19 protein-coding genes (2 of these 19 running past the window's edge) are annotated in these 57,671 nt (G+C 62.2%); 9 read left to right on the forward strand and 10 right to left on the reverse strand.

Annotated elements, in window-relative coordinates:
• A protein-coding gene (gene ccoN / locus IF199_RS09510; protein WP_007960356.1) for a cytochrome-c oxidase, cbb3-type subunit I crosses the window boundary here: on the reverse strand, positions 1–487 show its 5' end (the start). Its footprint begins 938 nt before the window's first position; only the first 487 of its 1,425 coding nucleotides appear in the window; it begins with the start codon at positions 485–487; its stop codon lies beyond the left edge, outside the window.
• Between the two features lie 95 nt (positions 488–582).
• Here ccoN and IF199_RS09515 point away from each other — a divergent pair, with 95 nt between their 5' ends.
• Both IF199_RS09515 and IF199_RS09520 read left to right on the forward strand, forming a co-directional pair.
• Entirely contained in the window at positions 583–1,263 is a 681-nt protein-coding gene (locus IF199_RS09515; RefSeq protein WP_192560191.1) for an alpha/beta family hydrolase, read from the forward strand.
• Between the two features lie 1,089 nt (positions 1,264–2,352).
• Entirely contained in the window at positions 2,353–2,712 is a 360-nt protein-coding gene (locus IF199_RS09520; protein WP_192560192.1) for a DUF6124 family protein, read from the forward strand.
• 560 nt (positions 2,713–3,272) lie between these two features.
• On the opposite strand, the gene IF199_RS09525 is transcribed toward IF199_RS09520, so the two are convergent.
• The 3 genes from IF199_RS09525 to inhA form a co-directional block, all read right to left on the reverse strand.
• The gene (locus IF199_RS09525) at positions 3,273–4,838 is read right to left on the reverse strand and encodes a methyl-accepting chemotaxis protein (protein WP_096822476.1); all 1,566 of its coding nucleotides are present in this window, start codon (positions 4,836–4,838) and stop codon (positions 3,273–3,275) included.
• 102 nt (positions 4,839–4,940) lie between these two features.
• Positions 4,941–5,732 carry a CPBP family intramembrane glutamic endopeptidase gene (locus tag IF199_RS09530; RefSeq protein WP_192560193.1) on the reverse strand — a complete coding sequence of 264 codons (792 nt, stop codon included), beginning with the start codon at positions 5,730–5,732 and terminating at the stop codon, positions 4,941–4,943.
• Positions 5,733–5,865: 133 nt separating this feature from the next.
• Complete coding sequence (gene inhA, locus IF199_RS09535) at positions 5,866–6,552, reverse strand: isonitrile hydratase (protein ID WP_192560194.1); 687 nt, start codon at positions 6,550–6,552, stop codon at positions 5,866–5,868.
• A gap of 88 nt (positions 6,553–6,640) precedes the next feature.
• Between inhA and IF199_RS09540 the strand changes: the two genes are divergently transcribed.
• The gene (locus IF199_RS09540; RefSeq protein ID WP_192560195.1) at positions 6,641–7,624 is read left to right on the forward strand and encodes a GlxA family transcriptional regulator; all 984 of its coding nucleotides are present in this window, start codon (positions 6,641–6,643) and stop codon (positions 7,622–7,624) included.
• Here IF199_RS09540 and IF199_RS09545 read toward each other — a convergent pair.
• The 4 genes from IF199_RS09545 to IF199_RS09560 all read right to left on the reverse strand — a co-directional run bounded on the left by IF199_RS09545 (position 7,593) and on the right by IF199_RS09560 (position 14,307).
• Positions 7,593–8,492: an alpha/beta fold hydrolase gene (locus tag IF199_RS09545; protein WP_192560196.1), complete on the reverse strand. Its 900-nt coding sequence runs from the start codon at positions 8,490–8,492 to the stop codon at positions 7,593–7,595. The two genes, IF199_RS09540 and IF199_RS09545, sit on opposite strands and share 32 nt — an antisense overlap.
• A gap of 10 nt (positions 8,493–8,502) precedes the next feature.
• Complete coding sequence (locus IF199_RS09550; protein WP_192560197.1) at positions 8,503–8,892, reverse strand: hypothetical protein; 390 nt, start codon at positions 8,890–8,892, stop codon at positions 8,503–8,505.
• Between the two features lie 443 nt (positions 8,893–9,335).
• A complete protein-coding gene (locus IF199_RS09555; RefSeq protein WP_192560198.1) occupies positions 9,336–12,314 on the reverse strand; it encodes an amino acid adenylation domain-containing protein in 2,979 nt (992 codons plus the stop codon).
• 166 nt (positions 12,315–12,480) lie between these two features.
• Positions 12,481–14,307, reverse strand: coding sequence for a glycoside hydrolase family 15 protein (locus IF199_RS09560; protein WP_192560199.1), 1,827 nt, complete (start codon positions 14,305–14,307; stop codon positions 12,481–12,483).
• Between the two features lie 207 nt (positions 14,308–14,514).
• Here IF199_RS09560 and IF199_RS09565 point away from each other — a divergent pair, with 207 nt between their 5' ends.
• The 6 genes from IF199_RS09565 to IF199_RS09590 all read left to right on the forward strand — a co-directional run bounded on the left by IF199_RS09565 (position 14,515) and on the right by IF199_RS09590 (position 53,232).
• The gene (locus IF199_RS09565) at positions 14,515–15,687 is read left to right on the forward strand and encodes an MFS transporter (RefSeq protein WP_102621948.1); all 1,173 of its coding nucleotides are present in this window, start codon (positions 14,515–14,517) and stop codon (positions 15,685–15,687) included.
• A 104-nt stretch (positions 15,688–15,791) separates the two neighbouring features.
• On the forward strand, positions 15,792–16,529 hold the full coding sequence (locus tag IF199_RS09570; protein WP_096822467.1) for a thioesterase II family protein: 738 nt from the start codon (positions 15,792–15,794) through the stop codon (positions 16,527–16,529).
• Between the two features lie 194 nt (positions 16,530–16,723).
• Entirely contained in the window at positions 16,724–33,688 is a 16,965-nt protein-coding gene (locus IF199_RS09575; protein WP_192560200.1) for a non-ribosomal peptide synthase/polyketide synthase, read from the forward strand.
• Entirely contained in the window at positions 33,688–47,193 is a 13,506-nt protein-coding gene (locus tag IF199_RS09580; RefSeq protein WP_192560201.1) for a non-ribosomal peptide synthase/polyketide synthase, read from the forward strand. Before IF199_RS09575 ends, IF199_RS09580 begins: the two co-directional genes overlap by 1 nt.
• The gene (locus tag IF199_RS09585) at positions 47,190–50,405 is read left to right on the forward strand and encodes a non-ribosomal peptide synthetase (RefSeq protein WP_192560202.1); all 3,216 of its coding nucleotides are present in this window, start codon (positions 47,190–47,192) and stop codon (positions 50,403–50,405) included. The genes IF199_RS09580 and IF199_RS09585 overlap by 4 nt, the downstream gene beginning before the upstream one ends.
• Before the next feature lie 346 nt (positions 50,406–50,751).
• Complete coding sequence (locus IF199_RS09590; RefSeq protein WP_192560203.1) at positions 50,752–53,232, forward strand: TonB-dependent siderophore receptor; 2,481 nt, start codon at positions 50,752–50,754, stop codon at positions 53,230–53,232.
• A 165-nt stretch (positions 53,233–53,397) separates the two neighbouring features.
• Here IF199_RS09590 and IF199_RS09595 read toward each other — a convergent pair whose 3' ends face one another.
• Both IF199_RS09595 and IF199_RS09600 read right to left on the reverse strand, forming a co-directional pair.
• A complete protein-coding gene (locus IF199_RS09595; protein WP_192560204.1) occupies positions 53,398–57,549 on the reverse strand; it encodes an amino acid adenylation domain-containing protein in 4,152 nt (1,383 codons plus the stop codon).
• Positions 57,550–57,584: 35 nt separating this feature from the next.
• On the reverse strand, positions 57,585–57,671 hold the 3' portion of the coding sequence (locus IF199_RS09600; protein WP_192560205.1) for a cyclic peptide export ABC transporter. It continues 1,572 nt past the right edge of the window; only the last 87 of its 1,659 coding nucleotides appear in the window; the start codon falls outside the window, past its right edge — the gene reads right to left on this strand; its stop codon occupies positions 57,585–57,587.

A 57,671-nucleotide genomic window follows, 5' to 3' on the forward strand; every position in this document is an offset into this window, starting at 1 on the left:
ACCAGTTGCCCACATAAATGTGCTTGGTCTTGCGCTGCATGATCGTGCCGAAGAACACGATGGCGTAGGCGACCCAGACGATGGTGATCAGGATGTCGATCGGCCATTCCAGCTCGGCGTATTCCTTGGAACTGGTGTAACCCAGCGGCAGGCTGATGGCCGCCAGCAGGATCACCAGTTGCCAGCCCCAGAAGCAGAAGGCGGCAATTTTCGGCGCAAACAGTTGGGTCTGGCAGGTGCGCTGCACCGAGTAGAACGAACTGGCGAACAAGGCACAGCCGCCGAACGCGAAGATCACCGCGTTGGTGTGCAGCGGGCGCAGGCGTCCGAAGCTGGTCCACGGCAGGTTGAAGTTGAGTTCGGGCCAGACCAATTGAGCCGCGAGAAAAACCCCGAGCCCCATGCCGACGATGCCCCACACCACCGTCATAATGGCGAATTGGCGGACCACCTTGTAGTTGTAGGCGGTACTGATAGAAGTGTTCATGGTTCCCCATCCACGGTTCAGCCGAAGTGAGCGCGCGCAGAAAACGCCGCGAATCCTTCGCCTGGAGTTATAGGCAGACTAAAAGCGAGGCAAGCATGGACAAACAGCACAAGGCCAGTATTGACGGGGATCAATGGGCGCAGTGCCTGCGGGATCGTGGGTGGCTTTGGGATGCCGCTGTTGGGGAGGCTTCGGCGACGCTGATCCTGGCGCATGGGGCGGGGGCGCCGATGGATAGCGCCTGGATGAACGATATGGCTGGGCGCCTTGCTGGGCTGGGGGTGAACGTGTTGCGGTTTGAGTTTCCTTATATGGCGCAGCGGCGGGTTGATGGGGTCAAGCGGCCGCCGAATCCTGCGGGGAAATTGCAGGAGTGCTGGCGTGAGGTTTTCGCTGAAGTGCGACGTCATGTCGCTGGGGTTTTGGCGGTTGGCGGGAAGTCGATGGGGGGGCGGATGGCGAGTCTGCTTGCCGATGAGCTTGGCGCGGATGCGTTGGTTTGCCTGGGTTATCCGTTTTATGCAGTGGGTAAGCCTGAGAAACCACGGGTTGAGCATCTGGCTGGGTTAAAGACTCGGACGTTGATTGTGCAAGGCGAGCGCGATGCTCTTGGCAATCGGGACGCTGTCGGGGCTTACGATCTATCGCCGAGTATTGAGGTGTTTTGGTTGGCTTCTGGGGATCATGACTTGAAGCCGCTGAAGGTTTCCGGATTTACGCATGAGCAGCATTTGGCTACCGCCGCGCAGAAAGTTGCTGCGTTTCTCAAGCGCTGATCGAGATTTTGAACCGCATGAAGATCGGCTCCCTTTCCCCCTCGCCCCCTTGGGGGAGAGGGCTGGGGTGAGGGGGTAGATCTTGAACGTTGCACACTTTTCGATCTATGTGCATATCCATTGCTGCGGTTAATTCCACCTAGGGTTTCGCCCTTACGGCGACTCACTTTTTTTACAAACGCCTAAAAAAAGTAAGCAAAAAAACGCTTGCTCCTACGTTCGGCCCGCTCGCTAAGGCTCGGGGTTCCTTCGCTCCGGGATTCATCCGGGGGGCATCGCCTACGGTTTGCTTCGCTGCACCTCCTCTCGATGTGTTTGGCTTCGCCAAACGGTCGCTGCGCTCCCACCCCCGGATAAATCCCTCCACTCAGCCTTCCGACGTCGCCCGTGGATCAAGATCAAAAGCGGTACTCGAGCTAACGCTCATCGTTTTGAGTGGTTAAGGGCCGATTGAAGTGCTGTTCAAAACCTGAGTTCAACTCGGTATCCCACGTCGGCGTACCTCGCCCAAACACCTCGGTCAGTCCCTCTCCCTTAGGTGAGAGGCAGATTGAGGTGCTTTCAAAAACCTGAGTTCACCTCGGTATCCCACGTCGGCGTACCTCGTCCAAACACCTCGGTCAGTCCCCTCTCCCTCGGGGAGAGGGCTAGGGTGAGGGGGAAGGTTTCACTGACAAGCCACCAAAACTGAAAGCTCCCACAACCCGGCATTTCCAGCGAATAAACAAGATCGCGTGACCACGTTTAAAGTACACGAACCGTTACGCCACAAGGGCTACAACACCTTGCGTCATTGCCTACGCGTACGCCAGAATCCGCCGGCTTACGCGGCTATGGGGCGGGCTATATCGTTTCCCTGTCACTGAAAAACAGTGATGGGGTTTGGTAGCCCGTCTCAAATTGTCGTTGTAGCGACACCCTAAATGCCGTCTCTTTTTTGGGTATGGCTTTGTATGGTGGGCATGCGTGGGGCTCCTCTGTGAGCGCCGGGTTTCCCGATTTGACCGGTCTACCAACCCGCGCATGGCCGCCACCCGCCGTTTGGTAGCGAGGGTGATGGCTCCTATTTTTCAAATTGGAGTTCTATCTATGTTCAAAGCCACACCAAACCCACCAGAAACTGATCCAACCCCTCACGATCCCGAGCTCGAATCCCAAAAGACAAAAGAAGCCGCCGACCGCGCACTCGACTTTTACCTCGGCCCCGAAATCCCGAAATACTTCCCACCCAAGTCCCGCCCCATCTACATGGTCGATCCCACGCTCGATGACGAAACACTGCTCGTCGAAGCCAGTGAATCACTGTCGTCAGCCAACGCCATGGCCGGCAATATCGCCAACTCGGTGAAAGGCCCGGAGCGCAAACCGCTGCTGGCGCTGCAACAGCTGATCATGTTGAACGAACTGCTGGTGAATCGGTTGCTGGACAGGCTCCGTTTACCGCAGTAACACCAGCTCTGACAGCTAGGTAACTAAAAGCCCGGATGCTTACACGTTCCGGGCTTTCAACATTACGAGATTGATCCTCCCCGATAATCGGGAGGCAGCCTGCCAGTGATCAAAAATTTATCGAATGCTTTTTGCCCATCACGCGCCGCTCGCCGCACATCAAGGAATGTCAGTTCACCCCGGACTTCCTTTCTCACAGGTTTGTCCGTCGTGCCCATCGGATTCTGCGTAGGTGATGCATTCATGCTGGCTAACCCGTGTGAATAAGTTTGAACGACAAAGTAGAGCCGGGCTTCATCGCGTGCCAGTCAGTTGGGTCTGATTCAGTTGTAGGCATTGTCCGCGTTTTTCGAATGAGATTTTCGCTAGCAAGCCGGGCCTCTTCGCGGGCAAGCCCGCTCCCACAATGATGGTGGTGTTGCGAGATTTTGTGGCCAATGCGAAACCCTGTGGGAGTGGGCTTGCCCACGAAGAGGGCGGTGCTGGCTACGTCCATTTCAGACAGGCAATAAAAACCCCGGAAGCTTTCGCTGCCCGGGGTTTCTTTATTGCCACAGCAATCAGCGGTTAAACCGCTCCACCAACGAATACTGCGTATTAGCCGTCTTCGTCAGCTCTTCACTCAACAGCGCCGAGTTATGCGCCTGTTCCGAGGTCTGATCCGCCAGTTCCGAGATGTTGCTGATGTTGCGGCTGATTTCTTCAGCCACCGCACTTTGCTCTTCGGTCGCGGCGGCGATCTGGGTGGTCATGTCGGTGATGTTGGCCACTGCTTCGCTGATGCCGACCAATGCCTGATCCGCTTCCAGTACCCGCGCTACACCTTCTTCCGCCTGGCGATGGCCGGCTTCCATGGTTTGTACGGCGCTGGATGCAGTCTGTTGCAGCTTGGCGATCAGGGCGTGGATCTGGCCGGTGGATTCGCTGGTGCGTTGCGCCAGTTGGCGAACTTCGTCGGCGACCACGGCAAAACCACGGCCCATCTCGCCGGCACGCGCTGCTTCAATCGCAGCGTTGAGCGCGAGCAGGTTGGTCTGGTCGGCGATGCCTTTGATCACGTCGACCACGCCGCCGATTTCGTCGCTGTCCTTGGCCAGTTGAGTGACGGTCAGGCCGGTTTCACCGACAACGACCGACAAGCGCTGGATGGCTTCGCGGGTTTCGCCGGCGATGTCGCGGCCGCGACCGGTCAGGCGATTGGCTTCCTGGGTGGCGTCTGCGGTGCGTTGTACGTGGCTCGCCACTTCTTGCGTGGTGGCGGCCATCTGGTTGACGGCGGTGGCGACCTGTTCGGTTTCCACGCGCTGGCGTTCCAGGCCGATGGAGCTGTTGTGCGCCAGACTGTCGGACTGTTTGGCCTGATCGGTCAGGTGCTCGGCGGTGTCCTGCAGACGGGTCAGGCAGGTTTTCAGGCGGGCTTCCTGGCTGAGGATCGACATTTCCAGACGCGCCTGGGCGCCACGGCTGTCGGTGTACATCTGCGCGATCAACGGGTCGGAGGTGGTCTGCTCGGCCAGACGCAGCAGGCGCTTGAGCCCGCGTTGTTGCCATTGCAGGCCCAACAGACCCAGCGGCACCGACAGACCGGCGGCGAGGGCGAAGCCCCACTGCGAGTTCAGGGTGGCGCCGATCATGAAGCTCAACTGGCTGACCAGAATGAACGGCAGCCAGTCCTGCACGATCGGCAGCCATTTGTCGCTCGAAGGAATCGCCGACTTGCCCTGGTTGATGCGTTGGTAGAGCGCTTCGGCACGGCGGATCTGTTCGGCGGACGGCTTGACCCGTACCGACTCGTAACCGACCACCTGACTGCCATCGAACACCGGCGTTACATAGGCGTTAACCCAGTAATGATCACCGGTCTTGCAGCGATTCTTGACAATGCCCATCCATGGCAAGCCTTGTTTCAGTGTGCCCCACATGTGCGAAAACACCGCAGCCGGGACGTCGGGGTGACGAACCAGGTTGTGCGGCGCACGGATCAGCTCCTCACGCGAAAACCCGCTGATTTCGACGAAAGCGTCGTTGCAGTAGGTGATCACGCCTTTGGCGTCGGTTGTGGAAATCAACCGTTGCTGAGCCGGGAAAGTCCGTTCGCGTTGTGTAATGGGCTGGTTATTACGCATGGTTTTTCAATCCGCAAGGCTTTGAAAGGTTGTCGGCGGGGTCGGCGATTTGTTGAAGTTTTTTTTCATTTATAAGTACGGCGTCGCAAAACGGGGCTTGCTTCAACCCGCGAGCATCGGATAGGTGAACAGGCCGAAGTGCAGCAGGTTCAGACCAAAGTGCGTCATGATCGCCGCGCCGAGCCCGCCAAAACGGTAGGCCAGACCATAGCCGACACCTGCCAGGCTCGCCAGCAACACCCATTGCCAGCCGGCGCCCACATGCACCAGGCCGAACAGCAGGGACGCGAGCAGCAGCGCGAGGTTTTCGCCGTAGGGCAAGTGTTTGAAATGCCGGCTGAGGCCGCCCTGTATATAGCCGCGAAACAGCGCTTCTTCGACCAGCGTCACCAGCAGCAGGTTGTTCAGCACCCACAGCCACGCCTGATCCGGCCATTTCGGCGCCCAGGTGATCATGCCCAGCAACACCGCGCCGCCCAGCGCCAGGATCACGCTCAACGTCAGTGCCAGTGCGGTGGCGTAAACGGTCAGGCGCAACGACCGCCGCGCGACGATCCACGGGCAGACCAGCAGCAGCCAGAAGCCGATCAGCGGTTTGTCGAGATTCACGAACATCGAGAACGGCACGGCGTTGTCGGTGAAGCGTTGCGCCGGGATCGCTCGGCCGTTGTAGAAGCCCGGCAGCCAGTGCATGGCCAGCGCCACGGCCAGCACGATAAACAGGCCATGGCCGAGAAAACGCCCGACCGGCACGGTTTGCTGGCGCACGGCGTAACCGGCGAAAACCAGCAGTGCAATGGAGATCAGCGCCAGCCAGCCGAGCTGGCCAAAGCTCAGCGCCAATCCGTAACCAAGGCTGAGAAGCCCGAGATAGAGCCATGGCAGAGCTGTCATGGAAAGTCCTTGTGCACGATTTGTGGACAGGCTTTCTACACGGGTGGGGGCGAGGGGACAAGTGAAGGTGTAGGGGAAAACCGGGACGCAGGCCCTGTGGGTTGGTCCTCACAGGGCCTGTGCTGCGCACGAATCAGCGCAGATTGAGCTTCGCCGCCGCGCGCTCAGTGATTTCAGTGCGCAGTTTCAGCGAAGGCGCCGCACGTTTGCGCGCCTCATCGACAACAGCACTCGGCGCCGTCTCCGGGCTGCCCGAATCAAACGGCGGCGCCGGCGCATATTCCAGCTGCAACTGCACCAGTTGCGCCGTGTCGACGCCGACCAGTTCTTGCGCCAGCGTCAACGCAAAATCGATCCCGGCCGTGATGCCGCCCCCGGTAAACAGATTGCCGTCACGCACCACCCGATCCTTCACCGCAATTGCGCCCAGTGCCGGCAGCAGATCGTGATAAGCCCAGTGCGTGGTCGCCCGTTTGCCCTGCAACAGACCCGCCGCCCCAAGTACCAGCGAACCCGTACACACCGATGTCACGTACCGCGCCTGCGCAGCTTGCGTCTTGATGAACGACAGCGTCTGCTCATCTTCCATCAACGGCCCGACGCCTGCGCCGCCGGGAACGCAAATCACATCCAGATCCGGGCAATCCTCGAAGGTGGTGGTCGGTTTCAGCACCAGCCCGGTGCTGGCGGTGACCGGCACCAGATCCTTCCAGACCAGATGCACTTGCACGTCCGGCAACGAGGCCAGCACGTCATACGGGCCGGTCAGGTCGAGTTGCTGCACCTGGGGAAACAACAGAAAACCGATCTGCAACGCCATGATTCATCTCCGTGAAAAGGGGTGGACGGCTTCACTGTAGGCGCGTAGGTTTTGGCGCATACGCCAATCAGCCCACGAATTACGCCAAATGCCGAAAACCATCCACGTCCTCGCGTTCGCCAATGTGCAACTGCTCGATGTCACCGGGCCGTTGCAGGTCTTCGCCTCGGCCAACGACATCGCCCGCCAGCAGGGTCTGCCTGCGCCGTACGCGCCAACGGTGATTGCCAGCGGCGGCGGGGCGGTGAACTCTTCGGCCGGGTTGGCGATGTTGGCTGAACCGCTGCCGGAGCAGCCCAGCGATACGCTGATCATCGCCGGAGGCTGGGGCGTGTATGCGGCCTCTGAAGATGCCGAGTTAGTGAGTTGGGTGCGTGAACATGCGAACGGATGCCGACGCGTGGCTTCGGTGTGTACCGGTGCATTTCTGCTGGCCGCCAGCGGCTGGCTCGACGGTCGCCGGGTCGTCACCCACTGGACCCGTTGCGAACAACTGGCGCAGCAACACCCGCGCTTGCAGGTCGAGCCCAATCCGATCTTCATCAACGACGGCCCGGTCTGGACCTCGGCGGGCGTCACCGCCGGCATCGACCTGGCGCTGGCCATGGTCGAAGACGACCTCGGTCGCGACATGGCCCTGGACGTCGCCCGGCAACTGGTGGTGTTCCTCAAGCGCCCGGGCGGGCAGTCGCAATTCAGCGTGACGCTGTCGCTGCAAAAACAGGGCAACCGCTTCGATGATTTGCACGCGTGGATTGCCGAACACCTGACTTGCGATCTGGGCATCCCGACCCTCGCCGAACAGGCCGGCATGAGCGAACGCAGCTTCGTGCGCCACTATCGCGCCGACACCGGCCAGACCCCGGCCCGCGCCATCGAACTGATCCGCGTCGAAACCGCCCGCCGGTTGTTGAGCGATACGGGATTGCCGATCAAACGGGTCGCGGCCAATTGTGGATTTGGCAGTGAAGAGACGTTACGCCGCAGTTTCCTGCGGGCCATGGGGGTGACGCCGCAGGCTTATCGGGAGCGGTTTTCGGTTAGTGCTGCAACAGATCCAGCAATGCCTTGAGCGTTTCACCCGGCGCTTCCTCGGGAATGTTGTGCCCGACGCCCCCCAGAACTCGCCGCTCATAAGGCCCGGTGAAGTGATGGGCATCTTCATCCTCCGCCGGCGCAGGGCCTACACCATCATCGGCACCGCACAACGAAATCGTCGGAACGCTGATCGCCGGTTGTTTTTCCAGTGCCTGCTCCATCCCTTCCAGCGCCGGATCGCCCGGTGCATACATGAAGCGATGGCGATAAGAATGAATCACCACCTCGACGAAATCCGGGTTGTCGAACGCCGGTGCGCTCAGCGGATAACGCTCGGCGTTCCGCGCCCAGGTCGGCGACCACAACTGCCACAGCAACTCGCACAGCGCCCGACGATTCTGCGTCAGCCCTTCAACGCCACGGGGCGTGTGGAAGTAATACTGATACCAGTAGCGATGCTCGCTCTGCGGATCCAGCGGCTGGACCGAGTTCGGTATGTCTTGCAGGTTGTAGCCATCGCCCGTCACCAACCCACGCACGCGTTCGGGAAACAGCGCCGCAACGATGCACGCCGCCCGACCGCCCCAGTCATAACCGCACAACGTCGCTTGCTCGATACCCAGCGCATCCATCAGATCCAGCAGATCCTGCGCCAGCGCCGCTTGCTGGCCGGAGCGCAGCGTGTCCGGGCTGTTGAAACGGGTCGGTCCGTAACCACGCAGGTACGGAACGATTACCCGGTGGCCCTTGGCAGCTAGGGGCGAGGCTATTTCGTCGTAGGCGCGGGGAGAGTAAGGGAAGCCGTGGAGGAGGATGACCGGCGTGCCGTTTTCCGGGCCGTGATGCTCATAGGCGATGGTCAGACTTTCAGTCTTGCAAAGTTGCATCACGGCTTGGGTCATCCGAGATTCCTCAAGTTTCAGCTTCCGCCACCTGATTGAAATACTTGCTGCGATCCGGCGTAAACGTCACCACCATTTTCGTCCGCGAACAGGTCATGACTCGCTCGGCACCCAGATCAATATCCAGATCCTCCCCACGCAACCCCTGCCACTGCGCAAGGTATTTCAGCGATCCGTATTTTTCATTCTTCTTCAGGCTACGGCTGACGCCACCTTTCCAGCCCAGCACCGGCAATTCATCGGCACTGCAGCGTTGTGCGAGGTCGGGGAAGCGGGCGGCGCGCTGGCGGCCGATTTCCCAGCATTTGATCAGGCCCTTGTCGGCGGCTTCCCACAGTTCGTCGCGCTTCAGGCCGGTGCGCAGTGGGGTGTCGATCTGGCGGTGGATGCGTTGGCTCATTCTGGTTCCTTGAATCGGGTTTTTATTGGACAGCTCCGCTGTGCCCGTTGCGGTGGATGGTAGGGGGGGATGTAACAGCTGGCAACAAGGTATTTCGGGGTGTAAGTGCGAAGGATGGGGGAGGCGTGAAGGGGTGATGATGAGTGTTTATCGATTGTTAAACACACGTGACCGCAGCCAGATTGCTGCTGATAGCCCGCATGGCCAAGGTGCAACAGGATTCAGTGTTTGATGACTGAAGCGGGTATCAGGATGTTGAAGTGTGGGAGCAAACCTGTTGAGTCAGTCTTTTCCTACAAATGTTGAAGAGAAAGAGCATTTTTCTGACTGTATCTGGCGCTATTTCAGTTGGGAAGATCGGTAAATGGATGACGGGAAACGACCAGACATGACGAAGTCGCATCGCGAATCGGTCATGTCCAGTCGCACAATTGCAGTGTTGATCACGCCACGAAAGGCGATTCCTGGATCTTTTTCAGGTAGGAAGCCAGCAGTTTTGCATCGAACTCCGGTTCCTGTATGCCACTGCCTTCAAGAAAGTGCTGGACGTTGGAACAGCCCCAAAGATAGGTGTTCTGGTAAAGCTCCACGGTGGACTGGTTGTCGACGATCTTGTCCCGAAACAGGCTCGACAGTGGGTAAAGCGGTGCCTGCGGGTTGGTTTTCCAGAGATCGAACCAGTCGTTGAACGGCAGACGGTCGAATCTCAGGCTGCAATGGGTTTCCAGCCGGGCGAAAAAATCCTCGAGAGTCAGATTCTTCTCGGGCGAGGGGATGAGATTGAATTTTTTGCCGAGGGCCAACGGATTGCGGGAAATACAGCCGATCGCGTCGCACATGTAATCGACGGTCGTCAGACCTTCGCGCAGGTTGGTCAGTGCAGGTATGGCTTTGAATGCCAGACAGGTCTGGATCAGGCGGCTCCACCATTGATAACCGGCGAACTCGCCAGTGCGGCTGTCGCAAGTGGCGTAACCCAAGCGGAAGGTCATCAGTGGCAGGCCTTTTTCCTGGGCCAGGTCGGCGATTTTTTCCATGACCCACTTGCTGCGCACATAGCCCAGGTCAGACACGACGGCGGGCAGGTTCTGATCGATGTCGTCGTGCTCATGCATCGTGGTTTTACCCGTGTGCAGATGACCCCAGCTGTACACCGAGATGGTTGACAGCAGAATCAGCGGTTTGAGTCGGCTGTGGGCGGCAAAGTCGATGATCTGTTTGAGTCCCTCCACATTGTCTTTCTTCATGTAGGAGTAAGGCTGAATGAAATTGACGGCGCTGGCGGAGTGATAAACGACGTCAATCAGATCGTACAGCCGTGCATACAGCGTTTGCCCAAGCCCGAGTTTCGGCTCGGACAGATCGGCTGGGAAGGTGACAATGCGCACCGCATCATTTGATTCGAGCTGGATCCTGTAGCGTTCAAGTGTGGCTGTCACACGTTGTCGCGCCAGTGCCGGACTGGCGGCTCTGACCGGGCAATGAATCTTCGCGTCGGTAGTCCTCAACAGTGTTTCAAGCAGGTGAGCACCAATGAAGCCCGTTGCCCCAGTGAGCATGATGTGTTTCGGCGCTGTCAGTTGCTGCTCTCTGAAACGGTCGGGGGGAGCGAAAGTCGACGGCAGGGTTATATCGTCTTGCAGCGTGCGCACCGGCTCGCTTTGCGGTACTGGAGCATCGGCGCTCTTCCTTCGGCTCAGCTCTGTGGCCAACGCTTTGACTGAGCAGAACTCATAGAAGTCCCGAATGTACGCAGGGACCTGAAGTTGTTCCGAAATGTCGCGCAGGACAGCCGCGGCCATCAATGAATGGCCTCCGATCTCAAAGAAGTTGTCGCCAGTGGTGAAGTCGGCTTGGCCCAGGTACTTCTGCCAGATGGCGGCGATACGAGCTTCTGTTTCATTGGCGATATCGATTGTCGGCGCATCGCTGGATGCGGCGGCGAAGCGTGCCTGAAGTGCCTGTTTGTCCGTTTTGCCATTGAGGGTGCAGGGGATGTTTTTCAGCAGTAAGTAGCGGGCCGGCAACATGTAGTCCGGCACTTCTTTTTTCATGCCGATTTTCAAGTCACTGATCAGATCGCGTGTCTGTGCATCTGCAGTGGGCACCACGAACGCAATCAGGCGTTTGCCGGCCGGCCCTTCGTTCGCGTCCACCCAGACGACTGCCGTTTTCACACCGGGCTGACGCAAAAGAGCTGCCTCCACATCGCCCAGTTCAATCCGATAGCCGCGAATCTTCAGTTGGTCGTCGTTACGCCCCAGGTACTGAACGCTGCCGTCCGGCAGGAAGCGTGCGAGGTCGCCGGTGCGATAAGCCCGCAGGTTGCAGAACGGCAATGTGATGAAGCGCCGCGCGGTCAGTTCCGGGCTGGACAGGTAACCGCGCGCCAGGGATGGGCCGCTGATGAACAGCTCGCCAGTCTCTCCCGCCGAAACCGGCTTGAGTGTTTCATCCAGAATGAACACTCTCGTGTCAGCGACGGGAAACCCTATCGATGACACGCCGTGATCACCGGCCTGATCGTAAACCCGACACGTTGCATAGATCGTCACTTCCGTGGGACCGTAGTAATCCACCACTTTGTAGTGCAGGTGTTGAGTATCGATGGACGGCAGTTTTTCACCCGCTGTAAACAGATACTGCAAAACCAGATTCGAGGTGTGGGGACGCCGGACCAGTTCACTGACCAGAACCGTCGGAACATAGGCATGAGTGATCAAGTGTTCGCAGTAGAAATCGTACAAATCAGGAGCGCTGCTGCGTATTTCGTCCGGCAGGATGTACAGCTTGGCGCCTGCGCACAGCGCTGCCCAGATCTCCCATTGCGACACGTCAAAGCCAACGCCGACCATTAATGTCGTACGGCAATCGCGGCTCATCGCAAAGCGGTCGTTATGCCATTCGATAAGATTCAGCAACGAATGGTGTTCAATCTCGACCCCTTTGGGCTGGCCCGTCGTGCCAGACGTGAAAATCACGTAAACGACATCCTCGGCCTTGGGTATGAGCGATAGAGGGGCAGCGGATGACGGGGCCTCCATAATTGCCTTGATGGAACACTTGGGTACTGCGCAATCCGTGGCATCGTCGCTGTCAGTCACCAGTACGATGTCAGCCGCGCATTGATCAATGATGCTGCGCTTGCGGTTATCCGGTAGACGCGCATCGATCGGTACATGACAGGCAGTGGACTTGATGACCCCAAGCTGAGCGACGATCAGCTCGATGGAGCGATGCCCGATAATGGGCACCCGTTGGCCCTGTTTGACGGCGTTCTGATTCAGAAAACAGGCGACTTTGTCACTTTCGCAATCGAGTTCAGCGTAAGTGACCTGTCGTTCAGGACTGCGGATGGCAATGTGATGGGGAAACTGTTTAACGTTTTGTTTGAAAAGCTCCAGGACAGTTTGAGGTTGCATGATGACGCTCCGGTCAGCGCCCCGTCCAAACCGCATTTTGTTCTGTGTAGCCAAAAAATTGTGGGGCAGCCCTCATTTTAGAAACCTGTGGGCGATCACGATTCTTCCTCCCTAGAGCATGTTTTCATAGGGGATAGCCGGGTGAGGAATATAAGGAAACCTTCATTCACGGCTGCCAGTAATTCTTCTCCCCACTCAACTTGCGATCGAGAAAACTCGCCGCGCTGATCAACGCCAGATGGGTCAATGCCTGGGGCGTGTTGCCCAGATGCCGTCCACGGTTGTCGAATTCCTCCGCATATAGTCCCAACGGATTGGCATAACGCAGCAGTTGCTCGAATTCCAGGTGGGCCTTTTCCACCTGTCCAGCGCGGGCCAGGCATTCGACGTACCAGAACGAGCAGGCGGCGAAAGCGCCTTCGGTGCCCGATAATCCATCGATCCCCGTATCGTCATTGCGATAGCGGTAAACCATGCCGTCGCGCACCAAGTGTTTTTCGATGGCTTCAAGCGTCGCGAGCCAGCGCGGATCCTTTGCGCTGACGAAGCGCACCAGCGGCATCAGCAGCATCGAGCCATCCAGTGCGGTGCCGCCCTGGTACTGCACGAAATGCCCGTGTTCTTCATTCCAGAAGTTGTCCCAGATGTCGGCATGAATCGCCTGACGGGTCTGGTCCCAACGAGCGAAAGGTGCCGGCAGCGAACGTTTCGAGGCCAGGCGGATCGCCCGGTCCAGCGCCACCCAGCACATCAGTCGCGAGTGCAGAAAGTGATGTTGCTCACCGCGCATTTCCCAGATGCCTACGTCTTTGGTCTGCCAGGTCTCACACACCTGATCGACCACTTCCATCACATGTTTCCAGCCTTCGTGGGAAATCGCGTCGCCGTACTTGTTGACCAGATAAACGGCGTCCATCAGTTCGCCGAAGATATCCAGTTGAATCTGATCGTACGCGCCATTGCCGATGCGCACTGGTTTCGCGCCGCCATGCCCGGACAAATGCGTGAGTTCGGTTTCCGGCAGTTCCTGGCGGCCGTCGATGGCGTAGAGGGTGTTCAACTTCATCGACTGGCCGCTGCAATCGCTGACCCGCCCGCGCAGCCAGCGCATGTAGCCGTTGGCTTCGTCGACAAAGCCCAGGCGCATGAAGGCGTAGACGGTGAAAGAGGCGTCGCGGATCCAGGTGTAGCGATAGTCCCAGTTGCGTTCGCCGCCGGGTGTTTCTGGCAGGCCGAACGTGGCGGCGGCGAGGATTGCGCCGTGTTGGCGCGAGGTCAGCAGCTTCAGGGCCAGGGCCGAGCGGTTGACCATTTCCCGCCAGCGACCTCGATAGTTGGACTGACCGATCCAGTCACGCCAGAACTTCAGCGTGCGCTCGATGCACAGCTTGGCGGCCCCTTCGGCGAAGCGCGGATCGTCGCTGGCGCCGAGCATGAACGCGGCGGTCTGATCTTGTTTGAGGGTGAATTGCGCGACTGCTGCTTCCTGATCGACGCTCAAGGTTTGATCCGAGGCCAGCCGCAGTGTCGGCTGCCCGCTGGCGCTGAACAGCACATCCTTTTTATCGACGACTGCGCGAGTTTCAGCACGGGCGTAGTCATGTCGAACGGCGCAGCGCAGGTGAAACGTTGCCTGCCCGCTGACCACCCGAACCCGGCGGATCAAAACCGGTAACGCCTCATCGTTGTCGCCAATGGGCAGCAGATCGGTGATTTCCACCACGGCGTGATCGCTGAGCCAGCGGGTTTGCAGGACGTTGGTGTCCGGCAGGTAAATCTGCTCGCGCCGGGCATCGGGCAGGTCCGGGGCCAACTGGAAAATCCCCGCGTCGGGCGTATCCAGCAGCGAACAGAAGATCGACGGGCTGTCGAACTCCGGCCAGCAGAAGAAATCCACGCTGCCCTTGTCATTGACCAGCGCCGCACTGCGCATGTCGCCAATGATGCCGTGGGCGTCGATGGGGCTTTGTCGTTCAGGGTGATGCTCGGCCATGGTCGTCTGGCTCCGAGGCGAAGGCTTACCTAGCTGACTGATGGCCGGCGGCGAGAGTTCATCCGCGTACATGAAATGATCGACAGCTTTGCGCGGCAGCGATTGGCCTTGCACGCCACAGGGACTTCACATTCCACCAACAATTCCTCGCTTTCCCGCCCGTCAGGCTTTGTGGCAAGTTGGCCGCCCCTGATGAGGCTGTATCCGATGGCAAACCCTTACCGCGAACTGTTCAACGCCCCCGGCGCCCGGGCCTTTGTGATGGCCGGGATGATCGCGCGCATGCCGATTTCCATGACTGGCATCGGCGTGATCACCATGCTCTCGCAATTGACCGGCGGCTATGCGCTGGCAGGCGGGGTGGCGGCGACCTTTGCCTTGGCCACGGCGTTCTGCGCACCGCAGGTGTCGCGGCTGGTGGACCGTTACGGTCAGGGGCGGATTCTGCCGGTGTCGGCGCTGATCGGTGGCGGGGCGTTGCTGATGTTGCTGCTGTGCACCCGTTTGCAGGCGCCGACCTGGACGCTGTTCATCTGCGCTGCTTTGGCCGGTTGCATGCCGAGCATGTCGGCGATGGTGCGGGCGCGCTGGACGGAAATCTATCGCGGTCAGCCGCAATTGCAGACGGCGTATGCGCTGGAATCGGTGCTCGACGAAGTCTGCTTTATCGTCGGGCCGCCGCTGTCGGTGGGGCTGTGCGTCGGCGTGTTTCCCGAGGCCGGGCCGCTGGCGGCGCTGTTGATGCTGGCGATCGGTGTGACGGCGTTTGTCGCCCAGCGCAGCACCGAGCCGCCGGTGCATCCCCACGAATCAGAGCATCAAGGCTCGATCATTCGTTCGACCGACGTGCAATGGCTGCTGCTGTTGATGGTCGCCATGGGCATGATCGTCGGCGTGGTCGATGTGGTCAGCGTTGCGTTCGCCCAGCAACAAGGGCAACCGGCAGCGGCGAGCATCGTGTTGTCGGTGTACGCCATCGGTTCCTGTCTGGCGGGCATCGCGTTTGGTGCGATGCGCTCGAAACTGCCGTTGCCGCGCCTGTTTCTGTATGGCGGCCTGGCGACGGCGGTGACCACGCTGCCGTTGCTGCTGGCGACCAATATTTTCGGGTTGTCCGTGGCGGTGTTCATCGCCGGGCTGTTCTTCTCGCCAACCCTGATCGTGGCGATGGCGCTGATCGAACGCATCGTGCCGCCGGCCAAACTCACCGAAGGCCTGACCTGGTTGGTGACCGGCCTGAGCATCGGCGTGGCCATCGGCGCCGCCGGTTCCGGTGCATTGGTGGATGCATTCGGTGCTCGCAGCGGCTTCTGGCTGGCGATTGCAGCGGGTGCGGTGGTGTTGTGTTCGGCGGTGCAGAGCTTCCGCCACCTGAAATGAAATGTGCCCGTGGGCGTGAGCCGGGTGGGGAAATTTAACGCCACCGACTAATTTGCCCGGCCGGTGATCCGTACCCTTTGAAGAGACATTTTTCCGAGGGATGCGTGGTGACCAAGTTGACCCTGCTGTGCCTGCCGTATTCCGGCGCCAGTGCCATGGTCTACAGCCGCTGGCGGCCGAAGCTGCCGCAGTGGCTGCAATTGCAACCGGTGGAATTGCCGGGGCGTGGCGCCCGGTTCGGCGAACCGCTGCACACCGACATGCGGGCGCTGGCCATGCAACTGGCCAGGGAACTGCGCCCGACACTCAAGGCCCCTTACGCACTGTTCGGCCATAGCCTGGGTGCCTTGCTGGCCTGCGAAATCGCTCACGCCTTGCGCGCATTGGGTTGCCCGGAACCGGTGGCGCTGTTCGCCTCGGGCACTGCGGCGCCGACGTTGCGCGCCGACTACGACCGCGGCTTTGCCGAGCCGAAGACGGATGCGGAACTGATCGATCAACTGCGCACGCTCAACGGCACCAGCGAGGAAGTGCTGGCCAATCAGGAGCTGATGAGCCTGACGCTGCCGATCCTGCGCGCCGATTTCCTGCTCTGCGGCAAATTCCAGCCGTTGCAGCGGCCGCTGCTCAACTGCCCGGTGCATGTGCTGGGCGGCAAGGCCGACAAAGCGACTACGGAGCAGTTGATCGGCTGGAGCAAGGAAACCCGTGGCAGCTTCTCGGTGGACATGCTGGCCGGCGGGCACTTCTTCATTCATGAACACGAAGCCAAGGTGCTGCGGGTGATCAAGGATCAACTCGATGTGCATCATCGTCGGCACGGCTTGATGGCCGCCGTTTAACCCGAATTCATTGCTGTCCGGAACCCTGTGAGGGGCGAGCAGGCTTGCTCCCGCAGGGTTTTTTATCGCCCGCAAATCCCCGCTTCACCTCCCTTCTGATAGTTCTTCTCAATCGCTAATTTTTCCGCTTTGCATTCGTTTTATAGGGACGACGTGCCTTTGTGCTGCCAGCCTACTGATTCGGATACCAAGAAATGAATGCTGAAGACTCCTTGAAACTTGCTCGCCGGTTTATCGGGTTGCCCCTGGAAAAGCGCCAGATGTTCCTCGCGGCCCTGCACAAGGAGGGCGTGGATTTCGCCCGTTTTCCGATTCCCCAAGGGGTCGAGGCCGATGATCGGCAGGCGCTGTCCTACGCGCAGCAGCGCATGTGGTTTCTCTGGCAGCTGGACCCGCACAGCGGCGCCTACAACTTGCCGGGTGCGGTGCGCCTGACGGGGCGCCTGAGTCTGACTGCGCTCGAGGCGGCGTTTGCCAGCCTGATGGCGCGTCACGAAACCCTGCGCACGGTGTTCCAGCGACAGGCCGACGACAGTCTGCTGCAAGTGCCGGCCGAAGCGCCGCTGGTGATTGAGCACGTGGATTTCAGCGGTCTCGCCGCGCCCGAGCGCGAAGTCGCAGTGGCCGACGCCGCTCAGCAACAATCCTTGCAGCCATTCGATCTGGCCGTCGGCCCGCTGCTGCGGGTCAAGTTGCTCAAGCTCGACGAACAGGAGCACGTGCTGCTGCTGACCCTGCACCACATCGTTTCCGATGGCTGGTCGATGAACGTGCTGATCGACGAGTTCATCCGTTGCTATGACGCCCATGAAGCCGGGCAGTCGCCGCAACTGGTGCCGTTGCCGATCCAGTACAGCGACTACGCACTGTGGCAGCGCCGCTGGCTGGAAGCGGGCGAGCAGGCGCGGCAGCTGGAATACTGGCAGGCGCAACTGGGCAATGAGCACCCGGTGCTGGAGCTGCCAACCGATCACCCGCGCCCGGCAATGCCGAGCTATCGCGGCACGCGCTACGAATTCGCCATCGACGGCGCGCTGGCGGAACAACTGCGCAGCAGCGCCCAGCAGCACAACATCACCTTGTTCATGTTGCTGCTCGGCGCCTTCAACGTGTTGCTGCATCGCTACACCGGGCAATCGGACATTCGCGTCGGCGTGCCGATCGCCAACCGCAACCGGGGTGAAATCGAAGGCCTGATTGGCTTCTTCGTCAACACCCAGGTTCTGCGTACCGAACTGGACGGGCAGACGCGCGTCGGCGATCTGTTGCGCGTCGTCAAAGAGACCGCACTCGGTGCCCAGGCTCATCAGGACTTGCCGTTCGAGCGGCTGGTCGAAGCGCTGAAACTGGAACGCAGCCTCAGCCACACGCCGCTGTTTCAGGTGATGTACAACCATCAGCCGCAAGTCGCCGACATCAGCACGGTGAGCACCGCGTCCGGGCTGGAGCTGGGCGTCATCGAATGGCAGGGTCGCACCACCCAGTTCGATCTGACCCTGGACACTTACGAGAAGGGCGGCAGGCTGCACGCCGCGCTGACCTACGCCAACGATCTGTTCGACCCGCAGACCATCACGCGCATGGCGCAGCACTGGCTGAATCTGCTGCGCGGCATGGTGCAGAACAGCAATCAGCGCATTAGCGATCTGCCGCTGCTGGAAGCGGCCGAATACCAACGCATGGTGTTCGACTGGAACAGCGCGCAGGCCAGCACTGCCGAGGCGTCGAGCATCCATCGCTTGATCGAGCAACAAGTTACCGCCCAGCCGGACGCGCTGGCCGTGACCTTTGGCGAGCAAACCTTCACCTACGTCGAGGTCGATGCGCGGGCCAATGCGCTGGCGCACAAACTGATCGAATGCGGCGTTGGCCCGGAAGTGCGGGTCGGCGTCGCCATGCAGCGTTCCGACAGCTTGCTGGTGGCATTGCTGGCGGTGCTCAAGGCCGGCGGCGCCTACGTGCCGCTGGACCCGGATTACCCGGCCGACCGCGTCGCCTACATGCTTGAAGACAGTCGCGCGCTGGTGCTGCTGACCGAGCAGGCCGTGGCCGAGACGCTTTCCGTCAGCGCCGAAACCCAAGTCCTGTTGCTGGACCGGATCGCCGCCGAACTGGCGGCGTATCCGTCCAGTGCGCCCGTCACGGCGGTGACGCCGGACAACCTCGCTTACGTGATCTACACCTCCGGTTCCACCGGCAAACCAAAAGGCGTGGCCATCGCGCACCGCAACGTGCAGGCCTTGATCGACTGGTCGCGCACGGTCTACAGCCGTGATGACATCCAAGGTGTGCTGGCGTCGACGTCGGTGTGCTTCGACCTGTCGGTGTGGGAGCTGTTTGTCACCCTCGCCAACGGCGGTTCGGTGATCATCGCGCGCAATGCCCTGGAGTTGCCGCAACTGCCGGCACGCGATCAGGTGCGGTTGATCAACACCGTGCCTTCGGCGATCAATGCCTTGCAGCGCGACGGGGCGATCCCGTCGAGCGTGCGCATCATCAACCTCGCGGGCGAGCCGCTGAAGCAAAGCCTGGTGGAAGCGCTGTATCAGCAGGCCAGCGTCGAGCACGTCTATGACCTGTACGGCCCGTCGGAAGATACCACGTATTCGACCTGGACCCGTCGTTCGGCGGGCGGTACGCCGAGCATCGGTCGACCACTGACCGGCACCGCCAGCTACCTGCTGGACGCTGATCTGCAACCGGTGCCGCAGGGCGCGGCGGCCGAGCTGTATCTGGCGGGCGCCGGCATCACTCGTGGCTATCTGGGTCGTGCGGCGATGACCGCCGAGAAGTACGTGCCCAATCCATTCGCCAACAACGGCGAACGTCTGTACCGCACCGGCGACCTGACCCGTTATCAGGCCGATGGCGCGCTGCAATACGTCGGCCGGATCGACCATCAGGTGAAGGTCCGCGGTTTCCGCATCGAACTCGGCGAGATCGAAGCGCGGCTGTTGCAGCAGGACGCGGTGCGCGAGCTGGCAGTGCTGGCTCAGGAAGGCGCCAGCGGCCAACAATTGGTGGCCTACATCGTGCCGACCGACGCGGCCGTGCTGGCGGCGGATGCCGATGCCCAGGCGAGCCTGCGCGAAACCCTGAAAGCGGCGCTGCGCCAACACTTGCCGGACTACATGGTGCCGGCGTACCTGCTGTTCCTCGAACAATTGCCGCTGACGCCCAACGGCAAACTCGATCGCAAAGCGTTGCCGGCCGTCGATGGCAGCCAGCAACAACGCGAACACGTCGCGCCACGCAGCGCACTGGAAAAAGCCCTGGCGGCGATCTGGCAGGACGTGTTGTCGATTGAAAACGTCGGCCTCGAAGACAACTTCTTCGAACTCGGCGGCGACTCCATCGTGTCGATGCAAGTGGTCAGCCGCGCCCGTCAGGCCGGGATCGTGCTGAGCCCCAAAGAACTGTTCCAGCACCAGACCATCCGCAGCCTCGCGCAAGTCGCCCGTCAGGGTCAGCAGACCTTGATCGACCAAGGCCCGGCCGTGGGTGCCGTGGCACTGGCGCCGGTGCAGCAGTGGTTCTTCGAGCAAGACATTCCTCAGCGTCAGCACTGGAACCAGTCGCTGTTGCTGACGGCGCAGCAGCCTGTTGACGCTGGCGCGCTGGATCGCGCGCTGAGCCAGTTGCTCAACCATCACGATGCGCTGCGTCTGCGCTACGAGTCGAGCGCCGAAGGTTGGCAGCAGGCGTATGCCGCGCCAACCGGCGAGTCGGTGTTGTGGCAGCGCAACGCGCAATCGCTGGAAGACCTCAAGGCCTTGTGCGATGAAGCCCAGCGCAGCCTGGACCTGAGCAACGGTCCTTTGCTGCGCGCGATGCTGGTGAATCTGGCGGATGGCAGCCAGCGTTTGCTGCTGGTCGCGCATCACCTGGTGATCGACGGCGTGTCGTGGCGCGTTTTGCTGGAAGACCTGCAAGCTGCCTACACCCACGCCTTGCGCGGCGCGGTTGGCGCCTTGCCAGGCAAGACCAGTTCGTATCAGCAGTGGGTCGCACGCTTGCAAGGGCACCTGCCGACTTTCGCCGAAAGCCTCGATTACTGGCAGGCGCAACTGCGTGATGCACCGCATGCCGAACTGCCTTGCGAGCGTCCTGACGGCGCACTGGAAAACCGTTTCGAAGACAAGGTCGAGCTCAAGCTCAGCGCCGAACAGACCCGCAAGTTGCTGCAACAGGCCCCGGCGGCCTATCGCACCCAGGTCAACGACCTGCTGCTGACCGCGCTGGCCCGCGTGGTCTGCCGCTGGAGCGGCCAGGCCAGCACCCTGATTCAACTGGAAGGTCACGGTCGCGAAGACCTGTTCGATGACGTCGACCTGACCCGCACCCTTGGCTGGTTCACCAGCCTGTTCCCGGTCAATCTGCGCCCGGCGGACAACCTGGGCGCTTCGATCAAAGCCATCAAGGAACAACTGCGTGCCGTGCCGGACAAAGGCCTGAGCTACGGCGCACTGCGTTATCTGGCGGACGCGCAAACGGCGGCGTCACTGAACAGCGACGTCAAACCGCGTATCACCTTCAACTACCTCGGCCAGTTCGACCGTCAGTTCGATGAGGCGGCACTGTTTGTGCCGTCCGGTGAGGGTGGCGGTGCGGCGCAGGATCCTTCGGCGCCGCTGGCCAACTGGCTGACGGTCGAAGGCCAGGTGTACGGCGGCGAGCTGGCGCTGAACTGGGGCTTCAGCCGTGAGATGTTCGACGCGGCGACCGTGCAGCAACTGGCGGATCAATACGCCCTTGAACTCAACGCTTTGATCGACCATTGCTGTGCGCTCGAAGCGCCGCAAGCGACACCGTCGGACTTCCCGCTGGCGCGCGTGACGCAGGCGCAACTCGATGCGCTGCCGGTGCCGGCCGGTGAGCTGGACGATCTCTATCCGCTGTCGCCGATGCAGCAGGGTCTGCTGTTCCATACCCTGTACGAGCAAGCGGCGGGCGAATACATCAACCAGATGCGCGTCGACGTTCAAGGCATCGATCCACAGCGTTTCCGCGATGCGTGGCAAGCCACCGTCGATGCCCAGGACATCCTGCGCAGCGGGTTTGTCTGGCAGGGCGAGCTGGCCGAGCCGGTGCAAATCGTCCACAAGCAGGTGCAATTGCCGTTCACCGCGCTGGACTGGCGCTCCCGTGACGATCAGCCACAAGCCCTCGCGGCGCTGGCCGATGCCGAGCGCCAACAAGGCTTCGACCTGACCTGCGCGCCGCTGCTGCGTCTGGTGCTGGTGCAGACCGACGCCGAGCAGTGGCACCTGATCTACACCCATCACCACATCCTGATGGATGGCTGGAGCAACTCGCAGTTGCTCGGCGAAGTGTTGCAGCGCTACAGCGGGCAGATTCCGGCGAATGCCGGCGGACGCTATCGCGACTACATCGCCTGGCTGCAACGTCAGGACGCTCGACTCAGCGAAAACTTCTGGGGCGAGCAACTGGCCGCCCTGCAAGAGCCGACCCGTCTGGCCCGCGTGGCCTCGACCAGCGACAGCCAGAGCGGTCACGGCGATCACTTCCAGACTCTCGACGTGGCGCAAACCCGTGTGCTGGAAACCTTCGCCCGCCAGCAGAAAGTCACCGTCAACACCTTGATCCAGGCCGCGTGGCTGCTGTTGCTGCAACGCTACACCGGTCACGAAGCCGTGGCGTTCGGGGCCACGGTTGCCGGGCGTCCGGCGGATCTGCCGGGCATCGAGCAGCAAGTTGGACTGTTCATCAATACCTTGCCGGTGATTGGTGCGCCGCGTCCCGATCAACGCGTGGGCCACTGGCTGCAAGCCGTGCAGGGGCAAAACCTCGGCCTGCGCGATTTCGAGCACACGCCGCTGGCGGACATTCAGCGTTGGGCCGGGCAGGGCGGTGAAGTGCTGTTCGACAACATCCTGGTGTTCGAAAACTACCCGATTGCCCAGGCCCTGAAGCAAGGCGCCGACCAGGGCGTGGTGTTCGGCGAAGTCGCCAACCTGGAACAGACCCACTATGCGTTGAGCGTCGCCGTCACCCTCGGTGAGCAACTGGCGCTGCACTACAGCTTCGACCGTGGCCATTTCGCCCACGCCGCCATCGAAGGCATCAGCGCGCACCTGCTGCAATTGCTTGAGCAGTTTGCCGTGTCCGCCGAGCGCAGCCTCGGTGAAATCGCCCTGGCCGATGCCGGGGAACACGCCCGCCAACAAGCCGATAACCACCCGCAGCCGTACCCGGTGGACGTCGCTGTACATCAGCGGATCAGCGCCTTGGCCGCCGAGCGTCCGCAGCGCACTGCGGTGATTTTCAACGGTCAGCACTTCAGCTATGGCGAGATCGATCAGCGCGCCAATCAACTGGCCCACGCGCTGATGGCACGCGGTGTCGGTGCCGAAACCCGGGTCGGCGTGGCCTTGCCGCGCAGCGAATCGGTGATTGTTGCCTTGCTGGCCGTGCTCAAGGCGGGCGGTGCCTATGTGCCGCTGGACACCAGTTATCCGCGCGAGCGTCTGGCGTACCTGATCGAGGATTCGGGGCTGGCGTTGCTGATCAGCGATTCGTCGGTGTCGGCGCAATTGCCGGTCGCCGAATCGGTGCCGGTGCTGGAACTGGATCGCCTCGACTTGCGCGAGTGGCCGATCAAGGCACCGCAGGTGCAGCTCGATCCGGACAACCTCGCCTACGTGATCTACACCTCCGGTTCCACCGGTAATCCGAAGGGCGTCAGCGTTGCCCATGGCCCGTTGGCGATGCACTGCCAGGCCATCGGTCAGCGTTATGAAATGCGTGACAGCGACTGCGAATTCCACTTCATGTCGTTCGCCTTCGACGGTGCTCACGAGCGCTGGCTGACCAGCCTGACCCACGGCGCCTCGCTGCTGATCCGCGACGATACATTGTGGACGCCGGAGCAGACGTACAACGCAATGCGCGAACACGGTGTGACCGTGGTCGCGTTCCCGCCGGTGTACTTGCAACAACTGGCCGAACACGCCGAGCGCGAGGGCAATCCACCCAAGGTGCGCATCTACTGCTTCGGTGGTGACGCGGTGCCGAGCGCCAGTTTCGAACGGGTCAAACGCGCCCTCGATCCGGACTACATCATCAACGGTTACGGGCCGACCGAAACCGTGGTCACGCCGCTGATCTGGAAGGCCGGTCGCGAAGTGCCGTGCGGTGCGGCCTACGCGCCGATCGGCAGCCGTATCGGCGACCGCAGCGCCTATGTGCTCGACGCCGATCTGAACCTGTTGCCGCAAGGCATGGCTGGCGAGTTGTACCTCGGCGGCACGGGCCTGGCGCGTGGTTACCTCAACCGTCCGGGGCTGACGGCCGAGCGTTTCGTCGCGGATCCGTTCAGCCACACCGGCGGTTTGCTGTACCGCACCGGCGACCTGGTGCGCCAGCGTGCCGACGGCACTTTCGACTACCTGGATCGCATCGACAATCAGGTGAAGATCCGTGGATTCCGGATCGAACTGGGGGAAATCGAAGCCTGCCTGCAAGCCCTCGACGGCGTGCGCGAAGCGGTGGTCGTGGCGCAGGAAGGCAGCGCCGGCAGCGGCAAGCGTCTGGTGGCCTACGTGGTCGGTGATTCGGCGCGCGAAGATTTCGCTGAAGACCTGCGCGAGCAACTCAAAGCCACACTGCCGGCGCACATGGTGCCGGCCTATGTGCTGCGTCTGGAGCGCATGCCGCTGACACCGAACGGCAAACTTGATCGCAAGAACCTGCCGAAACCGGACGTCAGCCAATTGCAACAAGCCTACGTTGCGCCGCAAACCGTGCTGGAGCAGCAACTGGCGACGATCTGGCAGGACGTGCTGAAACTTCAGCAGGTGGGTGTCAGCGACAACTTCTTCGAACTGGGTGGCGATTCGATCATCTCGATCCAGGTGGTCAGCCGTGCGCGGCAGGCCGGGATCCGCTTCACTCCGAAAGACCTGTTCCAGCACCAGACCATCGCTGCACTGGCGGCGGTGGCCAAGGTGGGCGAGCAGGCGCAAGCCATCGATCAGGGCCCGGTGACCGGCGCGCTGCCGTTGCTGGCGGTGCAACAGGCCTTCTTCGAACAGGACATCCCTGAGCGTCAGCACTGGAACCAGGCGGTGATGCTCAAGCCGACTCAGCCGTTGCAGGCGGCGGCACTGGAGCAGGCACTGGGCGCGCTGGTCGCGCACCACGATGGCCTGCGCCTGAGTTTCGTCGAGCAGGCCGATGGCTGGCACGCCGAGTACCGCAGTCTCGACAGCCGCAACGACGCTCTGTTGTGGAGTGTTGATGTAGCCGATGCCGCTGCGCTGGAAGCGGTGGCCAACGAGGCGCAACGCAGCCTCGATCTGCAAGCCGGGCCGTTGCTGCGTGCAGTGCTGGCAAACCTCGACGACGGCAGCCAGCGGTTGCTGCTGGCGATCCATCACCTGGTGGTGGACGGCGTGTCGTGGCGGATTCTGTTCGATGATCTGCAAAGCGCTTACCGGCAGATCGCAGCGGGCGAGCCCCTGCAATTGCCGGCGAAAACCAGCGCCGCCAAGGCCTGGGCCGAGCACCTGCAAACCTACGCCCGCAGCAGCGAGCTGCGCTCCGAACTGGCGTACTGGCAGGAGCAGCTTCAAGGTGTCGATGTCGCGCTGCCGCTGGACAACGCCGACGGTGGCCTGCAAAACCGTCACGCGCTGACCGTGCGCACCCGTCTGGACAAGGCCCTGACCCGTCAGTTGCTGCAGGACGCTCCGGCGGCCTATCGCACCCAGGTCAATGACTTGCTGTTGACCGCACTGGCCCGCGTGATGGTGCGCTGGACCGGCGCCGACAGTGCGTTGATTCAACTCGAAGGCCATGGCCGTGAAGAGCTGTTCGACAGCATCGACCTGACCCGAACCGTGGGCTGGTTCACCACCGTGTACCCGGCCAAGCTGACGCCGGTTGCAGAGCTGGGCGCGTCGCTGAAACAGATCAAGGAACAACTGCGCGCGATCCCCAACAAGGGCATCGGTTTTGGAGCGCTGGCGTATCTGGGCGAGCAGGCCGATCGCGCCTCCCTCGCGCAACTGCCGGTTCCGCGCCTGACCTTCAACTACCTGGGCCAGTTCGATGGCAGCTTCGACGCCGCCGATGGCGCGCTGTTCGTGCCGTCCAGCGAAGCGGCGGGCGATGAACTGAATGCCAATGCGCCGCTGGCCAACCAGTTGGCGCTCAACGGCCAGGTGTATGGCGGCGAACTGAACCTGGGCTGGACGTTCAGCCATGAGATGTTCGATGAGGCAACGATTCAGCGTCTGGCCGATGATTACGCCCAGGAGCTGCAAGCGCTGATCGCGCATTGCTGCCAGGCCGATCATCACGGTGTCACGCCGTCGGACTTCCCGCTGGCACGTTTGAGCCAGGCTCAACTGGACGGCTTGCCGCTGGTGCCACAGCTGATCGAAGACGTTTATCCGCTGTCGCCGATGCAGCAGGGCATGCTGTTCCACGCGGTGTATGAAGAATCCACCGGCAACTACATCAACCAGATGCGCCTGGACGTCGAAGGCCTCGACCCCGAGCGTTTCCATCAGGCCTGGCAGGCCGCCGTCGATGCGCACGACATTCTGCGTACGCGGTTCGTCTGGCAGGGCGAGCTGGATGCGCCGGTGCAAGTGGTCAGCAAGCACGCGCAAATGCCTTACAGCCTGCACGACTGGCGCGCGCAGCCGCATCGGGAAGACGCGTTGCAGACCCTGGCCGACGCCGAGCGTCAAAGCCTGGACCTGAATGCGTCGACCCTGCTGCGTCTGGTGATCGTACGTATTGATGATCAGCGTCATCACTTGATCTACACCAACCACCACATCCTGATGGATGGCTGGAGCAACTCGCAGTTGCTCGGCGAAGTGCTGCAACGCTACAGCGGCAAGTTCAGTGCCGCGCACGCAGGTCGCTACGGCGATTACATCGGCTGGCTGCAGCGTCAGGACGCGGCGGCGAGCGAGGCGTTCTGGCTGCCGGCGTTGCGTACGCTGGACGAGCCGACGCGCCTGGCTCATGCCATCGCCCGGCCGAAAGATGCACCGGCGGTGCAAGGCTACGGCGACCATTATCGCGTGCTGGACAGCGAGCAGACCGCGCGTCTGGGTGAGTTCGCCCGTGCTTCCAAAGTCACCGTCAACACCTTCGTCCAGGCTGCATGGCTGCTGGTGCTGCAACGCTACACCGGCAAGGCCAGCATCGCGTTCGGCGCCACCGTGGCGGGGCGTCCGGCAGACTTGCCGGGGATCGAGCAACAGATTGGTCTGTTCATCAACACCTTGCCGGTGATCGCCAGTCCACGTCCCGAGCAATCGCTCGGCAGCTGGCTGCAAGCGGTGCAGGCGCAAAACCTCGCGTTGCGCGAGTTCGAACACACCGCGCTGTTCGATATCCAGCGTTGGGCCGGGCAGGGCGGTGAAGCGCTGTTCGACAACATTCTGGTGTTCGAAAACTACCCGATTGCCCAGGCGCTGGAGCAGGGCGCACCGCAAGGTCTGCGCTTCGGCCCGGTGGCCAACCACGAACAGACCAACTACCCGCTGACCCTGGGCGTAAGCCTGGAAGGCACGCTGGAAGTGCATTACAGCTTTGACCGCGAACACTTTGCCGATGCCACCGTCGAGCAACTGGGCGCTCAGTTGAACCACGTGCTGATGCAGATGGCCGGCGGTTCCGATCAACGTTGCCTGGGCGACCTGCAACTGCTCGACGCGGCTTCACGGGAGCTGGCGCTCAACGATTGGGGTTATTGCGCCGGGCACTACCCAACTGCGCTGCACGTGCATCAATTGTTCGAACAGCAAGTACAACGCGCGCCGGATCAGGTTGCGCTGTACTTTGCCGATCAGCGTCTGACGTACGCCGAACTCAACCAGCAGGCCAATCGTCTGGCGCATACCTTGCGTCAACGCGGCGTCGGTCCTGACGTGCTGGTGGGGATCGCCGTCGAGCGTTCGCTGGAGATGATCATCAGCCTGCTGGCGGTGCTCAAGGCCGGCGGCGCGTACGTGCCGCTGGACCCGCAATACCCGAGTGATCGCCTGACCTGCATGATCGAAGACAGTGGCCTGCTGCTGTTGCTGAGCCAGAGCCATTTGCTGGAGCGTCTGCCGCAGGTCGCAGGCGTCGAGGTGCTGTGTGTTGATCGTCAACCAGAGCAGCTCGAAAGCGCTGATCTGCCGAACCTGACCCTGGCCGATAACCTCGCGTACGTGATGTTCACCTCGGGCTCGACCGGACGTCCGAAAGGCGTGGGGATCAATCAGGCGTCGCTGACCAAGCACGCCTACGTGACCGTGGACCTGATGGCGTTGACCGCGCAGGACTGCGTGCTGCAATTCTCGACGTTCAACTTCGACGGTTTCGTCGAGCAGCTGTACCCGGCGCTGATCACCGGTGCTTCGGTCGTGCTGCGCGGCACCGAGATCTGGGACAGCGAAACCCTTTACACCGAGATGCTCGACAAGCGCATCAGCGTGATCGACCTGACCACCGCCTACTGGGGCATGCTGGCCAAGGACTTCGCCGAAGTCGGCCCGCGTGACTACGGCGTGTTGCGTCAGGTGCATGCTGGCGGTGAAGCGATGCCGCCCGAAGGCATGGCGGCCTGGAACAAGGCCGGTCTGGCCCACGTTCGTTTGCTCAACACCTACGGCCCGACCGAAGCCACCGTGACCGCCACATCGCTGGATTGCGGCGACTATGTGACCGGTGCCGAGCCGACGCCATCGACCTTGCCGATCGGTTCGGCGTTGCCGGGCCGTTCCATCTACCTGCTGGACATCGCCGGCCAACCGGTGCCGGTGGGCGCGGTGGGCGAGCTGATGATCGGCGGCGAATTGCTCGCTCGCGGTTATTTCAACCGTCCGGACCTGAGCGCCGAGCGCTTCATGCCGGATCCGTTCTCGGTGCAGCCGGGGGCACGTCTGTATCGCACCGGTGACCTGGCGCGGTTCCGTGCCGACGGGGTGATCGAGTACATCGGGCGTGTCGACCACCAGGTGAAGATTCGTGGTTTTCGTATCGAACTGGGTGAAATCGAAGCGCGTCTGCTGGATGCCCAGACCGTCCGCGAAACACTGGTGATGGCAGTGGCCGGGCCAAGCGGTCAGCAACTGGTGGCCTACGTGGTGCCGACCGACGCCGAACCGGTCATGGCCGACAACGATCTGCAAAGCGAACTGCGCCGAGCATTGCGCGAGCAGCTTCAGCAAACCTTGCCGGACTACATGGTGCCGACGCACCTGTTGTTCCTGGCGAAAATGCCGCTGTCGCCCAACGGCAAACTCGATCGTCATGCGTTGCCGAAACCCGATGCGGCGCAGGCGCAGCAGGATTACCTGGCCGCAACCAATACCGCCGAGCAAACGCTGGTGGACATCTGGCAAGCGGTGCTGGGCCTGGCGCAAATCGGTGTGACCGACAACTTCTTCGAACTGGGCGGTGACTCGATCGTCTCGATTCAAGTGGTCAGCCGCGCCCGTCAGGCGGGTATTCATTTCAGTCCGAAAGACCTGTTCCAGCACCAGACCATTCAAGGTCTGGCCAGTGTCGCGCGGGTTGGCGAGGGCGGTTTTGTCATCGACCAGTCGCCGGTCACCGGTGCGTCGCTGTTGCTGCCGGCGCAATTGCAGTTCTTCGAAGAAGGCGTGGCCGAGCCGCATCACTGGAACCAGTCGGTGCTGCTCAACACCTCGCAGACCCTGGACGCCGGGCATCTGAAGGCCGCCCTCGACGCGTTGATCGAACACCACGATGCACTGCGCTTGTCGTTTGCGTCTGTCGATGGCCAATGGACCGCGCAACACCGGGCGGTCGGCGAGCAGCCGGAGGATCTGCTGTGGCAAACCCAGGTCGCAGACGCCGCAGAACTCGAAGCGCTGGGCCTTGAAGCGCAACGCAGTCTCGCCCTCGGCGGGCCGTTGTTGCGCGCCGTACTGGCGACGCTGGCGGACGGCACTCAGCGGCTGTTGCTGGTGATTCATCACCTGGTGGTCGACGGCGTTTCGTGGCGTGTTCTGCTGGAAGACCTGCAAGGGCTTTACCAGCAAATCAGCAGCGCTCAGCCAGTGAAACTGCCGGCCCGGACCAGCGCGTTCAAAACCTGGGCCGAGCGCCTGCACGCTTATGCGAGCAGCGAAACGCTGCTGGCCGAGCAACCTTACTGGCTCGAACAGCTGCAAAACGTATCCAGCCAGTTGCCGGTGGATCACGCCGACGGCAGCTTGCAGAGCCGTCATGAACACACAGTGCAGACCCGACTCGGTGCGGACCTGACCCGGAAACTGCTGCAAGACGCGCCAGCGGCCTATCGCACCCAGGTCAACGACCTGTTGCTGACTGCACTGGCACGGGTGATCAGCCGTTGGACCGGTGAGGATTCGACGCTGATTCAGCTCGAAGGCCATGGCCGCGAAGACCTGTTCGCCGACATCGACCTGAGCCGCAGTGTCGGCTGGTTCACCAGCCTGTTCCCGGTCAAGCTGACTGCCAGCGCCGAGCTCGGCGCTTCGCTCAAAGCGGTCAAGGAACAACTGCGCGCCATCCCGAACAAAGGCATCGGCTTCGGTGTGTTGCGTTATCTGGGCAGCGACGCGGTCCGTGAAACCCTGCGTGCCTTGCCGCAACCGGCGATCACCTTCAACTACCTCGGGCAGTTCGACAGCAGCTTCGATGCTGGGCAGGCAGCCCTGTTTACGCCGTCCAGTGAAGCACGCGGTGCGGAGCAGAGCCTGGACGCCTTGCTCAGCAGCCCGTTGACCCTCAACGGCGGCATTTACGGTGGCGAATTCAGCCTCGGCTGGACCTTCAGTGAGCGCATGTTCGAGCGCGGTACCGTTCAAGCCCTGGCCGACGATTACGCGCAGGAACTGGCGGCACTGATCGAACATTGCTGCCGCGACGGCGTGCACGGTGTGACACCGTCGGACTTCCCGCTGGCACCGCTGAGCCAGACACAACTCGATGGGTTGCCGCTGCCGGCGTCGTTGATCGAAGACATCTACCCGCTGTCGCCGATGCAGCAAGGCATGCTGTTCCACACGCTGTACGAGGAAGAGGCGGGCGATTACATCAATCAGACCCGCGCCGATGTGCAGGGCCTGGATGTCGAGCGCTTCCGTGCCGCCTGGCAGGCAGCGTTGCAGGCGCATGACGTGCTGCGCAGCGGTTTCCTGTGGCAGGGCGAACGCCCGGTGCAGGTGGTGCACAAACAGGTCGAACTGCCGTTCAGCGTGCAGGACTGGCGTGGTCGCCGTGACTATCAGGCCGACCTCGACGCACTGGCTGCGCAGGAGCGCAAACAGGGCTTCGAGCTGACCGCCGCGCCGTTGCTGCGCCTGTGTCTGGTGCGCATCGACGATGACACCTATCACCTGATCTACACCAACCATCACATTCTGATGGATGGCTGGGGCAACTCGCAGTTGATGGGCGAAGTGCTGCACCGCTACAGCGGTCAGCCGCTGGCGCAATCGGTGGGGCGTTATCGCGACTACATCGCCTGGCTGCAACGTCAGGACGGCGGCGTCAGCGAGTCCTTCTGGAAAACCCAGTTGGCCGACCTGCAAGAGCCGACCCGCCTGACCCAGGCCATCGCCCGTCGTGATGACCTGATGGCCGTCGTGGGGTATGCCGATCATCAGCGCGTCATGAATGCCGCTGCGACCCGGCAACTGGCCGAGTTCGCCCGCGAGCAGAAAGTCACCCTCAACACCCTGGTGCAAGCGGCGTGGCTGCTGTTGCTGCAACGCTACAGCGGTCAGGACACGGTCGCGTTCGGTGCGACGGTGGCCGGGCGTCCGGCGGATCTCAAAGGCATCGAGCAGCAGATCGGGCTGTTCATCAACACCCTGCCGGTGATCGGCACCCCGCGCGCCGAGCAGAGTGTCGGCCAGTGGCTGCACACCGTGCAGACGCAAAACCTGAGCCTGCGCGAGCACGAACACACGCCGCTGTTCGAGATCCAGCGCTGGGCCGGCAAGGGCGGCGATGCCCTGTTCGACAGCATTTTGGTGTTCGAGAACTACCCGGTGTCCGAGGCCATGCAACAAGGTGCGCCGGCCGGATTGCGCTTCACCGACGTCACCAACCACGAGCAGACCAACTACCCGTTGACCCTCGCCGTGAGCATGGGCGACACCCTGTCGCTGCACTTCAGCTACGGCCGTGCGCATTTTGCCGAAGTCGACATTGCGCGACTGGGCGAACACTTGCACAACCTGCTGACGCAGATGATGCAGGGCGGCGCTCTGGCGTTGGGCCAACTGGAATTGCTCTCCAGCGAGGAGCAACAGCAGCAGGTCGAACAATGGAACGCGACGGCCACCGAGTACCCGCTGTCGCGCAGTGTGCATTCGCTGATTGAGGAACAGGTGCGCGCCACCCCGGACGCCTTGGCGCTGGTGTTTGGTGAACAACGTCTGACTTACGCCCAGCTCAACGCTCGCGCCAATCAGCTGGCAGCGGTGTTGATCGAACACGGTGTCGGCCCGGAAGTGCTGGTCGGTATTTCGGTTGAGCGTTCTCTGGAAATGGTTGTCGGGCTGCTGGCGATTCTCAAGGCCGGCGGTGCGTATCTGCCGCTGGATCCTGAGTACCCGCAGGATCGTCTGGCCTACATGTTCGAGGACAGCGGCATTGCCTTGCTGCTGACGCAAAGTCATCTGCTGGCGCAACTGCCGGTTCCGGCGGGGCTGCGCAGTCTGGTGCTGGATCAGGAAGGTGACTGGCTGGAAGGTCGCAGCGAGGCCAACCCGGAGCTGAACATCGATCCGGAAAACCTCGCTTACGTGATCTACACCTCCGGCTCGACCGGCAAACCGAAAGGTGCGGGCAACCGCCACTCGGCGCTGGTCAACCGCTTGTGCTGGATGCAGCAGGCGTATCAGCTGACCGCTGAAGACAGCGTGCTGCAAAAGACGCCGTTCAGCTTCGACGTGTCGGTGTGGGAATTCTTCTGGCCGTTGATGACCGGCTCCTCCTTGGTGGTGGCGGCTCCGGGCGTGCACCGTGATCCGGCGCAACTGATTCAGGTCATCACCGAACAGCGCATCACCACGCTGCACTTCGTGCCGTCGATGTTGCAGGCGTTCCTGCAGGATCCGGCAGTGGCCGAGTGCACCAGCCTGACGCGGATCGTGTGCAGCGGCGAAGCCCTGCAGGTTGACGCGCAGCAGCAAGTGTTCGCCAAGTTGCCGAACGCCGGGTTGTTCAACCTCTACGGCCCGACCGAAGCAGCGATCGACGTCACCCACTGGACTTGCCGCGACGAAGGGCGCGACAGCGTGCCGATCGGTCAGCCGATTGCCAACCTCAGCACTTACATCCTCGACAACAGCCTCGCCCCGTTGCCAGTCGGTGTGATCGGCGAGTTGTACCTGGGCGGCGAAGGCCTGGCCCGGGGTTACCACCGCCGTCCGGCGCTGACCGCCGAGCGTTTTGTCACCAGCCCGTTCGGTGACGGCCAGCGCCTGTACCGCACCGGCGACCTGGCACGCTATCGCGCCGACGGCGTGATCGAGTACGCCGGGCGTATGGACCATCAGGTGAAGATCCGTGGCCTGCGCATCGAACTGGGCGAAATCGAAGCGCGTCTGGCCGAACACGATGACGTGCGCGAGACCGTGGTCATCGCTCAGGACGGCTCGTTGCTGGTGGGTTATGTGGTGCCAAACGACGCCCGTCTGGTGGAAGCCGACGAGGCCAGCCGCAGCGAACTGTTCCAGCGCCTTAAAGAACACCTCGCCCGGAACGTTCCTGACTATATGGTTCCGCTGCGTTGGGTGCTGCTGGCGAAAATGCCGGTCAGCCCGAACGGCAAACTCGAACGCAAGGCACTGCCCAAGTTCGATGCCAGCCAGGCGCAGCAGGCCTTTGTCGCGCCGTCCACTGAACTGCAACAACAAGTGGCGGCCATCTGGCAGGACGTGCTGCAACTGGAGCGCATCGGCCTCAACGACAACTTCTTCGAACTGGGCGGCCACTCCTTGCTGGCCGTCACCGTGGTTTCGCGCCTGCAACTGGAACTGGGCCTGAAGCTGACACCGCAATTGATTTTCCAGCACCCCGCGCTTGGCGATTTCGTCAGCCAGCTGGACGCCGCCGATGAGCAAGTCGATATGTTGAAACTGAGCAAGCTGGAATCCCTGCTTGATGAAATGGAGGAGGCTTGATGGATAGGAATGTCGCACTGAAGATTGCCAGGCGGTTTATTTGTCTGCCCCTGGAAAAGCGCACGCTCTATCTTGAAAAGATGCTCCAGGAAGGGGTTTCTCCCGCGAACCTGCCGATCCCGCAGACCCGCGAGGAGTTCACCGCGATCCCGTTGTCGTTCGCTCAGGACCGGCAATGGTTTGTCTGGCAGATGGACCCGCACAGTGCGGCCTACAACATCCCGACGGCGCTGCAGTTGCGCGGCGCCCTCGACGTGCCGGCGCTGGAGCGTGCGTTCAACGCCGTGATCGCCCGTCACGACAGCCTGCGCACGACCTTCGGTCAGGACGACGAGGGCGCTGTGCAGGTGATTCACGCGCAGCTGCCGCTGACCATCGCGGTGGATGCGCTGGATAGCGCGGCGGACCCGGCGCAACGCGAGCAGCAGATTCAGGCCTACATCAACGAACAGTTACACCTTCCGTTCGATCTGCAGACCGGCCCGCTGATGCGCGCCAGCCTGCTGCGCCTGGCGGATGACGAGCATGTGCTGGCCGTCACCGTGCACCACATTGCGGCCGATGGCTGGTCGATGCGGGTCATGGTCGAAGAGCTGGTGCAGTTGTATTCCGGTTATGCTCAGGGGCGTGACGTCAGCCTCGCCGAATTGCCGATCCAGTACGCCGACTACGCCATCTGGCAGCGGCACTGGATGGAGGCGGGCGAGCGCGCGCGGCAACTGGCTTACTGGCAGGAACAACTGGGCACCGACCATTCAGTGCTGCAACTGGCGACCGATTTTCCTCGGCCGTCGGTGCAGAGTTTCCGTGGCCAGCGGCTCGACGTAACCCTCGACAATCAATTGGCTGCCGGTCTGAAAACCCTCGCCCAGCGCGAAGGCATGACTGTGTTCATGGTCTTGCTGGCCTCGTTCCAGGCCTTGTTGCACCGCTACAGCGGCCAGAACGAAATCAGCGTCGGCGTGCCCAATGCCAACCGCAACCGGGTCGAGACCGAGCGCCTGATCGGCTTCTTCGTCAACACCCAGGTGCTCAAGGCACGCATTGACCCGCAGGCGAGTTTTCGCAGCCTGTTGCAACAGGTCAAGCAATCGGCGATGGGCGCCCAGGCGCATCAGGAACTGCCGTTCGAACAGTTGGTGGAGGCCCTGCAACCGGAACGCAGCCTGAGCCACAGCCCGCTGTTCCAGGTGATGTTCAACCACCAGAACCTCGCGACCGGCGAGTCCCAGCAAGGCGCGCGTCTGCCGGGTCTGCAAATCGATCCGCTGAGCATGGCCAGCCAGACCGCTCAGTTCGACCTGAGCCTGGACACCTTCGAGACCCCGCAAGGTCTCGGCGCACAGCTGACTTTCGCCACCGACCTGTTCAGCGCCGCGACCATCGAACGGATGGCCGCGCATTGGCAGAACCTGCTGGCGGCGGTCGTGGCCGACGCGAGTTGCTCGCTGGCCGAACTGGTGTTGCTCGACGCCGCAGAACGCGACGTGATTGTCGAAGGCTGGAACGCCACCGCCACGGAATACCCGCTTTCACGCAGCGTGCATTCGTTGATCGAGGATCAGGTACGCACCACCCCGGACGCCTTGGCGCTGGTGTTTGGTGAACAGCGTCTGACTTACGCCCAGCTCAATGCCCGCGCCAATCAGCTGGCAGCGGTGTTGATCGAACACGGTGTCGGCCCGGAAGTATTGGTTGGCATCTCGGTCGAGCGCTCGCTGGAAATGGTCGTCGGCCTGCTGGCGATTCTCAAGGCCGGCGGTGCATACCTACCGCTGGATCCGGAGTACCCGCAGGATCGTCTGGCCTACATGTTCGAGGACAGCGGGATTGCGCTGTTGCTGACGCAAAGTCATCTGCTGGCGCAACTGCCGGTCCCGGCCGGGCTGCGCAGTCTGGTGCTGGATCAGGAAGGTGACTGGCTCGAAGGTCGCAGCGAGGCCAACCCGGAGCTGAATATCGATCCGGAAAACCTCGCCTATGTGATCTACACCTCGGGCTCCACCGGCAAACCGAAAGGCGCGGGCAACCGCCACTCGGCACTGGTCAACCGCTTGTGCTGGATGCAGCAGGCCTATCAGCTGACAGCCGATGACAGTGTGCTGCAAAAGACCCCGTTCAGTTTCGACGTGTCGGTGTGGGAGTTCTTCTGGCCGTTGATGACCGGTTCGTCGTTGGTGGTCGCGGCTCCGGGCGCGCACCGTGATCCGGCGCAACTGATTCAGGTGATCACCGAACAGCGCATCACCACGCTGCACTTCGTGCCGTCGATGTTGCAGGCGTTCCTGCAGGATCCAGCGGTGGCCGAGTGCACCAGCCTGACGCGGATCGTTTGCAGCGGTGAAGCGTTGCAGGTCGATGCGCAACAGCAAGTGTTCGCCAAACTGCCGAACGCCGGGTTGTTCAACCTGTACGGCCCGACCGAGGCGGCCATCGACGTCACTCACTGGACCTGTCGCGACGAAGGCCGCGACAGCGTGCCGATCGGTCAGCCCATCGCGAATCTGAGCACCTACATCCTCGACAACAGCCTGGCGCCGTTGCCGGTCGGTGTGATTGGCGAGTTGTACCTGGGCGGGGAAGGCCTGGCTCGGGGTTACCACCGTCGCCCAGCACTGACCGCCGAGCGTTTCGTCACCAGCCCGTTCGGTGACGGTCAGCGTCTGTACCGCACCGGTGACCTGGCGCGGTATCGCGCCGACGGCGTGATCGAGTACGCCGGGCGCATGGACCATCAGGTGAAGATCCGGGGTCTGCGTATCGAACTGGGCGAAATCGAAGCGCGCCTGGCCGAACACGATGACGTGCGCGAGACCGTGGTCATCGCTCAGGACGGCTCGTTGCTGGTGGCCTACGTGGTGCCCGACGATGAAACGCTGTTGAATGCGGATGACGCCACGCGCAGCGCGAAAAACCTCGAGCTCAAGGCGCATCTGGGGCAGAGTCTGCCGGAGTTCATGGTGCCGCAGCACTGGGTCTGGCTGGAGAAAATGCCGGTCAGCCCCAACGGCAAACTCGAACGCAAGGCGTTGCCGAAGTTTGATGCCAGCACCCTGCAAAACACCTTTGTCGCGCCGCAGACCGACCTGCAAAAACACGTCGCGGCGATCTGGCAGGACGTGCTCAAGCTTGAGCGCGTCGGCCTGACCGACAACTTCTTCGAACTGGGCGGGCATTCGCTGCTGGTGACCCAGGTGGTGTCGCGCATCCGCCGCACGCTGGATATTCAGGTGCCGCTGCGCACGCTGTTCGAACACAGCAGCCTGGAAGCGTTTGTCCGCGTCCTTGATGCCGATCAACAGACCACGCAAACCCCGATTCCACAGGTCGGCCGCGAGCAACCGCTGGCGCTGTCCTACGCACAGGAACGTCAATGGTTCCTGTGGCAGATGGACCCGCAAAGCGCCGCCTACAACATTCCCACCGCGCTGCGCCTGCGCGGTGAACTCGATCGTGCGGCACTGGAGCAAAGTTTCCAGGCGCTGATCCAGCGCCACGAAAGCCTGCGCACGGCGTTTGTCGATACAGACGGGCGCGTGCAGCAAGTGATCCGGCCGAGCGGGCAGGTGGCGTTGCACGAGCAGACGCTGGCCAACGCCACGGAAGAGCAGATCAAAACCTTCGTCGAACAACAGACCCAGCAGGCGTTCGATCTGTTGGCAGGCGAGTTGCTGCGGGTGGCCTTGCTGCGCATCAGCGACACCGACCATGTGTTGGTCCTGACCCTGCACCACATCGTCTCTGATGGCTGGTCGATGCAGGTGATGATCGAAGACCTGATCGCCTGCTACGCGGCGTTCAGTCAGGGCCGCGCGGCCGAGTTGCCGGCGCTGGCGGTGCAGTACGCCGATTACGCGGTGTGGCAGCGCGAGTGGATGGACAACGGCGAGCGCGAACGCCAACTGACGTACTGGAAGACCCAGTTGGGCAGCGAACAACCGCTGCTGGAAATGCCGGCCGACCATCCGCGTCCTGTCGTGCAGAGCTTTCGCGGTGCACGCCTGAACGTGACCCTCGAACCGGCGCTGGGTGACGCACTCAAGGCGCTGGCGCGGCGTGAAGGCGTGACCGTGTTCATGTTGCTGCTGGCCTCGTTCCAGACCCTGTTGCACCGTTACAGCGGTCAGTCGGATATCCGCGTCGGGGTGCCGATTGCCAACCGCAATCGTCTGGAAATCGAGCGACTGATCGGCTTCTTCGTCAACACCCAGGTGCTGCGGGCCGAGTTCGATCCGGCACTGGATTTTGCCCGGTTGCTGCAGCAGGTGAAGCACACCGCGATTGCCGCGCAAATGCATCAGGACCTGCCGTTCGAGCAACTGGTCGATGCCTTGCAGCCTGAACGCAATCTGAGCCACAGCCCGTTGTTCCAGGCGATGTTCAACCACCGCACAGAAGCCGAGTCCGATCTCGTCGCGCAATTGCCGGGGCTGAACCTGCAAAGCCTGAGCTGGGAACACCGGACCGCGCAGTTCGATCTGGCGCTGGACACCGGCGACAGCCCGGAAGGCCTGGATGCGTCCTTTACCTATGCCACCGATCTGTTCGAAGCGAGCAGCATCCAGCGCCTCGCCGGACATTGGCTGAACCTGCTCAAAGCCGTCGTGGCCGACCCGGCACGCCCGCTGGCCGAACTGGTGCTGCTCGACGGCGCAGAACGCGACGTGATTGTCGAAGGCTGGAACGCCACCGCCACGGAATACCCGCTGTCGCGCAGCGTGCATTCGCTGATCGAAGATCAGGTGCGCGCCACGCCAGACGCTTTGGCGCTGGTGTTCGGCGAGCAACGCCTGAGCTATGCCCAACTCAACGTCCGCGCTAATCAGCTGGCGGCGGTGTTGATCGAACACGGTGTCGGCCCGGAAGTGCTGGTTGGGATTTCGGTCGAGCGTTCGCTGGAAATGATCGTCGGCCTGTTGGCGATTCTCAAGGCGGGCGGTGCGTATCTGCCGCTGGACCCTGAATATCCGCAGGATCGTCTGGCCTACATGTTCGAGGACAGCGGCATTGCCTTGCTGCTGACCCAAAGCCATCTGCTGGCGCAACTGCCGGTTCCGGCCGGGCTGCGCAGTCTGGTGCTGGATCAGGAAGGTGATTGGCTGGAAGGTCGCAGCGAAGCCAACCCGGAGCTGAACATCGATCCGGAAAACCTCGCTTACGTGATCTACACCTCCGGCTCGACCGGCAAACCGAAAGGCGCGGGCAACCGCCATTCGGCACTGGTCAACCGCTTGTGCTGGATGCAGCAGGCCTATCAGTTGACCGCTGACGACAGCGTGCTGCAAAAGACCCCGTTCAGCTTCGACGTGTCGGTATGGGAGTTCTTCTGGCCGTTGATGACCGGTTCCTCCTTGGTGGTGGCGGCTCCGGGCGCGCACCGTGATCCGGCGCAACTGATTCAGGTCATCACCGAACAGCGCATCACCACGCTGCACTTCGTACCGTCGATGTTGCAGGCGTTCCTGCAAGACCCAGCGATGGTCGAATGCACCAGCCTGACGCGGATCGTGTGCAGCGGCGAAGCGTTGCAGGTCGATGCGCAACAGCAAGTGTTCGCCAAACTGCCGAACGCCGGGTTGTTCAACCTCTACGGCCCGACCGAAGCGGCCATCGACGTGACCCACTGGACGTGCCGCGACGAAGGTCGCGACAGCGTGCCGATCGGTCAGCCGATTGCCAACCTCAGCACCTACATCCTCGACAACAGCCTGGCACCGTTGCCTGTCGGTGTGATCGGCGAACTGTACCTGGGCGGTGAAGGCCTGGCCCGTGGATACCATCGTCGTCCGGCGTTGACCGCTGAGCGTTTCGTCACCAGTCCGTTCGGTGACGGCCAGCGCCTGTACCGCACCGGTGACCTGGCGCGCTATCGCGCCGACGGTGTGATCGAGTACGCCGGGCGCATGGACCATCAGGTGAAGATCCGTGGCCTACGCATCGAACTGGGCGAAATCGAAGCGCGTCTGGCCGAGCACGAAGATGTGCGCGAAACCGTGGTCATCGCTCAGGACGGTTCGTTGCTGGTGGGTTATGTGGTGCCGAACGATGAATCGCTGCTTGAGGCGGACGATGATCGTCGCCAGGCCTTCCAGCGCCGTCTCAAGGAGCACCTGAGCCAGAACCTGCCGGAGTACATGATCCCGCAACACTGGCTGTTGCTGGCGAAGATGCCGGTCAGCCCCAACGGCAAACTCGAACGCAAAGCCCTGCCGAAGGCCGATCTGAGCGTCAGCCAGAAAGCCTACAGCGCGCCGACCAGCGAGATCGAGCAAGCGCTGGTGGCGATCTGGCAGAATGTGCTGGGCCTGGAGCAGGTGGGCATTCACGACAACTTCTTCGAGCTGGGCGGGGATTCGATCATCTCGATTCAGGTGGTCAGCCGCGCGCGTCAGGCCGGGATTCATTTCAGTCCCAAGGATCTGTTTCTGCACCAGAACGTGCAGAGTCTGGCGGCCGTGGCCAAGGTCGGTGTGGCCGGCCCGAGCATTGATCAGGGCCCGGTGACGGGCGACAGTCCGTTGCTGCCGTTCCAGCAATTGTTCTTCGACAGCGCCATGGCCGAGCCACATCACTGGAACCAGTCGGTGTTGCTTAAACCGCGCGAAACGCTGGAGGCCGCCCACGTCGAACAAGCGTTGCAGGCGCTGCTGGTGCAGCACGATGCCTTGCGACTGGCGTTCAGCCAGAGTGACGGCCAGTGGTCTGCAACTCACCGTGCCCCGGGCGTCGAACCGCTGCTCTGGCAACACGCGGTGGCGGATGATGCCGCGCTGGAACAACTGGGCGAACAGGCGCAACGCAGCCTCGACCTGGCAAACGGCCCGTTGCTGCGGGCACTGTTGGCGACCCTGGCCGATGGCAGCCAGCGCTTGTTGTTGGTGATCCATCACCTGGCGGTCGACGGGGTGTCGTGGCGGATTCTGCTGGAAGACCTGCAACAGGCGTATCAGCAGTTGCAGGCCGGTCAGACACTCAAACTGCCGGCCAAGACCAGCGCTGCGAAAACCTGGGCGCAACGTCTGCAAACCTACGCCGCCAGCCCGGCACTGCAAACGGAATTGGGTTTCTGGCAGGCGCAGTTGCAAGGCGCGAAGGTTGAACTGCCGCTGGATCACGCGGATGGCGCGCTGCAAAACCGCTACGCCGCGAGCGTCGAAACCCGCCTCGACAAAGAGCAGACCCGCCAACTGCTGCAACAGGCACCGGCGGCGTATCGCACGCAGGTCAACGACCTGTTGCTGACCGCGCTGGCGCGGGTCATTTCCCGCTGGACCGCCAGCGAATCGACCCTGATTCAGCTCGAAGGCCACGGCCGTGAAGACCTGTTCGATGAACTGGATCTGAGCCGCACCGTGGGCTGGTTCACCAGCCTGTTCCCGGTCCGGTTGACCCCGACTGCCGACCTTGCCGGGTCGATCAAGGCAGTCAAGGAGCAACTGCGCGCGATTCCGGCCAAAGGCATCGGTTTCGGTGCGCTGCGTTATCTGGGCGACGACGCGGCGCGTCAGACCCTGCAAGCGTTGCCGATGCCGCGCATCACCTTCAACTACCTGGGTCAGTTCGATGCCGGTTTCACTGACGATGGCGGCGCGCTGTTCAGCCCGGCCAAGGAACCGGCCGGCGCCGAACAGAGCCCGTTGGCGGCGCTGGGTAACTGGCTGACGCTCAACGGTCAGGTGTATGGCGGTGAGTTGAGTGTCGGCTGGACGTTCAGTTCGCAGATGTTCGACACCGCGACCATTCAGGCGCTGGCCGATGCCTATGCGCAGGAACTGAAGGCGTTGCTGGAGCATTGCTGCCAGACCGACAGCCACGGCGTGACGCCATCGGACTTCCCGCTGGCGCACCTGACTCAGGTGCAGCTCGATTCGCTGGCACTGGCACCGCAACAGATCGAAGACATCTATCCACTGTCGCCGATGCAGCAGGGCATGTTGTTCCACACCCTGTACGAGCAACAGGCCGGCGATTACATCAATCAGATGTGCGTCGACGTTCAAGGCCTGGACATCGAACGCTTCCGTGCGGCGTGGCAAGACGCGCTGGATGCCCACGATGTGCTGCGCAGCAGCTTTGTCTGGGACGGTGAATTCCAGCGTCCGGTGCAAGTCATCCACAAGCACCTGACCGTGCCGTTCAGCGTGCTCGACTGGCGTGACCACGCGGACCTGCCGCAAGCCATCGACGCCCTGGCGCTGGCCGAACAGCAGCAAGGTTTCGAGCTGGGCGCCGCGCCATTGTTGCGTCTGGTGGTGGTGCGTACCGCTGCCGATGCCTGCCGCCTGATCTACACCAGCCATCACATCCTGATGGATGGCTGGAGCAATTCGCAGTTGCTCGGCGAAGTGCTGCAACGCTACAGCGGTCAGCCACCGGCAGGCGGCGCGGGTCGTTATCGCGATTACATTCAGTGGCTGTCGCGACAGGACGCGCACGTCAGCGAAGCGTTCTGGAACGCGCAACTGGCCGACCTGCAAGAGCCGACCCGACTGGCGCGCGCGTTTGCCGCAGTGCAACCGGTCAAGGGCCATGGCGAGCGTTTCCATGTGCTGGACGAGGTGCGCACGCGCCAGCTCAACGAGTTTGCCCGTGGCCACAAAGTCACCCTCAACACGCTGGTGCAAAGTGCCTGGCTGCTGCTGTTGCAACGCTTCACCGGGCTCGACACCGTCAGCTTCGGTGCGACGGTGTCCGGGCGTCCGGCGCAACTGGCCGGCGTCGAGCAGCAGATCGGCCTGTTCATCAACACCTTGCCGGTAATCGCCAGTCCGCGCGCCGAACAAACGCTGAGTGCCTGGTTGCAACAGGTACAGGCGCAGAACCTCGCACTGCGCGAGCAGGAACACACGCCGCTGTTCGAGATTCAGCGCTGGGCCGGGCAGGGCGGTGAAGCGCTGTTCGACAACATTCTGGTGTTCGAAAACTACCCGGTGTCCGAAGCGCTGCAACAAGGTGCGCCGCAGGATCTGCGCTTTGGCGAAGTAGCCAATCACGAACAGACCAACTACCCGCTGACCCTGGCGGTCAGCCTCGACGCACAGCTGTCGCTGCACCTGAGTTTCGACCGCGAGCAGTTCGACGGACGTTCGGTCGAGCAACTAGCGAGCCAGCTCGATCACCTGTTGCGGCAGATGGTGCAGGCACCGGCGTCGACCCGTCTCGGCGAACTGGCACTGGCGGTCGGGCCGATGCTTTCTGCCGTCGACGCGCCTGCCAGCGAGCATTGCGTGCATCAGTGGTTTGAACAGCAAGTGGCGCAAACCCCGGACGCCATTGCCCTGATATTCGAAGACCGGCAACTGACTTACGCCGAGCTCAATGCGGCTGCCAACCGCGTGGCCCACGGCTTGTTGCAACACAACGTCGGCAGCGATGTGCTGGTGGGGATTGCGGTTGATCGTTCGATGGACATGATCATCAGCCTGTTGGCCGTGCTCAAGGCGGGCGGCGCCTATGTGCCGCTGGACCCTGGCTACCCGGCCGACCGACTGCTGGCGATGATCGAAGACAGCGGTCTGCGCCTGATGCTCAGCCAGCAACACCTGCTGCAGCGGCTGCCTGCCGTGGCCGGTGTGCGCACGCTGACAGTGGACGGCGATGCATGGCCGTTGCTCGACAGCAACCCGTCACCCGTCGTGCACGGGCAGAGCTTGGCGTATGTGATGTTCACCTCCGGTTCGACCGGGCGCCCGAAAGGCGTGGGTATCAGTCACGAGACGCTGGCGCGACACACCCGTGTCTCCGAAGCCTACAAAGGCCTGTCGGCCAGTGATCGGGTGCTGCAATTTGCAACGTTCAACTTCGACAGTTTTGTGGAGCAGGTCTACCCGGCGCTGGTCTGCGGCGCGGCGGTGGTGTTGCGCGGCAACGAGGTGTGGGACAGCGAAACCCTGTATCAGCAAATTATCGACCGGGACATCAGCATCGCCGACCTGACCACGGCCTACTGGAACGTGGTGGTGCAGGACTTCGCCGACCACGGCCCGCGCGACTACGGTCGTCTGCGCCAGATGGTGGTGGGCGGTGAAGCCATGCCGCCGCAAGGCATCGCGGCGTATCAGCGAGCAGGGCTTGAGCAGGTGCAACTGATCAACGCCTATGGTCCGACCGAAGCGACGGTCACCAGCACCGTGCTCGACTGCGTCGACTACGTGCAGGGCGGCCAGCCGCTGCCGGCGGCATTGCCGATCGGTCACGGTCTGGCAGGGCGCACGATTCATATCCTCGACAGCGCCGGGCAGCCGGTGCCGCAAGGTGTGGTGGGCGAATTGCTGATCGGTGGCGAGCTGTTGGCGCGGGGTTATTTCCAGCGTCCTGACCTGACGGCCGATCGCTTCCTGCCTGACCCGTTCAGCACGGTGGGCGGGCGGCTGTATCGCACCGGCGATCTGGCGCGGGTCAATGCTGACGGTTTGATCGAATACGTCGGGCGTCTCGATCATCAGGTTAAGGTGCGTGGTTTCCGCATTGAACTGGGCGAGATCGAGACTTGCCTGCTGCGTCTGGACGGTGTGCGTCAGGCGCTGGTACTGGCGCAGCCGGGGGCAGGAGGTCAGCAACTGGTGGCTTACGTCGTGCCACACGACGAATCACTGGCCAGCAACGCTGATGCAGCGTTGCTTCAAACACTGCGCGACGGGCTGAGAAACAGCCTGCCGGACTACATGCAGCCAAGCCATGTCCTGCTGCTGGCGCAATTACCGATCGGTCCGAGCGGCAAGCTGGATCGCAAGGCCTTGCCACTGCCGGACAGTCAGGTATCGAGCGAAGATTTCGTCGCGCCACAGGGCCAACTGGAGCAACAGATCGCCCAGGTCTGGCAGGACGTGCTGGAGCGCGAGCAGATCGGGCGCAACGCGCATTTCTTCGAGGCCGGCGGTCATTCGTTGCTGGCGACCCAGGCCGTCTCGCGCTTGCGCAAGGTCACCGGTCTGACGCTGAGCCTGCGCGATCTGTTCGGTGCGCCGGTGCTCAAGGATCTGGCAGCGGTCATGCAGGCCAACGTCGGGGCCGAGCTGGGGGCGTTCGATTCACGTCAGGTCGAGCTCAAGGCGCACGGCGCCAAGAGCAGCGCGCCGTTGTCGCTGGTGCAGCGCCGCTTGTGGATCGCCGAGCAATTGTCCGGTGGCACGTCCGCCTATGGCATGCCGATGGCGTTGCGTTTGCGCGGTGACTTGTCGGTGCAGCGCCTGCTGGCGAGTTTTGCCGAGGTGGTGCGTCGCCATGAGGTGTTGCGCACGGCCTATGTGCAGGACGACGAAGGCGATCCGATTGCCGTGATCGTCGATGAGGTCGAGCTGGATTTCCCGCTGATCGATCTGTCCGCCTTGTCGCGCAGCGATCAGGAAGAACAGGTGGCGCAAGCCGTCCTCGACAACGCCAACACGCCGATCGACATGGAGCAGGCGCCGCTGTTGCGCGGCCGCATCCTGCACCTGAGCCCGGGCGAACATGTGTTGCTGTATTCGATGCACCACATCATTTCCGATGGTTGGTCGATGGGTGTTTTGATCAACGAACTGGTGGAAATCTACGACCGCGCCAGCATCGGCGAACCGCATACCTTGCCGGCACTCGCCGTGCAGTATTCGGACTTTGCCCTGTGGCAACAGGCGCTGGAACAGCAAGGCGTGCTCGGGCAGCAGGCGACGTTCTGGAAAGAGCAACTGGCCGGCTACAACGGCCAGCTCAGCCTGCCGCTGGACAACCCGCGCGGCTTGACGCCGTCCTACGCTGGCGACGCGGTGCAGTTTGCCCTCGGCGCTCAGTTGAGCCGCGACGTCCGGGCGCTGGCTTCACGGGCCGGTGTCACGCTGTACAGCACGTTGCTGGCGTCGTTCCAGGTATTGCTGCACCGGGTCAGTGAAGGCGCCGACGTGTTGGTCGGTGCCGACGTGGCCGGGCGTGAGCGGGCGGAGCTGGAGCGTCTGATCGGCTTCTTCGTCAACGTGTTGCCGCTGCGTTCGCGGTTTGCTGGCGAGGCCTCGTTCAGCGGCTTCCTGACGCAGACCCAGGACACGCTGCTGCAAGCGCTGGAGCACCAGGACCTGCCGTTCGACATGATCGTCGATGCGTCGGGCGTGCCGCGTCACAAGGGTATGAACCCGCTGGTACAGGTGCTGTTCGTGATGAACAACCTGCCGGGCCGCACCCAGGCCATGGGCGGTTTGAACGTCGAAGCGCTGCCGTCGCTGGAGACCCATTCTAAATTCGACATGGCATTGTTCGTTGACGAAGAAGAAGGGCAATTGCTGGGTAATTGGCAATTCGCCACAAGCTTGTTCGGACATGAGCGCATTCAGTACCTGGTCAAGGCCTGGATAGCCCTGTTGGAACAGATCGTCGCTGATCAGGACATTCAATTGGGAGCTATCAGCATGCCAGTCGACAATTTAGCAGCGGCCACCCGGCCGTCTGCCCCCGGACCCAAGGCCGACAAACTGGGCAAATTCCTCAAGCGCGGCAACGCCCCGGTAGCCAAGGCACGCCCGGCTCCGGTGCGTGAATCGTTGATGGCGGCGCCACAACCGTTCCCGCTGCTGGTGGAGCCGAACGAGCCGCAACTGGACCTGATCGAGTGGATCAAGAACAACCGGCCGCTGATCGAGGCGAAGCTCGCCACCCACGCCGGCATCCTGTTCCGCGGTTTTGAGCTCGATGGCATTCAGGGCTTTGAAGCCTTCGCCGAAGCGATCCAGCCCGGCTTGTACGGCCAGTACGGCGATCTGCCGAAGAAAGAGGGCGGCAAGAACACCTACCGCTCCACGCCGTACCCGGAACGCAAGATGATTCTGTTCCACAACGAGAGCTCCCATCAGGACCGCTGGCCGCGCAAGCAGATGTTCTATTGCGAAGTGGCGGCACCGATTGGCGGCGCGACGCCGGTGGTGGATTGCCGCTTGATGTACGAAAAACTGCCGGCGGATCTGCGCGACAAGTTCGAGGAAAAGGGTCTGCTGTATGTGCGCACCTTCACCGACAAACTGGACGTGTCGTGGCAGCACTTCTTCAAGACCGAAGACCGCGCCGAAGTCGAGGCCCGTTGCCGGGCCGGCGGTATCGAATGGCGCTGGCTGGACAACGACGAACTGCAAACCCGGACTCCGGGTCCGGCGATCATTCGCCACCCGGTGACCGGTGCGAAATCGTTCTTCAACCAGGTGCAACTGCACCACATCTACTGGCTGGAGCCGGATGTGCGTGAAGACCTGTTGTCGATGTTCGGTCTGGAGCGCATGCCGCGCCACGTTTACTACGGGGACGGCACGCCGATCGAAGACGAGGTGATGCAGCGCATCGGCGAACTCTACGAAGCGTGCGCCGTACGGTTCGACTGGCAGAAGGGCGACGCCATTCTGCTCGACAACATGCTGGTGGCGCATGCCCGCGATCCGTTCGAAGGCCCGCGCAAGATTGTCGTGGCCATGGGTGACATGTTCGACCACAGCGACCTGCAAGGCGCCCGTGGCGAGCCGGCCCGCGCAACCGAAGGAACAGAGGCATGAACGAGGTGGTGATGGAACAACAGGACGTGGGGCAAGCGTTGACCCCCGAGCAGCAGATGCTCTGCGATCAACTGCCGGGCGCTGCGTGCTGGGCTGACGCCGCACGTTTCTTGCGCATCGATATTGCCGGCGAGCTCGACGTGGCGCGCCTGCAAGCGGCCTTCGACCAGGTGCTGGCGCAGCAACCGATGTTGCTGGCCCGGTTGGCCAAGGCCCCGGGTTTTCATGGCCTGCGCCAGTTCACCGACATTGCCGGCGAGCGTTTCCCGCTGACCGTGCAAAGTGCTCCCGCCAGCGAAGCCGAGATTCAGGCGCAATTGACCGAATGGGCGCAGCGCGCCTTTGTGCCCGGCGAGTCGGCCGGCGTGCACGCGGTGTTGTACGCGCTGCCCGAACAGCGTTGGGCGCTGGTGCTGGGCGCGGCCCGTCACAGTCTGGATGACAACGCGCTGACGCTGGTCTATCAGCAGTTGCTGAGCGCGTATGAACAGCGTGAATGGCCTGAGGACGAAGAGGCGGGGGAGTTCGGTCAATACCTGGAATGGCGCAGCGAAGTGATCCTCGACGAGGATGCCGCGACCGCCCGTGCTTATTGGCAGGCACAACTCAATGGCATCGATGCGAGCCTGTCGACGCCTTGGCTGGCGGCGCGCGAATCCACGGTGTCGGGTACTGATTCGGCGACCCTCGACAAGCCACTGGACGCGGCATTGATCGCCGGGCTTGAACGTCTGGCGCAGACAGTTGCACAACCGGTGACGGTGCTGATGCAAAGCGCCTGGTGGCTGTTGCTGGCGCGTTTGAGCGGTCGCGACGAAGTGCTGATGGGTTGGCGCCACGATGGTCGTGAAGACTATGAGTATTTCTCTGGCGCAATCGGCGTGTTCGAGAAAACCCTGCCGCTGAATCTGCCCGTCGATACCGAACAGTCGTTCACGCAATGGCTGCCGACAGTCGCCGCGCGCCTGGAAGAACATCGTCTCTGGCAGGAATACTGGGCCCCTGAACTGCAACCGGCGGCTGCGCGCCCGGCCTATGGTTTTGCGTTGCATCGTCAGGCACAGCCGGTGGCGATCGGCGCGACCCGCTGCACAGCGCAACGGGTGGAAACCGGGCGTGGTGGCGTATTCGAGTTGCTGTTGCAAGTGCAGTTGAACGCGGAAAACGTGGCCAGCGCGGTGGCGCTGGAATATGCCGCGCAGCGCTACAGTGCGGCGTCGATGCAAGTGCTGCTGGATCAATACGTCACGCTGCTGGGCCAACTCGTGGCCGACGCACACGCGCCGCTGAATGCGATCAGCCTGCTGACCGAGGCCGAGCGTCAGCGCTTGCTGTCGATCAATCCGTCGGCGCATTCCTGGGCCGATACCCCGTTGCTGCCGCAACGCATCGCCGAATGGGCGCAGTCCACGCCAGAAGCGCTGGCACTGACCGATGAGACCGGCCGCCTGAATTACGCGCAGTTGCAGGCGCAGGTTGAACGGCTGGCGGCGGGCTTGCATGCCGAGGGCGTGGGCCGTGATTCGATCGTCGCGCTGGCCTTGCCGCGTTCGGTGGCGCTGGTGGTGGCGATGCTCGCGATCTGGCGAGTCGGCGCGGCGTATCTGCCGCTGGATCGCCAATGGCCGCTGGCACGTCAGCAATTGATGCTTGAACAAGCGCGTGCCGGCCTGTTGCTGACCGACGCCACGCAGATCGCTGAATGGCACGGCAGCGCGCTGCCGGTGCGTTCAATCGATCAATTGCTGGAAGCGGGTTCTGCAACGGCTCTGGCTCATGAAACCCAGGGCAGCGATCTCGCCTACGTGCTGTTCACTTCGGGTTCTACCGGCATGCCGAAAGGCGTGTTGATCGAACACCGTCATCTGCTCAACTACACCGCCAGTGTCAGCACGGCACTGGGGCTGGACGGTCACCGGCACTTCGGTCTGACCTCCACGGTGGCGGCGGATCTGGGCAACACCACGTTGTTCGGCGCGCTGTTCAACGGGGCGGCGTTGCACGTGGCCAGCGATGAACAGATGCAAGACGCACAGGCATTCGCCGGCTACCTGCAAGAGCATGCCGTCGATTGCCTGAAAATCGTTCCGTCGCATCTGGCTGCGCTGCTCGACAGCGACACGCCGCGTTTGCCGCGAACTCTGGTGCTGGGCGGAGAGGCGATTGCCGCACCGCTGATCCAGCGCATCGCGCAGGTGCGTGGCGATTGCCGGGTGTTCAACCACTACGGCCCGACCGAAACCACGGTCGGCGTGATGGTGCACAAGGTTGCGCCGGGGCAGGGCGCCGGTCTGCTGAGCCAGGTGCTCGACAACAATCAGGTGTATGTGCTCGACGCGCAGCTGCGATTGGCGCCGGTCGGTGTCGTCGGCGAGTTGTATGTCGGCGGTGCGCAACTGTTTCGCGGCTACGTCAATGTCGACGCCGAGGCGGGACTGTTGATCGACAACCCGTTCATCAACGGCGAACGCCTGTATCGCACCGGCGATCTTGCGCGCTACTCGCCTGAAGGCGCGATTGTCCTGCACGGGCGGCGCGATCATCAGATCAAGGTGCGCGGTTTCCGCATCGAGCTGACGGAAGTCGAGGCGCAATTGCTGCGCCTGCCATCCGTGCAGGAAGCGGTGGTGATTGCCGGGGACAGCCCTGAGCAAGGCTTGCAGGCGTTTGTCGTGGCGCGTGAATCGCTGGCGGCGGACAGCCTGCGTGAGCAACTGGCGCAGCAACTACCGGCGGTGATGGTGCCGCAGCAGATTCGCTTCATCGAGCGCTTGCCACGGCTGGCCAACGGCAAGATCGATCGCAAGGCCTTGCAGCAACTGGTCGATCAAGGTGTCGACGACGATTACGTCGCGCCGCGAGACGCCCTCGAAACCTTGCTGGCCGGGCGCATGGCGCAGTTGCTCGGGCAGGATCGCCTGAGCATCGAACGCGATTTTTTTGCCGCCGGTGGTCATTCGTTGCTGGTGATCAAACTGGTCGCGGGTATTCGCAAGCTGTTGCAGTGCGAAATCCACCCGGGCGTGGTCTTCGACCATCCGACCGTGGCCGGGCTTGCGCAAGCGTTGCGTGGCCAGGAAGCGAGTCCCGGGCAACTGGACAAACTGGCTCAGGCGCGGGTGCGTCTTGAGTCCATGAGCCCCGAGGAAAAAGCCCTGCTGACCGAAAAGGCCCGGCAGTTGCAAGCCGCCAAGGTGGCCCAGGACGTTTAACTGTCCGCCCAGGAAAAACCGTCGCCTCAGTGCGACGGTTTTTTTTAATTTATTTCACAAATGATAAACAAACGCATTCCGGTTTTTCCGGTCTGCTCCGTCTTACTAACGTAAGCGCGTGAAATGACTCGAAAAAGGGCCTTTTCAGTCAGGTTTTCACGCGGCAACAAACGGATTTCTTACGCAACCCATGACCGGCTCGCGCCACTGCGCGGGCGACTGCTGCCCGGGGAGGGGCCAGTCGATCGATTCACATGATTGAACGATCCCGGCACGCGGGTGTGCATTTCGAGGGGCGCTCGGCGGCCCGCAGGCTTTTCCACTTCGACCAATAATAGAGAGCACAATGTCCGCAATTCACGAATTGAAACCCCTGTTCAAGGCCCTGGTGATTTCCCGAACGTTGCGCTCGCGCTCTGTACTGGCGGGGATGGGCATGGCGTGCCTGCTGCCGCTCAGTGCTCAGGTCCAGGCCGAAGACAAAACCTTCAATATCGCGGCACAGTCCCTGCCACAGGCGCTGCAAGCGTTTGGCGAGCAGAGCAACATGCAGGTCATCTACAGCGCCGATGATCTGGCGGGCCTCAAGAGCTTTGCAGTCAAAGGCAACATGACCCCGGAGTCGGCCATCGGCCAGCTCCTGCGCGGCACCGATGTGCGTTTCACCGTGGAAGGCAACACCCTGATGCTGGTGCGCAGTGGCAGCGCCAAAGGTCTGGAACTGGGTGCCACCACGATCAACGCCACCGCGCTGGGCACCACCACCGAAGGCACCAATTCTTATACCACCGGTGCCGTGACCATCGGCAAGGGCCAGCAGAAACTCAAGGACATCCCGCAGTCGGTCAGCGTCCTGACTCGCAAGCGCATGGATGACCAGAACATCAGCAACCTGACCCAGGCCGTCGAAGCCACCACCGGCCTGACCGCGCTGAAGTCGCCAGGCCCGGGTATCTTCATTTACTCCCGTGGTTTCGACATCGAAGCGATCCAGTACGACGGCGTGCCGATCCCGCGCAACGTGTATGCGCTGGGCAGCTACATCACCGAAAACATGGCGATCTACGACCGCATGGAAGTGATCCGTGGCGCGGCCGGTCTGCTGCAAGGCGCGAACAGCCCGGGCGGCGCGATCAACATGGTGCGCAAACGCGGCCAGGCCGAACCGACCGTGACCCTCACCGCCAAGGCGGGCAGCTGGGATCGTTATGGCTCCCAGGCTGACGTCGGTGGCCCGTTGAACGATGCCGGCACCATCCGTGGTCGTGCAGTGGTCAACTATGAAAAAGACCACTCGTTCACCGACTACGCCTGGAACTGGGAACAGACCGTGTACGGCGCCCTGGATTTTGATCTGGACGAAGACACCGTGCTCGGCATCGGTTTCAGCAACAAGAAGAGCCACGGCCGTCCGTATCTGCTGGGCCTGCCGCGCTACGCCGACGCGAGCAACATCAACTTGCCGCGCTCGACCTACACCGGTGCAACCTGGAACCGTTCGATGAACGACCAGACCGCGGTGTACGCCGACCTTGAACACCACTTCAACGACAGCTGGAAAATCAAGGCCTCGGCCATCGCCATGAACGAGTCGAACGAGGCGACCTATCAGTTCGTTGCGGGCGTGGTTCCGGTGGGCGGCAGCACCGGCCCACGTTTCTCCGATTACTCGACTGACTTCGCCAACAAGAACCGTGCGTTCGACATCTACCTCGACGGTCAGTTTGAAGGCTTCGGCTTCAAGCAAGGCCTGACCGTGGGTGCCAACTACTCCAAGTTCACCAGCGATGACAAATACGCTCGCCAGTTCACGCCGGGCGTAGACATTTTCGACATCGATCACAACCGTCCGCAGCAGTCGTTCGACATGATCGCCGACAACGCCAACCTGGCCGTGAGCACTTACGATGTTCGCCAGAAAGGCCTCTACGGCAGTTACAGAATCAACCTGACCGATCCGCTGACCCTGATCCTCGGCGCGCGTACCAGCTGGTATGACTTCTCCTTCGACCAGGACAACTACTTCGCTCGCGAACTGCAGGAAGGCGGCGAGAAAAACTCGATCAAGAGCACCGGCCGTGTAACGCCTTACGTCGGCATGGTGTATGCGCTCAACGAACAGTGGTCGGCCTACGGCAGCGTTGCCGAAGTGTTCATTCCGCAAACCCAGCTGACCAAAGAGAAGACCGCGCTCAAGCCGATCGAAGGCACCAACTACGAGCTGGGTATCAAGGGCGAGCTGATGGATGGCCGCTTCAACACGTCCCTGGCGTTGTTCCGCTACATCCAGAAAAACCGCGCCGTGTCTGACCTGACCACTGACATCGAAGGGCCGGAGGCCTGCAACGGCTGGTACTGCTCGACGGCGTCGGGCAAGGTTCGCAGCCAGGGTCTGGAAGCGGAAATCGCCGGTGAACTGTTCGATGGCATGCAGATTTCCAGCGGCTATACCTACAACACCACCAAGTTCCTCGAAGACTCCGACCTCAAGGGCAAGCGCTTCGCCACCGGTACGCCGATGCACATGTTCCGCCTGTGGGGCGACTACACCCTGCCGGGTGATTTCCACAAGGTCAGCGTCGGTGCCGGTGTGAATGCCCAGAGCAGCACGGTCAGCTTCGACCGCAGCTTCGATCTGCCGGGCTTTGCCATCTGGGGTTCGCGCGTTGCCTACCAGGCTACCGACGAGGTCAACCTGGCCGTCAACCTGAACAACATGTTCGACAAGCGCTACATCATTCCGGCCTTCGCCCAGATCAACAGCAACAGCTACTACGGCGATCCGCGTAACGTGATGTTCAGCGTGACGTACAAACCGCAGTTCTGATCCATCGGTAATACCCGAACCCGGTCTGCCATTGCAGGCCGGGTTTTTTATTGCCCTGAATAAATCGGCGGCGCCTGGTTTCGGCGGCGGATGAACGAAAGGCTCCCCAAAGAAAAGCCCCGTCAATCAAGGGTTGACGGGGCTTTTGGGTCTTGCGCAGAGGGCTCAGCGCACTCGACTGTTACTCAGGAACGTATCGATCAGGGGTTCGAGCACTTCATCCTGGAAGATCATGCTGCGGTGTTCCAGCGGTGACAGCAGCGAGCAGTTCAGTTCGCCCGACTGGCTGTAGCGCTGGATCAACGCCTGGCTGAAAGCCAGTTCCTCTGCGGTTTTTTCCGGGACTGCCCACCAGCAACTCGGTTTGACCCGCAGTGGCTTGAAGGTGAAGGCGTCGAAGGCTTCCACCAGACGCTCATGCACCGAGAACGCCTGGGCGTTCATGACTTCACTCTTGATGTTCTGCACGGTGGCCAGCAAGTCGCCTTGCCCCGGCTCGACCTGACCGGCCGCCCAGTCATAGAAGTCTTTGACGCTGCCATGCGGCGACGTTTGCAGGTAGGCGGTGGTGCGCAGTGCCAGGGTCGGGAACAGCAGGTTGAAGTAGTGCACGGCGTCGAGCACTTCTTCCGAGGTGACGCCGAGCGCTTCGTCGTCCGGTCGCTGGAAGCGTGGCAGGTCGGCAGGGAAGGCCGAAGCCGGCACGGTACCGTCGACCAGCCCCAGAAACGCCACTTCATGACCCTGAGACTCCAGTGTCGCGGCCACGTCCATGGCCAGCGGGCCACCCAGCGACCAGCCCATCAGGTGATAAGGCCCCTGCGGCTGGGTGTCGACGATTTCACGGCTGTAGTCGGCGATCATCTCCGACCAGGTTTGCGCGTCGTTGTGTTGCTGCGAGAAGCCGCGATGCATCACGCCGTAGACTTTCGCCCGGTTGTTCAAGCGTTTGGCCAGCGGCTGATAGCAGAACACGATACCGCCGCTGGGGTGCAGGCAGAACAGTGCCGGTGCGTCGGCCGGTGCGTTGTTGAGTTCGACCACGCATTGCGCGGTTGCGAAATGCTGGCGGGCGACGAAAGCGGAAAGCTCAGCGATGGTCGGGTGGGCCAGCAACTCTTGCAGGCGCACTTCGATATCGAGTTGTGCCTTGAGCTGGGCGATCAACTGGATCGCGAGAATCGAATGGCCGCCCAACTCGAAAAAGTTGTCGGTGATCCCCACGCGCTCGATGTTCAACGATTGCTGCCAAAGACTGGCCAGCGCTTCTTCCAGCGGATTGCCCGGCGCCACGTAGGTTCGTTGCCAGAGGCTGGCATCCGGTTCCGGCAGGGCCTTGCGGTCGAGTTTGCCGTTGGCGTTCAGCGGGAAGCGCTCAAGGAACAACAGGTGCGCAGGCACCATGTAATCAGGCAATTGCGCACGCAGAGCGGCGATCAGGGTGTCGCGCAGCTCCGTCGAATCCGGTGCGATGACGTAGGCCACCAATTGCAGACCGCTCGGGCCGTCGTGGGTGAGCACCGCGCAATCCTGCACCTGCGGCTGATCGAGCAGACGCGCTTCGATCTCGCCCAGTTCGATGCGGAAACCACGGATTTTTACTTGATGGTCAATTCGCCCGACGTATTCGATGCTGCCGTCGTTGCAGTATTTCGCCAGGTCGCCGGTACGGTACAGACGCCCACCCGGAACGCTGTCGAACGGGTCGGGGATGAAGCGCGTGGCGGTCAGGTCGGTGCGGTTCAGGTAACCCCGGGCCAGCCCGGCACGACCGATGTACAGCTCGCCGGTGCAGCCTTTGGCGACCGGGTTGAGGCCTTCATCCAGCAGGTACCAGGACAGGTCGGCAATCGGCACGCCGATGGGGCTGGCGGACTCGATATTCAGGTCGCCCAGCGACAGCGGCCGGTAGGTGACGTGAACCGTGGTTTCGGTGATGCCGTACATGTTGATCAGTTGCGGGGCCTGATCGCCGAAGCGTTCGAACCAGGGGCGCAGGCTTTTCACCTCGATCGCCTCACCGCCGAAAATCACGTAGCGCAGTTGCTGGGTCAACGGCTGGTCGGCTTCGCAGGCGACTTTCATCAGCTGTTTGAACGCCGACGGCGTCTGGTTCAGCACGCTGACTTTTTCCTCGCAGAGCAGCGTGTAGACGTCTTGCGGCGAACGGCTGACGGCGTGGGGCACGATTACCAGGCGACCGCCGTACAGCAGCGCGCCAAAGATCTCCCAGACCGAGAAGTCGAAGGCATAGGAGTGGAACAGGCTCCAGACATCGTTCTGATCGAAGCCGAACCAACCGCTGGTGGCTTCGAACAGGCGCACTACGTTGTGATGCGCGAGCAGGGCGCCCTTGGGTTTGCCGGTCGAGCCGGAGGTGTAGATCACGTACGCCAGATTGTCCGGCTGCACGACCACGTCGGGGTTGTGCTCGGCGGCGTCGCTCAGGTTCGTGGCGTCGTCGAGCAGCACGCAGCGCACGTGGGCCGGCAATGGCAATTGTTCACGCAGATGGGACTGGGTCAGGACCCAGTCGATGCGGCTGTCCTCGATCATGTAAGCCAGACGATCAGCCGGGTAGGCCGGGTCCAGTGGCACATAGGCGCCGCCGGCCTTGAGAATCGCCAGCAGGCCGATCAGCATCTGCGGCGAGCGCTCGGCGGCGATGCCCACCAGCACGTCCGGGCCGACACCGTTGGCGATCAAACGGTGGGCCAGACGGTTGGCCAGGCGGTTGAGCTCGGCGTAACTGACCTGTTGTTCGCCGAAGGTCAGGGCGATGGCGGCGCCATTGCGGGCGACCTGCGCTTCGATCAACTGGTGCAGGCACAGCGACGGGGCGATTCGGGTCTGCTGCGGGTTCCATTCGGCGAGGGTCTGCCGATGCTCTTCGGCATCAAGCAATTGCAACTCGTCCAGGCGCAGGTCGGGGCGGGCGATCAGTTGCAGCAGCAATTGCTGCCAGTGCCGGGCCAAGCGCTCGATGGTGGCGGGGGTGTAGAGGTCGCGGCTGTATTCGAACGTGGCTTGCAGGTTCTGCGGGCTGAAGTCGACGTCCAGCGACAGGTCGAACTTGGCCTGGCTTTCGCCGGCATCGAGAAATTGCAGGTTCAGCCCGCCCCATTCCACGGCCGCCGGCTCGCCGCTGCCCGTGCGCCAGTTGAACAACACCTGGAAAAGCGGATTGAGCGAAGTCGCACTGCCGCGTTGCAGTTGATCGAACAACAACTCCAGCGGGTAATCGGCGTGCTCCAACGTTGCCAGCGAATGCGCGCGCAAGGCGTTCAGGAAGTCCCGCGCCGGTTGCTGGCCGTCGAGCGTCGCCTTGTACACCTGACTGCTGACAAAAAAGCCCACCAGTTCCTGGCTGTCACTGCGGTTGCGGCTGGCGTTGGGCACGCCGACGGTGAATTCGCGCTGCTGGCTGTAGCGGCCGAGCAGCAGTTGCCACGCGCCCATCGCCAGCACGAACGGGGTCAGACCCTCGTGCTGGCAGAAACGGTTGAGGGCTTGCAGCGCTGTGGGCGCAAGGCTCAGGGAATGACGCCCGGCCAGGTGTTGCTGGCCTTCGGCGCGGGCATGATCGACCGGCAGCTCAAGCACCGGCAGTTCTCGACCCAGGTACTGGCGCCAGTAATGGTCGGCGCGCTTGCAGGCCACGCCGTCGAGGTACTCGCTGCGTTGCCACTGCGCGTAGTCGCTGTACTGGATCGGCAACTCGCTCAGGGCCGGGCTGAGGCCGGCGCTGGCCTGCGCATAGGCGCGCGCCAGATCCTGCATGAGGATCGCGTTGGACCAGGCGTCGGACACGATGTGGTGCATGTTCAGCAGCAACAGGTGTTCACGCTCGGCGGTCTTGACCAGGGTGGTGCGGATCAGCGGTGCGCGGCTCAGGTCGAACGGTTGCAGGGCCTGGGTTTGCAGGCGTTGTTCCAGGTGCAGGCGACGGGTGTCCTCATCCAGCGAGGAAAGGTCCTGGCGTTTGAGGTTCAGGCGTGTCTGGCGCTCGACCACCTGGGTCGGCACGCCGTCGATTTCGCGAAAAGCAGTGCGCAGGATGTCGTGGCGATCGATCACCGCGTTGAGCGCGGTTTCCAGCGCCTGCGGATCGAGGTCACCGTCCAGGCGCAGGGCGCGCGGCAAGTTGTAGGCGGCATTCGCCGGTGCCTGTTGCTGCACCAGCCACAGGCGCTGCTGGGCGTACGACAGCGGCGCCCGATCGAGGCGTGCGCGGCGGGTGGCGACCGGGTCTGGCTCGACGGCGTCAGCATCGGCCAACAGCAGCGCCAGCAGGTCATCATCAAGAAGTTCGTTCATGGCTTTCTCTTAACACTCGACAGGGGCGGGCCGGTTCAGCAGACGGCTGCCGGGGCTTTTTCGCTGATGACCTGGCCGCCTTGCATGCGCACCAGTTGGTCGGCGACGTCGAAATAACGGTC

It is taken from the genome of Pseudomonas allokribbensis (assembly GCF_014863605.1).
In the GTDB taxonomy this organism is placed as follows: Bacteria; Pseudomonadota; Gammaproteobacteria; order Pseudomonadales; family Pseudomonadaceae; genus Aquipseudomonas; species Aquipseudomonas allokribbensis.

Bases quoted from the DNA above. Each gene is read 5' to 3' on its own strand.
- IF199_RS09515 (WP_192560191.1), top strand. From the start codon at position 583: ATGGACAAACAGCACAAGGCCAGTATTGACGGGGATCAATGGGCGCAG.
- IF199_RS09520 (WP_192560192.1), top strand. From the start codon at position 2,353: ATGTTCAAAGCCACACCAAACCCACCAGAAACTGATCCAACCCCTCAC.
- IF199_RS09525 (WP_096822476.1), bottom strand. From the start codon at position 4,838: ATGCGTAATAACCAGCCCATTACACAACGCGAACGGACTTTCCCGGCT.
- IF199_RS09530 (WP_192560193.1), bottom strand. From the start codon at position 5,732: ATGACAGCTCTGCCATGGCTCTATCTCGGGCTTCTCAGCCTTGGTTAC.
- inhA (WP_192560194.1), bottom strand. From the start codon at position 6,552: ATGGCGTTGCAGATCGGTTTTCTGTTGTTTCCCCAGGTGCAGCAACTC.
- IF199_RS09540 (WP_192560195.1), top strand. From the start codon at position 6,641: ATGCCGAAAACCATCCACGTCCTCGCGTTCGCCAATGTGCAACTGCTC.
- IF199_RS09545 (WP_192560196.1), bottom strand. From the start codon at position 8,492: ATGACCCAAGCCGTGATGCAACTTTGCAAGACTGAAAGTCTGACCATC.
- IF199_RS09550 (WP_192560197.1), bottom strand. From the start codon at position 8,892: ATGAGCCAACGCATCCACCGCCAGATCGACACCCCACTGCGCACCGGC.
- IF199_RS09555 (WP_192560198.1), bottom strand. From the start codon at position 12,314: ATGCAACCTCAAACTGTCCTGGAGCTTTTCAAACAAAACGTTAAACAG.
- IF199_RS09560 (WP_192560199.1), bottom strand. From the start codon at position 14,307: ATGGCCGAGCATCACCCTGAACGACAAAGCCCCATCGACGCCCACGGC.
- IF199_RS09565 (WP_102621948.1), top strand. From the start codon at position 14,515: ATGGCAAACCCTTACCGCGAACTGTTCAACGCCCCCGGCGCCCGGGCC.
- IF199_RS09575 (WP_192560200.1), top strand. From the start codon at position 16,724: ATGAATGCTGAAGACTCCTTGAAACTTGCTCGCCGGTTTATCGGGTTG.
- IF199_RS09580 (WP_192560201.1), top strand. From the start codon at position 33,688: ATGGATAGGAATGTCGCACTGAAGATTGCCAGGCGGTTTATTTGTCTG.
- IF199_RS09585 (WP_192560202.1), top strand. From the start codon at position 47,190: ATGAACGAGGTGGTGATGGAACAACAGGACGTGGGGCAAGCGTTGACC.
- IF199_RS09590 (WP_192560203.1), top strand. From the start codon at position 50,752: ATGTCCGCAATTCACGAATTGAAACCCCTGTTCAAGGCCCTGGTGATT.
- IF199_RS09595 (WP_192560204.1), bottom strand. From the start codon at position 57,549: ATGAACGAACTTCTTGATGATGACCTGCTGGCGCTGCTGTTGGCCGAT.